This is a genomic window from Chromobacterium sp. LK1, from assembly GCF_001043555.1.
GTDB classification, from domain to species: domain Bacteria; phylum Pseudomonadota; class Gammaproteobacteria; order Burkholderiales; family Chromobacteriaceae; genus Chromobacterium; species Chromobacterium aquaticum.
Genome location: NZ_LDUI01000016.1, coordinates 1 through 56,915 on the forward strand (window position 1 = coordinate 1; position 56,915 = coordinate 56,915).

The 56,915-nt window shown below is 64.5% G+C and carries 50 protein-coding genes (1 of these 50 running past the window's edge); 34 read left to right on the forward strand and 16 right to left on the reverse strand.

Features of this window, described 5'->3' with window-relative positions; all coding sequences use genetic code 11:
* Positions 1-334: 334 nt before the first annotated feature.
* From rimP to VI26_RS07470, 8 genes are all read left to right on the forward strand, one after another.
* The gene (rimP, locus tag VI26_RS07435) at positions 335-760 is read left to right on the forward strand and encodes a ribosome maturation factor RimP (RefSeq protein ID WP_048409119.1); all 426 of its coding nucleotides are present in this window, start codon (positions 335-337) and stop codon (positions 758-760) included.
* A 52-nt stretch (positions 761-812) separates the two neighbouring features.
* Complete coding sequence (nusA, locus tag VI26_RS07440) at positions 813-2,291, forward strand: transcription termination factor NusA (RefSeq protein WP_048409120.1); 1,479 nt, start codon at positions 813-815, stop codon at positions 2,289-2,291.
* 39 nt (positions 2,292-2,330) lie between these two features.
* Positions 2,331-5,270 (forward strand): translation initiation factor IF-2, encoded by a 2,940-nt coding sequence (gene infB, locus VI26_RS07445; protein WP_048409121.1) that lies wholly within the window; start codon positions 2,331-2,333, stop codon positions 5,268-5,270.
* A gap of 168 nt (positions 5,271-5,438) precedes the next feature.
* Positions 5,439-5,858 carry a 30S ribosome-binding factor RbfA gene (gene rbfA, locus VI26_RS07450; RefSeq protein WP_048409122.1) on the forward strand — a complete coding sequence of 140 codons (420 nt, stop codon included), beginning with the start codon at positions 5,439-5,441 and terminating at the stop codon, positions 5,856-5,858.
* Positions 5,855-6,778 (forward strand): tRNA pseudouridine(55) synthase TruB, encoded by a 924-nt coding sequence (truB, locus tag VI26_RS07455; RefSeq protein WP_048409123.1) that lies wholly within the window; start codon positions 5,855-5,857, stop codon positions 6,776-6,778. The genes rbfA and truB overlap by 4 nt, the downstream gene beginning before the upstream one ends.
* Before the next feature lie 120 nt (positions 6,779-6,898).
* Positions 6,899-7,168, forward strand: a complete 270-nt coding sequence (gene rpsO, locus VI26_RS07460; protein WP_019104449.1) for a 30S ribosomal protein S15 — start codon at positions 6,899-6,901, stop codon at positions 7,166-7,168.
* 193 nt (positions 7,169-7,361) lie between these two features.
* Positions 7,362-9,506 (forward strand): polyribonucleotide nucleotidyltransferase, encoded by a 2,145-nt coding sequence (gene pnp / locus VI26_RS07465; protein WP_048409124.1) that lies wholly within the window; start codon positions 7,362-7,364, stop codon positions 9,504-9,506.
* A gap of 94 nt (positions 9,507-9,600) precedes the next feature.
* Complete coding sequence (locus VI26_RS07470) at positions 9,601-10,131, forward strand: STM3941 family protein (protein ID WP_048409125.1); 531 nt, start codon at positions 9,601-9,603, stop codon at positions 10,129-10,131.
* A 55-nt stretch (positions 10,132-10,186) separates the two neighbouring features.
* Here VI26_RS07470 and VI26_RS07475 read toward each other — a convergent pair whose 3' ends face one another.
* Entirely contained in the window at positions 10,187-10,864 is a 678-nt protein-coding gene (locus VI26_RS07475) for a DUF3313 domain-containing protein (protein ID WP_053074302.1), read from the reverse strand.
* Positions 10,865-11,160: 296 nt separating this feature from the next.
* Here VI26_RS07475 and VI26_RS07480 point away from each other — a divergent pair, with 296 nt between their 5' ends.
* The 15 genes from VI26_RS07480 (at position 11,161) to VI26_RS23175 (ending at position 32,311) form a co-directional block, all read left to right on the forward strand.
* A complete protein-coding gene (locus tag VI26_RS07480; protein WP_048409126.1) occupies positions 11,161-13,782 on the forward strand; it encodes a family 20 glycosylhydrolase in 2,622 nt (873 codons plus the stop codon).
* Between the two features lie 370 nt (positions 13,783-14,152).
* Positions 14,153-15,367: an aspartate aminotransferase family protein gene (locus tag VI26_RS07485; protein WP_048409127.1), complete on the forward strand. Its 1,215-nt coding sequence runs from the start codon at positions 14,153-14,155 to the stop codon at positions 15,365-15,367.
* Positions 15,368-15,525: 158 nt separating this feature from the next.
* The gene (gene aruF / locus VI26_RS07490; RefSeq protein ID WP_048409128.1) at positions 15,526-16,557 is read left to right on the forward strand and encodes an arginine/ornithine succinyltransferase subunit alpha; all 1,032 of its coding nucleotides are present in this window, start codon (positions 15,526-15,528) and stop codon (positions 16,555-16,557) included.
* Positions 16,554-17,588: an arginine N-succinyltransferase gene (gene astA / locus VI26_RS07495; RefSeq protein WP_048409129.1), complete on the forward strand. Its 1,035-nt coding sequence runs from the start codon at positions 16,554-16,556 to the stop codon at positions 17,586-17,588. The genes aruF and astA overlap by 4 nt, the downstream gene beginning before the upstream one ends.
* Complete coding sequence (astD, locus tag VI26_RS07500; protein WP_048409130.1) at positions 17,588-19,048, forward strand: succinylglutamate-semialdehyde dehydrogenase; 1,461 nt, start codon at positions 17,588-17,590, stop codon at positions 19,046-19,048. The genes astA and astD overlap by 1 nt, the downstream gene beginning before the upstream one ends.
* A 235-nt stretch (positions 19,049-19,283) precedes the next feature.
* Entirely contained in the window at positions 19,284-20,630 is a 1,347-nt protein-coding gene (astB, locus tag VI26_RS07505; protein WP_048409131.1) for an N-succinylarginine dihydrolase, read from the forward strand.
* Between the two features lie 619 nt (positions 20,631-21,249).
* Positions 21,250-22,560, forward strand: coding sequence for a lysine N(6)-hydroxylase/L-ornithine N(5)-oxygenase family protein (locus VI26_RS07510; RefSeq protein ID WP_048409132.1), 1,311 nt, complete (start codon positions 21,250-21,252; stop codon positions 22,558-22,560).
* Positions 22,557-23,609 carry an FAD-binding oxidoreductase gene (locus VI26_RS07515; RefSeq protein WP_048409217.1) on the forward strand — a complete coding sequence of 351 codons (1,053 nt, stop codon included), beginning with the start codon at positions 22,557-22,559 and terminating at the stop codon, positions 23,607-23,609. The genes VI26_RS07510 and VI26_RS07515 overlap by 4 nt, the downstream gene beginning before the upstream one ends.
* Before the next feature lie 8 nt (positions 23,610-23,617).
* Positions 23,618-25,636 carry a class I tRNA ligase family protein gene (locus tag VI26_RS07520; protein WP_048409133.1) on the forward strand — a complete coding sequence of 673 codons (2,019 nt, stop codon included), beginning with the start codon at positions 23,618-23,620 and terminating at the stop codon, positions 25,634-25,636.
* Complete coding sequence (locus tag VI26_RS07525) at positions 25,633-27,252, forward strand: AMP-binding protein (protein WP_053074303.1); 1,620 nt, start codon at positions 25,633-25,635, stop codon at positions 27,250-27,252. Before VI26_RS07520 ends, VI26_RS07525 begins: the two co-directional genes overlap by 4 nt.
* Positions 27,253-27,371: 119 nt before the next feature.
* The gene (locus tag VI26_RS07530; RefSeq protein WP_048409134.1) at positions 27,372-27,977 is read left to right on the forward strand and encodes a GNAT family N-acetyltransferase; all 606 of its coding nucleotides are present in this window, start codon (positions 27,372-27,374) and stop codon (positions 27,975-27,977) included.
* 56 nt (positions 27,978-28,033) lie between these two features.
* Positions 28,034-28,744 carry an alpha/beta hydrolase gene (locus VI26_RS07535; RefSeq protein WP_053074304.1) on the forward strand — a complete coding sequence of 237 codons (711 nt, stop codon included), beginning with the start codon at positions 28,034-28,036 and terminating at the stop codon, positions 28,742-28,744.
* Positions 28,745-28,761: 17 nt separating this feature from the next.
* Positions 28,762-29,733, forward strand: coding sequence for a cupin-like domain-containing protein (locus VI26_RS07540; protein WP_197081414.1), 972 nt, complete (start codon positions 28,762-28,764; stop codon positions 29,731-29,733).
* Between the two features lie 46 nt (positions 29,734-29,779).
* Positions 29,780-31,000, forward strand: coding sequence for an ATP-grasp domain-containing protein (locus tag VI26_RS07545; protein ID WP_048409136.1), 1,221 nt, complete (start codon positions 29,780-29,782; stop codon positions 30,998-31,000).
* Positions 31,001-31,093: 93 nt separating this feature from the next.
* Positions 31,094-32,311 carry an MFS transporter gene (locus VI26_RS23175; RefSeq protein ID WP_053074305.1) on the forward strand — a complete coding sequence of 406 codons (1,218 nt, stop codon included), beginning with the start codon at positions 31,094-31,096 and terminating at the stop codon, positions 32,309-32,311.
* Positions 32,312-32,481: 170 nt separating this feature from the next.
* Here the strand turns inward: VI26_RS23175 and VI26_RS07555 are convergent, their stop codons facing one another.
* Complete coding sequence (locus VI26_RS07555) at positions 32,482-32,907, reverse strand: BLUF domain-containing protein (protein ID WP_048409137.1); 426 nt, start codon at positions 32,905-32,907, stop codon at positions 32,482-32,484.
* A gap of 241 nt (positions 32,908-33,148) precedes the next feature.
* Positions 33,149-33,844: a GTP cyclohydrolase I gene (gene folE, locus VI26_RS07560; protein ID WP_048409138.1), complete on the reverse strand. Its 696-nt coding sequence runs from the start codon at positions 33,842-33,844 to the stop codon at positions 33,149-33,151.
* A gap of 496 nt (positions 33,845-34,340) precedes the next feature.
* Here folE and VI26_RS07565 point away from each other — a divergent pair, with 496 nt between their 5' ends.
* Positions 34,341-35,978 (forward strand): ABC-F family ATP-binding cassette domain-containing protein, encoded by a 1,638-nt coding sequence (locus VI26_RS07565; RefSeq protein WP_048409139.1) that lies wholly within the window; start codon positions 34,341-34,343, stop codon positions 35,976-35,978.
* A gap of 500 nt (positions 35,979-36,478) precedes the next feature.
* Positions 36,479-37,552: a 2OG-Fe(II) oxygenase gene (locus VI26_RS07570; RefSeq protein ID WP_048409140.1), complete on the forward strand. Its 1,074-nt coding sequence runs from the start codon at positions 36,479-36,481 to the stop codon at positions 37,550-37,552.
* A 21-nt stretch (positions 37,553-37,573) separates the two neighbouring features.
* Here the strand turns inward: VI26_RS07570 and VI26_RS07575 are convergent, their stop codons facing one another.
* Positions 37,574-38,176: a TetR/AcrR family transcriptional regulator gene (locus VI26_RS07575; RefSeq protein ID WP_048409141.1), complete on the reverse strand. Its 603-nt coding sequence runs from the start codon at positions 38,174-38,176 to the stop codon at positions 37,574-37,576.
* A gap of 112 nt (positions 38,177-38,288) precedes the next feature.
* Between VI26_RS07575 and VI26_RS07580 the strand changes: the two genes are divergently transcribed.
* The 4 genes from VI26_RS07580 to VI26_RS07595 all read left to right on the forward strand — a co-directional run bounded on the left by VI26_RS07580 (position 38,289) and on the right by VI26_RS07595 (position 41,956).
* Complete coding sequence (locus VI26_RS07580) at positions 38,289-39,344, forward strand: sugar phosphate isomerase/epimerase (RefSeq protein ID WP_048409142.1); 1,056 nt, start codon at positions 38,289-38,291, stop codon at positions 39,342-39,344.
* 31 nt (positions 39,345-39,375) lie between these two features.
* Positions 39,376-40,254 carry an alpha/beta hydrolase gene (locus tag VI26_RS07585; protein ID WP_048409143.1) on the forward strand — a complete coding sequence of 293 codons (879 nt, stop codon included), beginning with the start codon at positions 39,376-39,378 and terminating at the stop codon, positions 40,252-40,254.
* Position 40,255: 1 nt separating this feature from the next.
* Entirely contained in the window at positions 40,256-41,197 is a 942-nt protein-coding gene (locus tag VI26_RS07590; protein WP_048409144.1) for an alpha/beta hydrolase, read from the forward strand.
* 123 nt (positions 41,198-41,320) lie between these two features.
* The gene (locus VI26_RS07595) at positions 41,321-41,956 is read left to right on the forward strand and encodes a LysE family translocator (RefSeq protein ID WP_048409145.1); all 636 of its coding nucleotides are present in this window, start codon (positions 41,321-41,323) and stop codon (positions 41,954-41,956) included.
* A gap of 164 nt (positions 41,957-42,120) precedes the next feature.
* Here VI26_RS07595 and VI26_RS07600 read toward each other — a convergent pair whose 3' ends face one another.
* Positions 42,121-42,432: a hypothetical protein gene (locus VI26_RS07600; RefSeq protein WP_053074306.1), complete on the reverse strand. Its 312-nt coding sequence runs from the start codon at positions 42,430-42,432 to the stop codon at positions 42,121-42,123.
* 257 nt (positions 42,433-42,689) lie between these two features.
* Here VI26_RS07600 and VI26_RS07605 point away from each other — a divergent pair, with 257 nt between their 5' ends.
* Complete coding sequence (locus tag VI26_RS07605) at positions 42,690-43,211, forward strand: hypothetical protein (protein ID WP_048409146.1); 522 nt, start codon at positions 42,690-42,692, stop codon at positions 43,209-43,211.
* Between the two features lie 72 nt (positions 43,212-43,283).
* On the opposite strand, the gene VI26_RS07610 is transcribed toward VI26_RS07605, so the two are convergent.
* Complete coding sequence (locus VI26_RS07610; RefSeq protein WP_156183790.1) at positions 43,284-43,700, reverse strand: hypothetical protein; 417 nt, start codon at positions 43,698-43,700, stop codon at positions 43,284-43,286.
* A 414-nt stretch (positions 43,701-44,114) separates the two neighbouring features.
* On the opposite strand from VI26_RS07610, the gene VI26_RS23180 reads away from it, so the two are divergent.
* The gene (locus tag VI26_RS23180) at positions 44,115-47,423 is read left to right on the forward strand and encodes an alkaline phosphatase family protein (RefSeq protein ID WP_053074307.1); all 3,309 of its coding nucleotides are present in this window, start codon (positions 44,115-44,117) and stop codon (positions 47,421-47,423) included.
* A gap of 39 nt (positions 47,424-47,462) precedes the next feature.
* Here VI26_RS23180 and VI26_RS07625 read toward each other — a convergent pair whose 3' ends face one another.
* The 6 genes from VI26_RS07625 to VI26_RS07650 form a co-directional block, all read right to left on the reverse strand.
* Entirely contained in the window at positions 47,463-48,089 is a 627-nt protein-coding gene (locus VI26_RS07625) for an LpxA family transferase (RefSeq protein ID WP_082150945.1), read from the reverse strand.
* A gap of 3 nt (positions 48,090-48,092) precedes the next feature.
* Entirely contained in the window at positions 48,093-48,659 is a 567-nt protein-coding gene (locus VI26_RS07630; protein WP_053074308.1) for a cysteine dioxygenase family protein, read from the reverse strand.
* A gap of 185 nt (positions 48,660-48,844) precedes the next feature.
* Complete coding sequence (locus VI26_RS07635) at positions 48,845-50,179, reverse strand: DUF3422 family protein (RefSeq protein WP_053074309.1); 1,335 nt, start codon at positions 50,177-50,179, stop codon at positions 48,845-48,847.
* A gap of 132 nt (positions 50,180-50,311) precedes the next feature.
* A complete protein-coding gene (locus tag VI26_RS07640) occupies positions 50,312-51,064 on the reverse strand; it encodes a hypothetical protein (protein ID WP_048409148.1) in 753 nt (250 codons plus the stop codon).
* A gap of 14 nt (positions 51,065-51,078) precedes the next feature.
* Positions 51,079-51,441, reverse strand: coding sequence for a 5-carboxymethyl-2-hydroxymuconate Delta-isomerase (locus VI26_RS07645; RefSeq protein WP_048409149.1), 363 nt, complete (start codon positions 51,439-51,441; stop codon positions 51,079-51,081).
* A 294-nt stretch (positions 51,442-51,735) separates the two neighbouring features.
* On the reverse strand, positions 51,736-51,957 hold the full coding sequence (locus tag VI26_RS07650; RefSeq protein WP_048409150.1) for a hypothetical protein: 222 nt from the start codon (positions 51,955-51,957) through the stop codon (positions 51,736-51,738).
* Between the two features lie 353 nt (positions 51,958-52,310).
* Between VI26_RS07650 and VI26_RS07655 the strand changes: the two genes are divergently transcribed.
* From VI26_RS07655 to VI26_RS07665, 3 genes are read left to right on the forward strand one after another with little or no spacing between them, the layout of a single operon-like run.
* Positions 52,311-52,970: an XRE family transcriptional regulator gene (locus VI26_RS07655; protein ID WP_048409151.1), complete on the forward strand. Its 660-nt coding sequence runs from the start codon at positions 52,311-52,313 to the stop codon at positions 52,968-52,970.
* A gap of 5 nt (positions 52,971-52,975) precedes the next feature.
* Positions 52,976-53,713, forward strand: coding sequence for a VUT family protein (locus tag VI26_RS07660; RefSeq protein WP_197081416.1), 738 nt, complete (start codon positions 52,976-52,978; stop codon positions 53,711-53,713).
* Complete coding sequence (locus VI26_RS07665) at positions 53,691-54,437, forward strand: metallophosphoesterase (RefSeq protein WP_048409153.1); 747 nt, start codon at positions 53,691-53,693, stop codon at positions 54,435-54,437. The genes VI26_RS07660 and VI26_RS07665 overlap by 23 nt, the downstream gene beginning before the upstream one ends.
* Before the next feature lie 31 nt (positions 54,438-54,468).
* On the opposite strand, the gene VI26_RS07670 is transcribed toward VI26_RS07665, so the two are convergent.
* The 4 genes from VI26_RS07670 to VI26_RS23775 form a co-directional block, all read right to left on the reverse strand.
* A complete protein-coding gene (locus VI26_RS07670; protein WP_156183791.1) occupies positions 54,469-54,963 on the reverse strand; it encodes a hypothetical protein in 495 nt (164 codons plus the stop codon).
* 225 nt (positions 54,964-55,188) lie between these two features.
* Entirely contained in the window at positions 55,189-56,076 is an 888-nt protein-coding gene (locus VI26_RS07675; RefSeq protein WP_048409155.1) for a GyrI-like domain-containing protein, read from the reverse strand.
* 175 nt (positions 56,077-56,251) lie between these two features.
* Positions 56,252-56,761, reverse strand: coding sequence for a GNAT family N-acetyltransferase (locus VI26_RS07680; protein ID WP_053074311.1), 510 nt, complete (start codon positions 56,759-56,761; stop codon positions 56,252-56,254).
* A 1-nt stretch (position 56,762) separates the two neighbouring features.
* Positions 56,763-56,915: the 3' portion of a putative glycolipid-binding domain-containing protein gene (locus tag VI26_RS23775; protein WP_048409156.1), read on the reverse strand. 414 nt of this gene lie beyond the right edge of the window; only the last 153 of its 567 coding nucleotides appear in the window; the start codon falls outside the window, past its right edge; the stop codon is at positions 56,763-56,765.

The following is a 56,915-nucleotide window of genomic DNA, read 5'->3' on the forward strand; positions in this document are numbered from 1 at the left end:
AGAACGTGTTCACGATCTCGCGAGCTAAGGCGAGACAAGGCGAAAACGGCTGAGAAAGCGGAATGTACGGTTGGTACATGAGCATTTCGAAGCCGTTTTCAACGCCGTATCGCCGACGCGCAGCAGATCGTAAACAGGTTCTGACGTCAAACTGCTGTTTGAGTGCTCGGTAATGTACCGTAACTGGAACCGCTCGCAAAGAAGTCCGCTGCAAACTGCCGCCGTCGCCGGAGTGGGGAAGGCGGCGCGCCGGTTTTCTTTTTCAATGGAATAGGTTACAATCGCGTCGGTTAGGGATGGGCGTTTCGCCCATTTTTTATTTGTGGAAAAAGCAATGGATGTTCGTTTGCTGCTGGAAAACACCCTGCCGGGTCTCGGCTATGAGTTGGTCGACTTTGAAATGACCCCAGGGGGCGGTTTTCGCGTTTTTATCGACAAGCCGGGTGGCATCACCGTGGAAGACTGCGTCCAGGTGAGCAATCACTTTACCCGCCTTTTCATGGTCGAGAACATCGACTACGAGCGACTCGAAGTGTCTTCGCCGGGCTTGGACCGTCCGCTGAAGAAAGAGGCTGATTTCGTCCGCTTCGCTGGAAAGCTTGCCAAGATCAAGACGCGCATGCCGATCGAGCAGCAGAAGAAATTTACCGGTCGTCTTGCCGGGGTCGAGGAAGACTCTGTGAAGCTGGATGTGGATGGCCGCATCGTGGCGATTCCGTTTGCCAATATCGACAAGGCCAGGCTAGAGCCTGAGTTTTGATGTCTGGACGGCCATAAAGCCACGCAAAAGGACAAAAATCGGAGAGGAATGAATGAGTCGCGAGATTTTGTTGCTGGTGGATGCCCTGGCGAGCGAAAAGAATGTCAGCAAGGATGTGGTGTTCTCCGCCCTTGAAATGGCGCTTGCCTCGGCAACCAAGAAAAAATTTACCGATGACGAGATGGACGTGCGCGTCGAAATCGATCGTCACAGCGGTCAGTACCAGACCTTCCGCCGCTGGCTGGTGGTGGAAGACGAGCTGCTGGAATCGGAAAGCAAGGAAATCGGCTTGGTCGACGCTCGTGAGCGCGATCCGCGCATAGAGCTGGGCGCTTACATCGAAGAGTCGATGGAGGCCGTGGAGTTTGGCCGCATCGGCGCGCAAACCGCCAAGCAAGTGATTCTGCAGCGCATTCGCGACGCCGAGCGCGAACAGTTGCTGAACGAGTTCCTGCAGCGCCGCGAGCACCTGGTGACCGGCACCATCAAGCGCATCGAACGCGGCAACGCCATCGTCGAATGCGGCAAGCTGGAAGCGGTGCTGCCGCGCGATCAGATGATCCCCAAGGAAAACCTGCGCGTGGGCGACCGCGTCAAGGCTTTCCTGTTGCGCATCGATCGCCTGGGCCGCGGCCCGCAGCTGGTGCTGTCGCGCACCTCTCCGGAGTTCCTGACCAAGCTGTTCGAACTGGAAGTGCCGGAAATCGACGAAGGCCTGCTGGAAATCAAGGCCGCCGTGCGTGATTCGGGGATGCGCGCCAAGATCGCCGTCAAGGCCAATGACGCCCGCATCGATCCGCAAGGCACCTGCATCGGCATGCGCGGTTCGCGCGTGCAGTCGGTCAGCCAGGAGTTGGGCGGCGAACGCATCGACATCGTGCTGTGGGCGCCGGAACCGGCTCAGTTCGTGATCAACGCGCTGTCGCCGGCTGAAGTCAGCCGCATCATGGTGGACGAAGACAACCACAGCATGGACGTGGTGGTGGAAGAGGAACAGCTGGCGCTGGCCATCGGCCGTAGCGGCCAGAACGTCAAGCTGGCCGCCGAGTTGACCGGCTGGTACCTCAACATCATGACCGTTGCCGAGGCAGAAGAAAAACACCAGGCGGAAGATGCCGCTGTCCGCGATCTGTTCGTGAACGCCCTGGGCGTGAGCGAGGATGTCGCCGCCGTACTGGTGCAAGAAGGCTTCGCCGCTTTGGAAGAAGTGGCGTATGTGCCGATTGCGGAAATGCTGGAAATTGAAGGGTTTGATGAGGAGCTGGTCAACGACCTGCGCAGCCGCGCGCGTGACGCTCTTTTGACACAGGCTATTGCGTCCGAAGAAAAAGTGGAAAGCGTTTCCGATGGCCTGCGCGATATCGAGGGCCTGGACGCCGAGCTGGTTCGCAAGCTGGCCGATGGCGGCGTGATCACCCGCGACGACCTGGCCGACCTGGCCGTGGACGATCTGGTGGACATGACCGGCATGGAGGCCGAGACCGCCCGCGCCGTCATCATGAAGGCGCGCGAGCACTGGTTCGACCAGTAAGGCCTGTCCGGAAAGAATTTACAGAATTTGGGAAGACGCATGGTTTTGACAAACGTAAAACAATTTGCCAGTGAGCTGAACCTCACACCGGAACGCCTGCTGGAACAGCTGGGCGCGGCCGGCGTGAGCAAGCGCTCGCCGGATGACGCGCTATCCGCGCAAGACAAGTCCCAGCTTCTTGACTATCTGAAGCGCTCCCATGGCGCGCGCGACGAAGAGTCGCGCATTGCGCTGACGCGCAAGTCCACCAGCGAGATCAAGACCGCCGACGGCAGCACCGTCAAGGTTGAGACTCGCAAGAAGCGCTTCGTGGTGCGTCCGGAAGACGCCGCAGCCGCTCAGCCGGCCGCAGCGGAATCCCGCCCGGCCGAGCCGGTGAAGGCGCCGGAACCGGCGCCCGCGCCTGCTCCGCAAGTCGTGGAAGCCAAGCCCGAGCCTAAGCCGCCGGTGGTGGAAGCCAAGCCTGAGCCGAAACCCGAGCCCAAGCCGCAAGCCGCGGCCGCCAAGCCGGAAGCCAAGCCTGCGGCGGAAGCTCCGCGCCAGGAAGCGGCCAAGCCGGCCGCTCCGGCGCCGCGCCCGACCGTGGCCTCCATCCTGAGCCCGGAAGAAATCGCCGCTCGCGAAGCCGAGGAAAAGCGTCAAGCCGCTTTCCGCGCGCGTCAAGAAGCGCTGATGCGCGAAAAGATCGAGCGCGAAGAGCGCCGTCAGGCCGCGCGCCAGGCCGCGCTGCAGCCGCCGCCGCCGCCGGCTCCCGAGCCGGTGCGCGCCGCTGAACCGGCCCGCCGCGATGAGCCGCGCCGCGACGACCGTCGTCCGGCCGGCGACAACCGTGGCCCGCGTCCGGCAGGCGACAACCGTGGTCCGCGTCCGGCAGGCGACAACCGTGGCCCGCGCCCGGCAGGCGACAACCGTGGTCCGCGTCCGGCTGGCGACAACCGTGGCCCGCGCCCGGCTGGCGACAACCGCGGTCCGCGTCCGGCTACGGCTGGCGCGCCCGGCGCGCCGGCGGTGCCGGCCACCGTGGCCGGCCGTCCCGACGCCAAGAAGGGCGGCAGCGGTAACAAGAAGGGTGGCGATCGCTGGGATGACAACAAGAAGGGTGGCCGCGGTCTGAAGACCAAGGGCGGCGACGCCGGCAATGATTGGAAATCCCGTGGCGGCAAGAACCGTCACAAGCAGAACAATCAGCACGCCTTCCAGGCGCCGACCGAGCCCATCGTGCATGAAGTGCTGGTGCCGGAAACCATTTCCGTCGCCGACCTGGCGCACAAGATGGCCGTCAAGGCCGTCGAGGTGATCAAGGCGCTGATGAAGATGGGCATGATGGTGACCATCAACCAGGTGCTGGATCAGGAAACCGCGATGATCGTGGTGGAAGAGATGGGCCACGTGCCGAAGGCGGCTCAGGCTGACGATCCGGAAGCCTATCTGGAACTGAGCGGCGGCGAATCCGCAGTGGAAGCGGTGGAACTGCCGCGCTCCCCGGTGGTGACCGTGATGGGTCACGTCGACCACGGCAAGACCTCGTTGCTGGACTACATACGCCGCGCCAAGGTCGCTGCGGGCGAAGCCGGCGGCATTACCCAGCATATTGGTGCTTACCACGTGGAAACCCCGCGCGGCATGATCACCTTCCTGGATACCCCGGGTCACGAAGCGTTTACCGCGATGCGTGCCCGTGGCGCCAAGGCCACCGACATCGTGGTGCTGGTGGTGGCGGCCGACGACGGCGTGATGCCGCAGACCATCGAAGCCATTCACCATGCCAAAGCGGCCAAGGTGCCGATGGTGGTGGCGGTCAACAAGATCGACAAGCAGGGCGCCAACGTAGAGCGCATCCGCCAGGAACTGGTATCGCATGAAGTGGTGCCGGAAGACTGGGGCGGCGACACCCAGTTCGTCGAAGTGTCGGCCAAGATGGGCCTGAACATCGACGCGCTGCTGGAAGCCATTCTGCTGCAAGCCGAAGTGCTGGAGCTGAAGGCTCCGGTGGATGCGCCGGCCAAGGGCATCATCGTCGAGGCCCGCCTCGACAAGGGCCGCGGCCCGGTGGCCACGCTGCTGGTACAGTCCGGCACCCTGAAGAAGGGCGACGTGGTACTGGCTGGCACCGCTTTTGGCCGTGTCCGCGCGATGATGGACGAAAACGGCAAGGCCATCGAATCCGCCGGTCCGGCGATTCCGGTGGAAATCCTGGGTCTGTCCGACGTGCCGCAAGCCGGCGAAGACGCGATGGTGCTGACCGACGAGAAGAAGGCGCGTGAAATCGCCCTGTTCCGCGCCGGCAAGTTCCGCGACGTGCGTCTGGCCAAGCAGCAAGCGGCCAAGCTGGAGAATATGTTCGCGCAGATGGCGGAGGGCGAGGTGCAAACCCTGTCCATCATCATCAAGGCCGACATGCAAGGTTCCTACGAAGCGCTGGCCGGCAGCTTGCAAAAGCTGTCCACCGACGAAGTACGCGTGGGCATCCTGCACTCCGGCGTGGGTGGCATCTCGGAATCCGACGTCAACCTGGCGATCGCTTCCAAGGCCATCGTGATCGGCTTCAACACCCGTGCCGACGCCGCCGCCCGCAAGCTGGCGGAGAGCGAAGGCGTGGACATCCGCTACTACAACATCATCTATGATGCTGTGGACGAAGTGAAAGCGGCGTTGTCCGGCATGCTGGCTCCGGAGAAGAAAGAACAGATCCTGGGCACGGTGGAAATCCGTCAGGTGATTCCGGTGTCCAAGGTGGGCAATATCGCGGGTTGCATGGTGACCGACGGCATGATCAAGCGTACCGCTTCGATCCGTCTGATCCGCAACCACGTGGTGGTGCATACCGGCGAACTGGACTCCTTGAAGCGCTTCAAGGACGACGTGAAGGAAGTGAAGCAGGGCTACGAATGCGGCCTGATGCTGAAAAACTTCAACGACATCCAGGAAGGCGACCAACTGGAAGCGTTCGAAATCGTGGAAGTGGCGCGTTCCCTGTAAGCGGGACGCCAGGGGCGGGTGCCGGTCTGACCGTGAGGTCGGCGGGCGCTCGCCTTTTTTAATTTTGCCGCGAAAACCACGAAATGACATGGCGGCCCGGGCCGTGCCATTTCGTGGATTTCGTGGTCTGAGCGGCGGCGACGCCGCGTAAAGTTGATTGGAAGTGATATGGCAAAAGCCAAAAAAGGTTTCTCCCGTTCCGACCGCATCGCCGAGCAGATTCAGCGCGAGCTGGCGGAACTGACCCGCAAGGGCCTGAAGGACCCGCGCGCCGGTTGGATCACCATCACCCTGGTGCAAGTGACCCGCGATTATTCGCACGCCAAGGTGTTCTACACCGTGATGGACGAGAAAACCCGCGAAGCGACGCAGGAAGCGCTGGAAAGCTCCGCCGGCTATCTGCGCTCCGAACTGGGCCGCAGCATCAAGATCTTCACCACGCCGCAGCTGCACTTCGTCTACGACGAATCGGTGGAGCGCGGCATGCATATGACCAGCCTGATCAATCAGGTGGCGCGCGAGGACGCCGAGAAGTTCGGCGTTCAGGAAGCCGCATCCGGCGAGGATGGCGCCGAGGGCAAGGAATGAGCAAGCCGCGCAGCAATCGCCGCCCGATAGATGGCGTGCTGCTGATAGACAAGCCCTACGACATCTCCAGCAACGGCGCGCTGCAGAAGGCGCGCTGGCTGCTGAACGCCGCCAAGGCCGGCCATACCGGCGTGCTGGACCCGCTGGCCACCGGCCTGCTGCCGGTGTGCCTGGGCGAGGCCACCAAGTTTTCGTCTTATCTGCTGGACGCGGACAAGGGTTATCGCGCCACGGTGAAGTTCGGCGTGGTCACCACCACCGGCGATGTCGAGGGCGAGGTGGTGTCCGAGCGCCCGGTCGTGTTCGACCGCGAGGGCCTGCTGGCGGCGATGGAGGCGTTCCGCGGCGAAATCTCCCAGGTGCCGCCGATGTATTCGGCGCTCAAGCATCAGGGCAAGCCGCTCTACGAGTACGCGCGCGCCGGCATCGAGATCGAGCGCGAAGCGCGGCGGGTGCATATCCGCAAGTTGGAGTTGATCAGCCTGGATGGAGACAGCGCGGTGATCGAGGTGCTGTGCAGCAAGGGCACTTATATCCGCACCCTGGCCTGCGACATCGGCGAAGCCTTGGGCTGTGGCGCGCATCTGACCGGTTTGCGCCGTACCGCCACCGGCGGCTTCACGCTGGACGAGGCCTTGCAACTGGCGGATATCGAAGCGCTGGAGATGCCGCAGCGCGAGGCCTTGCTGCTGCCGGCCGACATCTTGGTGCGCCATCTGCCCGAGGCGGAATTGGTGGCCGAGGAGGCCGGGCGTTTCATGCACGGACAGCCCGTGCGTTTTACCGAAAAATGTGCGAAAATGCAGCGTTTCCGGATTTACCGCGAGGGAAGCCGGGAATTCTTGGGGCTGGGCGAGGCGCGCGACGATGGTCGCCTGCATCCGATCCGGCTCCTGGCGAGCAAGGCGGAGACGTCTTGAACGCCGGCGGCCCTAGGGCCGCGTACCGGAGTGTTGATGGGTTGCGAGGGTTTCGGCCTTGGCTGCTCGCTGCACTTGTCGGGTTGAAAAACCCCTACTGATAATTTGGAGTTACCCCAAATGGCAATGACCGCCGCTCAAAAAGCAGACATCGTTAAAGACTTCCAGCGCAGCGAAGGCGACACCGGTTCGTCCGAAGTGCAAGTGGCTCTGTTGACCGCTCGCATCAACGACCTGACCCCGCACTTCAAAGCCAACACCAAGGATCACCACAGCCGTCGTGGTCTGTTGAAGCTGGTTAGCCGTCGTCGTCGTCTGCTGGACTACCTGAAGCGCACCGATGCCGATAGCTATCGCGCATTGATCGCCCGTCTGGGTCTGCGCAAGTAAGGTTGGGTTTTGGAAAAGTCGCAGCGTGCTGCGACTTTTTCATGCCACATCAAGATCGCGAGCATTACTGCTGTAACAACGGGGGGAGCCTCTAAAAATTCGGATCGATATGCTTTGGTCAGAATTTTTAGGGGTTCCCGTTGTTTTTTTAGCTTGCGATTATTTGTCACACACAAAAGATTAGGGAAACCCTGTGTTCAATAAAATCACCAAGTCTTTCCAATACGGCCGTCACACCGTGACCGTGGAAACCGGCGAAGTCGCGCGTCAGGCGTCCGGCTCCGTCATCGTCTCCGTTGAAGACACCGTGGTGCTGGTCTCCGTGGTTGGCGGCAAGAACGTCAAGCCGGGCCAGGACTTCTTCCCGCTGACCGTGGACTACCTGGAGCGCACCTACGCCGCCGGCAAGATCCCGGGCGGCTTCTTCAAGCGCGAAGGCAAGCAGTCCGAGAAGGAAGTGCTGACCAGCCGCCTGATCGACCGTCCGATCCGTCCGCTGTTCCCGGAAGGCTTCTTCCATGACGTGCAAATCGTCGCCACCGTGATGTCGCTGAACCCGGAAGTGGATTCCGACATCCCGGCGATGATCGGCGCTTCCGCCGCTCTGGCCATCTCCGGCCTGCCGTTCGCCGGCCCGATCGGCGCCGCCCGCGTTGGTTACGCCAATGGCGAATACATCCTGAACCCGACTCGCACCGAACTGGCCACCTCCGAAATGGATCTGGTGGTTGCCGGTACCGAGCGCGCGGTGCTGATGGTGGAATCCGAAGCCAAGGAACTGCCGGAAGCCGTGATGCTGGGCGCCGTGGTGTTTGGTCACGAGCAAATGCAAGCCGCGATCAAGGCCATCAACGAACTGGCCGACGAAGTGAACCCGGTGATGTTCGACTGGGCCGCTCCGGTCGCCAATGAAGAACTGATCGCCCAAGTGCGCGCCATCGCCGGCGAGCAACTGGCCAACGCCTTCCGCCTGCGCCAGAAGCAAGCCCGCACCGTGGCGATCAACGAAGCCTGGGACGCGGTCAAGTCCGGCCTGATCAACGAAAACACCGACACCCTGAAGGCCAATGAGATCAAGGGCATCTTCAAGGGTCTGGAAGCCGAGATCGTTCGCGGTCAGATCCTGGCCGGCGACGCGCGCATCGACGGTCGCGACACCCGCACCGTGCGCCCGATCAGCATCCGCAACAACGTGCTGCCGCGCACCCACGGTTCCGCGCTGTTCACCCGTGGCGAAACCCAGGCCATGGTGGTGACCACGCTGGGCACCAAGCAGGACGAGCAGATCATCGACGCGCTGGCCGGTGAATACACCGAGCGCTTCATGCTGCACTACAACTTCCCGCCGTATTCCACCGGTGAAGCCGGCCGCATGGGCCCGCCGAAGCGCCGTGAAATCGGCCACGGCCGTCTGGCCAAGCGCGCGCTGGTTGCCGTGCTGCCGCCGGAATCGGAATTCGGTTACTCGATGCGCGTGGTGTCGGAAATCACCGAGTCCAACGGTTCTTCCTCCATGGCTTCGGTATGTGGCGGCTGCCTGTCGCTGCTGTCCGCTGGCGTGCCGCTGAAGGCGCACGTGGCCGGCATCGCCATGGGTCTGATCCTGGAAGGCAACCGCTTCGCGGTGCTGACCGACATCCTGGGCGATGAAGATCATCTGGGCGACATGGACTTCAAAGTGGCCGGTACCGCCGCAGGCGTGACCGCGCTGCAGATGGACATCAAGATCCAGGGCATCACCAAGGAAATCATGCAGGTGGCGCTGGATCAGGCCAAAGAAGGCCGCATGCACATCCTGGGTCTGATGAAGGAAGCCGTGGAAGGCCCGCAAGAGCTGTCCGCCCACGCTCCGCGTCTGTACGTGATGAAGATCAACCCGGACAAGATCCGCGAAGTGATCGGCAAGGGCGGCGAAACCATCCGCTCCATCACCAAGGACACCGGCTGCGAGATCAATATCGAGGAAGATGGCACCATCACCATCGCTTCGGTCAGCAACGAAGGCGCGGAAGCCGCCAAGAAGCGCATCGAAGAGATCACTGTTGAAGTGGAAGTGGGCAAGGTGTACGAAGGCACCGTGGTCAAGATCCTCGACAACAATGTCGGCGCCATCGTCTCCATCCTGCCGGGCAAGGATGGCCTGGTCCACATTTCCCAGATCGCCAACGAGCGCATCAAGAACGTGGCCGACTATCTGAAAGAAGGCCAGGTTGTGAAGGTCAAGGCCATCGAAATGGACGATCGCGGCCGCATCCGCCTGTCCATCAAGGCCCTGCTGGAAGAAGAAGCGAAAACCGCGCAAGCGACTGCCGATTCCTTCGGCCTGAAGGCCCAGTAAATCAGCCTGAGTGCCGCTCCACTCCGGAGCGGCTACCGGCTAGCATCCCCCCCTGCCAAGGCAGGGGGTTTTTTACGACTGCGAGTTGAGCGTGATGGATGAAACGCGTATCGAGTTCAGCGGCGGCAAGGTGCTGCTGCTGATCATCGCCGCCCTGGCTTTTGTCGTGATCGGCTATTCCATGTGGACTGCGCCGGACACGGAGATCAGCCTGATCCGGCGTTATGGTGCTGGAGGCGTGGCAATGGCCTTCTTCGGCGCTGCCTGCTTGCTTGGTCTGCGGCAATGTCTGCAGAACAAGCCGGCGCTGGTTTTCAACGCGCAGGGGCTGTGGGATCGCTCCAGTCAGATCGCCGTTGGGCTTATCGTCTGGACGGATATCGTCGGCTGGGAAGTCTCGGCGGTGCGCGGTCAGAAGTTTTTGATCATAAAGGTGAGAACACCGGGCAAGTATCTGAGCCAGCTGGGACCCGTGGCGCGGCTATTCGGCCATTTCAATTTCATATGCTATGGCAGTCCGATCGCCATTGCGTCCGGTGCTGTGCAAGCAAGCTTCGACGAGCTGCTAGCCTTGGTCGAGCGATATCATCGATGCTACGGCTCGGGTGCCGCCGCCCGGTGCTAGTCATCGCTATGCGCGCCGAGCGCTGCCGCGGCTCGGCGCTTTCCATGGGCAGTATTCAGGGCTGGGCCGGCTTGATCGCCATGCCGCGCGCCAGCAGCCTGGCGCTGTCGCGACACCAGTCGTCGATCAGGCTTTCCAGGCTCTCCAGCTTGACCGCCTCGCCGCGCTGGAGGCTCTTGTCGCTCTTGCGCAGATTGACGCTGCCGGCCAGCAGCTTGCCGCTATTGGCGTCTTCCAGCTGTGCCATGCTGCCCACCTTGGTCAGATAGGGCTCCTTGCCGGCGGCCAGCCGGCCCAGATTGAACACCGCCTTGATCGGCAGGATGTCCAGCGGCTCCACCCCCGGCCGTTCCTGAGCCATGCCGGTGACGGCCACGCGCAGGCGGGCGCTGTCCGGCAGCGCCTCGCGGCTGACCGGGATGCCGACCTTGTGCAACTCCTCGGTCATCCGCCGCTGGAAATAGGCGGCGATGCGGTTTTCCTCGCCGCTCTGCAGTAATTGCCAATCGCCGTCAGCCTGGTGGCGCATGAAATACAGCGGCTCCACCACGATGGATTTGTAAGCGCTTAGTTGCGCGTCCGGCGCGCGGTACAGCCGTTGCGAGGCGTTGCGCTCAGAGGCCTTGAACGCGGTCAGCGGCAAGCTGAACAAGGTTTGCGGGGCCGCGGCGTCCTGGGCCAGGGCGGGCAGGGCGGCCAGTAATAGCAGGCCAAGCGTGAGGGTTTTGCGCATGATGCGCTCCTGTTAGAGGTTGTGCGGGCGCGCCATCCGCGCGCAGCGGCGGATCTGGCGGCAACCGCGGCTAGACCGCCGGCATCGCGCAGGCGTTCCCCGGCTTCACAGATCTTTGCATTCCACCATCATCATGCTAGCAGCCGGCAGCGGCGGCGCGCGATTTTGATCTTGAGCATTGAATACCACATTAATACCAGTTAGCCTGTGCCCACGGTGGCATGCGGATGACGAATGGGAGACGCGGCGGGGGAGGCTCCGTCGCGAGGCGCGCCACGCAAATCGCAGAGGTGAGCATGAGGACGAAACAACTATTGGCGGCGGGCCTGTTGTCGGCCAGCGCGCTGGCTTGGGCGCAGCCGGATGTCGCGGCGCTGGCGCGGGACCTGTCTCTGGCGGTGGCGGTGGACAGCAATAAGGGCGCGGCCGCCGGCGCGCGCTGCGTGGAACTGGGCGCGGACTGGGGCAGTTGCCTGCAAGGGCGGCTGATCCTGCAAAACCATGGTCAGTCCGCGGTCCCGGCCAAGGACTGGACCTTGTACCTGCACAGCATCCGACGTTTGCTGCAGCTGGACAGCCCGGACTTCGAGCTGAGCCATCTGACCGGAGACTTGTATCGGCTGACGCCCAAGCCCGGCTTCGCCGGCATCGCCGCCGGCGCCAAGCTGGAGCTGCCCTTGGTGGCCGAGTACTGGATGTTGCACAACAGCGACGTGCTGCCGCGGCCTTATCTGGTGGCCGATGGCCAGGCGCCGGCGGTGCTGGCGCGCAATGATGATGATGACGCCAGCTATCTGCTGCCGCTGCCGGGCGATGAATGGAAGTCGCCGGCGGGCGAGGCGCGGCCCTTGATGGACACCGCCGAGCGCTATCGCGAATTCGCGCGCCGCGGCCCGCAACTGGCCGCCGCCGATGTGGCCGCGCGTGTGATTCCCGCCGCGCTGCGCGTCAAGCCGGACGGCGGCAAGGCGGCGGTGAACGGGCTGAGCTGGCGGCTGCCGGCGCTGGCCCCGGACGCGCGCGCGGCGCTGGCGCAGCGCGGCCATCAATTGGGCCTGGCCGATCAGGGCCTGCCGGTCAGCGGCGCCGTGGTCAAGGACTTGCCGGCCGATATCGCCGTCGCCGGCGGTTACCGCCTGCGAGTGACGCGCGGCGGCGCGCGCGTGGACGCGCATGACGCCGCCGGCCTGTTCTACGGCGCGCAGACCCTGCTGGGCCTGATACCGCAGGGTGGCGGCGAGATCCCGACGCTGACGCTGGAGGACGCGCCGCGCTACGAGCACCGCGGCTTCATGGTGGACGTGGCGCGCAATTTCCGTCAGCCGGCCACGCTCAAGCGCCTGATCGAGCAGATGGCCGCCTACAAGCTCAACAAGCTGCATCTGCATCTGTCTGACGACGAAGGCTGGCGCTTGCAGATCAACGGCCTGCCGGAATTGACCGAGGTCGGCGCGCGCCGCTGTCACGACCTGAACGAGGATAGCTGCCTGCTGCCGCAACTGGGTTCCGGTCCGGACAATCGCTCCGGCGGCGGCTATCTGAGCCGCGAACAGTATGTGGAATTGCTGCGTTACGCCAAGGCGCGCTTCATCGAGGTGATTCCGGAAATCGACATGCCGGCGCATGCGCGCGCGGCGGTGATGGCGATGGAGCGGCGCTACCGCCATCTCCAGCAACTGGGCCAGCCGGAAGCGGCCTCCGCCTACCGGCTGATCGATCCGCAAGACCGTTCCAACACCTTGTCGGTGCAATTCTACGACCGCCACACCTATGTCAATCCCTGCGTGCCCGGCGTGCCGCGCTTCATCGACAAAGTGGTGTCGGAAGTGGCCGCCATGCATCGCGAGGCCGGCGCGCCGCTGGCGGTCTGGCATTTCGGCGGCGACGAGGCCAAGAACATACTGCTGGGCGGCGGCTTCCAGGATTTGTCCGGCCAGGACCCGGCCAAGGGCAAGATCAAGCTGGCGGAGCAGGACAAGCCCTGGGCGCGCTCGCCGGCCTGCCGCGCGTTGCTGGCGGAGCGGCCGGGGAAAACCACGGCCGATCTGCCCTTGCAGTTCGCCGAGGATGTCAGCCGCATCCTGGCGCGGCACGGTGTCGCCACGATGGGGGCTTGGCAGGACGGTTTGAAGGGCGCGAAATCGCCCAAGGACTTCGCCACTTCCAAGGTGATGGTCACAGAATGGGACGCCTTGTTCTGGGGCGCGGCCAAGGAGGCGCATGAGTTCGCCAACAAGGGTTTCCAGACCGTGCTGGCAATGCCGGATTATTTGTACTTCGACTTCCCTTATGAGCTGAACCCCAAGGAACGCGGCTATTACTGGGCCTCGCGCGCAACCGACAGCTACAAGGTGTTCAGCTTCGCGCCGGACAATCTGCCGCAGAACGCCGAGGTGATGACGGATCGCCAGGGCAAGGCCTTCGAAGTGCCCAGCGAGGCGGCGCCGGCGCGCTTCGCCGGCATCCAGGGCCAGGCCTGGAGCGAGGTGATGCGCAGCGACGCCCAGTTTGAATACATGGCCTATCCACGCTTGCTGGCATTGGCCGAGCGCGCCTGGCACCGCGCGGGCTGGGAACGGCCTTATCGCCAGGGCGAGCGTTATCAGCTGGGCGTCAGCCATCTGGTGGATCGCGCGGCCTTGAACCGGGATTGGCAGCAGTTCGCCGCGGTGCTGGGCTGGCGTGAGGCGGCCAAGCTGGAGCGCGCCGGCATCGGCCTGCGCATCGCGCCGCCGGGCCTGGCTAGCGGATCGGCCGCGGTGCTGACGGAATTCCCCGGCCAGGCGCTGCAGTTCTCGCCGGACGGGCACAACTGGACGCCATACCGGCCGGGCCAGGGTGCCGAGGCGCCTTATTGGTGCGGCGTCAGCGGCGATGGCGCGCGCTTTAGCCGGCAGGAGACGCGCGGCGGCGACTGAGCGCCGATGCGGACAAGGCAAGGACGCCCGGGCCGCTAGCCCGGGCGTTTTTCATCGCGGATCGCGGTTTCGACGTTGATAGGACAATAATATTGATCTATCTTGCTGATCTCGAAGCGCGCCGGAGGGCGGCGCTTACAGCCGGTTTGGGCACAGCTGGCGGCTGTAATGGATGTTGTCGGACAAAATTTATTGCGCTGTATCAAGGAATGTATACGCCGGTGTCGCAAACCGGATATGGATTTGCGACGGGCTTACCTTAGAATCATTGAAACTTCATGAAATCGTCGATAAAGCCGGCATCACGACTGGTCCTGGATTTTATGAGACGGATAAGAAACAACGATAGAGCAGGAAGGGAACCATCAAGATGAGCAATACTGTAACGCGCGCCGATTTCGACCAGGTCATGGTCCCCAATTACGGCCCGGCCGGCTTCATTCCGGTCAAGGGCCTGGGTTCCCGCGTATGGGACCAGAGCGGCCGCGAATTCATCGATTTCGCCGGCGGCATCGCCGTCAACTCGCTGGGCCATTGCCACCCGCAGCTGGTGGCGGCCTTGACCGAGCAGGCTTCCAAGCTGTGGCACGTGTCCAATGTGTTCACCAACGAGCCGGCCTTGAAGCTGGGCAAGCTGCTGACCGAGACCACCTTCGCCGAGCGCGTGTTCTTCTGCAACTCCGGCGCGGAAGCCAATGAAGCCGCGTTCAAGCTGGCGCGCAAATACGGCTCCGATCACTTCGGTCCGGAAAAGAACCAGATCCTGGCCTGCAAGAACTCCTTCCACGGCCGCACCCTGTTCACCGTCAGCGTCGGCGGCCAGCCCAAGTACACCGAAGGCTTCGGCCCGGTGCCGGGCGGCATCGCCCACTTCGAATACAACGACATCGCATCGCTGAAAGCGGCCATCTCCGACCAGACCTGTGCGGTGGTGATCGAACCCATCCAGGGCGAGGGCGGCGTGATGCCGGCCGACAAGGCCTTCCTGGAAGCCGCGCGCCAGTTGTGCGACCAGCACAATGCGTTGTTGGTGTTCGATGAAGTGCAAAGCGGCGTCGGCCGCACCGGCTCGCTGTTCGCCTATCAGGAATACGGCGTGACCCCGGACATCCTCAGCTCCGCCAAGGGCATAGGCGGCGGTTTCCCGATCGGCGCGATGCTGACCACCGAGAAAGTGGCCAAGAGCTTCGGCATCGGCACCCATGGCTCGACCTACGGCGGCAACCCGCTGGCCTGCGCGGTGGCGCACAAGGTGCTGGAACTGGTGAACGAACCGGCGGTGCTGGACGGCGTGCGCGCCAAGCACCAGCGCTTCGTCGACGGCCTGAACGCGATCAACGCCAAATACCAGGTGTTCAAGACCGTACGCGGCATGGGCCTGCTGCTGGGCTGCGTGCTGACCGACGCTTACGCCGGCCGCGCCAAGGAGTTCCTGAAAGCCGCTGAAAAGCAGGGCCTGATGTTGCTGGTGGCCGGTTTGAGCGTGGTGCGCCTGGCGCCGTCGCTGGTGATCGAGGATAAGGACATCGACGAAGGCCTGGCGCGTTTCGACGCGGCCATCGCCGAACTGACCTCCGCTCAATAAGGGCCGCGGCACTGATTCCGGGCGGCCGCCGGCCGTCCGTGCTCCAAGACACAATACCGTTATCCGCCCACGTTCCTGCCGCAGGCAGGCACGCGGGTATTGCTGCGCCGCGGTCCCGCCGCGGCCTGGCAGGATTTCAGCGATAGGGGAGATGTCCCATGCTTACCGTGCGTCCCGTCCGCACCTCCGATCTGCCCGCCATCGAACGCATGGCGGTGGCCAGCGGCATCGGCGTCACCAGCTTGCCCAATAACCGGGAAAAGCTGTTCGAGCGCATCCAGCAGTCCGTGTCCGCCTTCGAGCATGAAGCCATCGGCGATTCCGGCTGCGAATACTATATGTTCGTGCTGGAGGAAGACGGCCAGGTGCTGGGCACCGCGTCCATCAATGCTTCCGCCGGCTTCGACGAGCCCTTCTACAGCTACCGCAGCGAAATCTTCGTGCACGCCTCGCGCGCGCTGAAGGTCAACAACCGCGTGCATGTGCTGAATATGTGCCACGACCTGACCGGCATGGTGCAGCTGTGCGGCTTCTACGTGGACGGCCACCTGGAACCGCAGGCCGCCGAGCTGCTGTCGCGCGCGCGGCTGCTGTTCATCGCCAGCAAGCGCGAGCGCTTCGGCCGCCGCGTGATCGCGGAGATGCAGGGCATTCACGACGACGCCGGCCAATCACCGTTCTGGAACGCCATCGGCCGCCGTTTCTTCAATATGGATTTCCTGCAGGTGGAACAGGCCTTCGTCAGCCACAGCAAGACCTTCATCGCCGAACTGATGCCCAGCTACCCGATCTATGTGCCGCTGCTGCCGGACGAGGCGCAGCACGCGATCGGCCAGATCCACGCCAGCTTCGAGCGCTCTTGCCTGCTGCTGTGCAACGAGGGTTTCGAAGCCGACAACTATATCGACATCTTCGACGGCGGCGCGGTGCTCACCGCCGAGGTGGACCGGCTGAAAACGCTGGAAAACAGCCGCTGCTACCCGGTGGAAGTGCTGGCCAGCCTGCCGGAGCAGGCGCAGCCGCAGTTGTTGAGCAATCTGGAGTCCAGCGAGTTCGCCGCCGCGGTCTGTCGCGTGGCGGTGGTGGACGGCGTCGCCTTCATCAATCCCGACGCCGCCCGCGCGCTGGGCCTCGCCAGCGGCGGCCAGGTTCAAGTGGTTGGTTTGCAGCAGAAGGAGTCCGCAGCATGATGTTCATCCGCCCCGTAGCCCACAAGGACCTGGACGGCCTGATGAATCTGGCGCGCAGCGCCGGCGTCGGCCTGACCTCGCTGCCGGTCAACGAAGAGCGGCTGTCGCGCCGCATCGCCCGCTCGGTGCTGTCTTTCGCCGGCGAGCTGGACAAGGCCGACCAAGGCTATGTCTTCGTGATGGAAGACGGCGCCAGCGGCGCCATCGCCGGCATTTGCGCGCTGGAAGCCGCGGTGGGTCTGAAGGAGCCGTGGTACAACTACCGCGTCGGCACCATCGTCCACGCCTCGGAGGAACTGGGCGTCTATTCGCGTCACGACACCTTGTTCCTGTCCAACGACCACACCGGCTATTCCGAGCTGTGCACGCTGTTCCTGCACCCGGACTACCGCGCCAACCGCAACGGAGGCCTGTTGTCCAAGAGCCGCTTCCTGTTCCTGGCGCAGTTCCCGCAGCTGTTCGGCAAGCTGGTGGTGGCCGAGATGCGCGGCGTGTCCGACGAAGAAGGTCGCTCGCCGTTCTGGGAAGGCCTGGGCCGCCATTTCTTCTCCATAGACTTCGCCCACGCCGATTACCTGACCGGCGTTGGTCAGAAGGCCTTCGTCGCCGAGCTGATGCCCAAGCACCCGGTCTATATCGATTTCCTGCCGCCGGAGGCGCAGGCGGTGATCGGCCAGACTCATGAAAACACCCGCCCGGCGGTGGCGATGCTGGAATCCGAAGGCTTCCGCTACGAGGGCTATGTCGACATCTTCGACGCCGGTCCGACGGTGCAGACCTATACCAGCGAAATCCGCGCGGTGAAGGAAAGCGCGGCGGTCGTGGCGCGGCTGGCGGACCCGCTGCCGGAAGGCGACAAAAACTTCTACCTGGTATCCAACGACTCGCTGGCCGGCTTCCGCGCCATCCTGGCCGAGACGCTGGCGCCCACCCATGAAATCCTGCTGACGCCGGAACAGGCGCAGGCGCTGAACGTGGAAGAGGGCGGCCATCTGCGCTGCGTCGCGCTCTACCCCAAGGAGAATGCATAGTGAGCAGCTTATTCATCAATGGACAATGGCAGGAAGGCGCCGGCGCGGCGCTGAGCAAAACCAATCCGGCCGACAATAGCCCGCTATGGCAGGGCCGCGCCGCCGACGCCGCCCAGGTGGACGCCGCCGTGGCCGCCGGCCGCGCCGCGTTCAAGCACTGGGCGCGCACGCCGCTGGACGCGCGCGTGGCGGTGGCCAAGCGCTTCGGCGAACTCTTGAGCGCCAACAAGGACGCGCTGGCCCGCGTGATTGCCCAGGAAACCGGCAAGCCGCTGTGGGAGGCGCAGACCGAAGTCACCACCATGGTCAACAAGGTGGACATCTCGCTGAAGTCCTACCACGAGCGCACCGGCGAACGCGCCGCCGCCATGGGCGACGCCCAGGCGGTGCTGCGCCACAAGCCGCACGGCGTGGTGGCGGTGTTCGGCCCCTACAACTTCCCCGGCCACCTGCCCAACGGCCACATCGTGCCGGCGCTCTTGGCCGGCAACGCGGTGATCTTCAAGCCGTCCGAACTGACGCCGTGGACGGCGCAGGAAACCGTGCGCTTGTGGGCCGAAGCCGGCCTGCCGGCCGGCGTGATCGCGCTGCTGCAAGGCGCGCGCGACACCGGCGCGGCGCTGGCCGGCCACGCCGGCATCGACGGCCTGTTCTTCACCGGCAGCTCCGCCACCGGCGCGCTGCTGCACAAGAACTTCGCCGGCCACCCGGACAAGATCCTGGCGCTGGAAATGGGCGGCAACAATCCGCTGATCGTGGAAGGGGTTCAGGACATCGACGCCGCCGTCCACCACATCGTCCAGTCCGCCTTCGTCTCCGCCGGCCAGCGCTGCACCTGCGCGCGCCGGCTGCTGGTGCCGCAGGGCGCCTGGGGCGACGCGCTGCTGGCGCGGCTGGTGGAGGTGACGGCCAAGCTGCGCGTCGGCAAATACGACGCCGAACCGGCGCCCTTCATGGGCGCGGTGATTTCCAGCGCCGCCGCCGAGGCGTTGCTGCAAGCCCAGGCCGCGATGTTGGCGGCCGGCGGCAAGGCGCTGCTGGAAATGCGCCGCTTGACGCCGGACGCGGCGCTGTTGAGCCCGGGCATCATCGACACCACCGCCGCCGCGCGGCCGGACGAGGAATACTTCGGCCCGTTGCTGCAAGTGATACGCTACGCCGATTTCGATCAGGCTATCGCCATCGCCAACGACACCCGCTTCGGCCTGGCCGGCGGCGTGCTGTCCGACGAGCGCGCGCTGTACGAACGCTATCTGCTGGAAAGCCGCGCCGGCGTGGTGAACTGGAACAAGCCCTTGACCGGCGCGTCCAGCGCCGCGCCCTTCGGCGGCGTCGGCGCCTCCGGCAACCATCGCGCCAGCGCCTATTACGCCGCCGACTACTGCGCCTACCCGGTGGCCTCGCTGGAATGCGACAGCCTGACCGTGCCGGCGCAGCTGTCTCCCGGCATGGTGTTTTAAGAGCACCCCCTCTCTCCAACCCCTCTCCCGCAAGGGGAGAGGGACTGAAAGCTGAGTGCGACGCCAGTTCATTCGTGCAGTAAGCGCGGGCGGTGCGGTTTTCTCCCCTCTCCCCTCGTGGGAGAGGGGCGGGGGAGAGGGGGCGTGTAGTCAACGCAAAAGAGTTAGGTGGCGAGAAGGGGCCAGATGGCCGTCCCGCCATTCAGATGGATTGAGGCAAGGGAGCATTCTCCAAATGAACGCCTATGAAGTGAATTTCGACGGCTTGGTCGGCCCGACGCACAATTACAGCGGCCTGTCCTTCGGCAATGTGGCGTCCACCAGCAATGTCAGCGCCGCGTCCAACCCCAAGCTGGCCGCCAAGCAGGGTCTGGCCAAGATGAAGGCCTTGCATGATCTGGGCTTCAAGCAGGGCGTGCTGGCCCCGCACGAGCGTCCGGACGTGGCCAGCCTGCGTCTGCTGGGCTTTGGCGGCAGCGACGCCGAGGTGGTGGCGCGCGCAGCCAAGGAAGCGCCGGCCATCCTGGCCGCGGCCAGCTCGGCCTCCTGCATGTGGACCGCCAACGCCGCCACCGTCAGCCCGTCCGGCGACACCGCCGACGGCCGCGTGCATTTCACCCCGGCCAATCTGAACAATAAATTCCACCGTTCGATCGAGCATCCGACCACGGGCCGGCTGCTGCGGGCGATGTTCGCCGACGAGTCCCGCTTCGCCGTGCATCCGGCGCTGCCGGCGCAGATGCACTTCGGCGACGAGGGCGCGGCCAACCACACCCGTTTCTGCGCCGAGTACGACGGCGCGGGGGTGGAGTTCTTCGTGTTCGGCGCGGCGGCTTTCGACGCGCGCTATCCCAAGCCGGCCAAGTTCCCGGCGCGCCAGACCCTGGAAGCCTGCCAGGCGGTGGCGCGGCTGCACGGCCTGAGCGCGGAGCGCGTGGTTTACGCGCAGCAGGACCCGGACATCATAGACGCCGGCGTGTTCCACAACGACGTGATCTCGGTGGGTAACCGCCAAGTGCTGTTCCATCACGAGAAATCCTTTGTCGACCAGCACAAGGTACTGGCCGAGCTGAGCGCCAAGCTGGCAGCCGCAGGCGGCCGCTTCGTCTCGGTGGAGGTGCCGGCGGCGGAGGTCAGCGTCGAGGAGGCGGTGAAGAGCTATCTGTTCAACAGCCAGCTACTGTCCAAGCCGGACGGCAAGATGATCATCGTGGTGCCGGAAGAGTGCCGCAATCAGCCGCGCGTCTGGGCCTACCTTGGCAAGCTGGCCGCCAGCGGCGGTCCCATCGACGAGGTCAAGGTGTTCGATCTCAAGCAAAGCATGCAGAACGGCGGCGGTCCCGCCTGCCTGCGGCTGCGCGTGGCGCTGTCGGCGGCGGAAATCGCCGCGGTCAACCCCAAGGTGCTGATGAGCGACGCGCTGTTCGCCACGCTCAACGGCTGGGTGGATCGCCATTATCGCGACCGCCTGAGCAGCGAAGACCTGGCCGATCCGCAGCTGCTGATCGAAAGCCGCACCGCGCTGGACGAGTTGAGCGGCATCCTGGGCCTGGGTTCGGTGTACCCCTTCCAGCTGGCTTGAGCCAGTATCGCGACTACCTGATTACAAGTCAGGTGCTCTAGCAACACAGGCCGGGATTCCCGGCCTGTTTCGCATTTTCCTCCCTGGGCGCCGTCCAGGCGCTTGCCTCATTGGCGTCATGCAGACACCTTGCCTTCTGCCATTAACTGTCCTGATTGCTGGCATCAGTTTGTCTAAGATCAACTATTTTTGATTTTTAATGTCATTTGACATGATAAAAATCACATGATAGCTTGAATGACATTGGAATATATCAATAGCTACAGCTGGTTTGGCGCAGCATGAAAACCATGGTGGAACCGGGTTTTCGGCGCTGCCGCCAGCCTGGCGCCGCCGGCGAAGCGGGCAGGGCCGGCGCTTGAATCTTGAGTGTGTGACGAAGGGGCGCCGCCTGCGGCGTTTTTGCAACTGAATGCGGCCTGTCCTTTAGTACTGGCCGGACTCAGGGCGGTGGATTTCATGCCGGCGCGGGCACAGGCCCGGCCTCGGCGATGCTTTGGCGGTTTTGTGGTTGCTGTTCATTGCGAATGAGAGTGTCGGTTGGCTTTTCTGCTGCTGCGATACGCGGTTCATCGCGGCTCCTTTTATCTTGCAAGTACACTTCAAGTGCCAATACATCATGAAATATCACTGCATCGGCATCGGCAGCGGGCCATCCAATCTCAGCGTGGCCTCGCTCTTGCATGGTCAGCATGACATCAAGAGCATTTTCTTCGAGCAGAAACCGGCGTTCTCCTGGCATGACGGCATGATGATTCCAGGCGCGGGGCTGCAGGTTTCCTTGTTCAAGGATTTGGTCACGCTGGCCGATCCCACCAATCGATTCTCTTTTGTGTCCTATCTGCATCAACATGGCAGATTGCTGCAGTTTCTCAACGCGCGTTTCGATCAGGTTTCGCGGCTTGAATTCCGCGATTACTTGAAATGGGCGGCGGAGAACAATGCCAATATCTGCTTTGGCGAGCGGGTGCTGGAGGTCGATTTCGACGGCGGCGCCTTCGTGGTGCAAACCACGAAGCGGCGCGTGCTGGGCGACAACGTGGTCGTCGGCGTCGGCATCGTGCCGGATGTGCCGGACTTCGCGCGCGCCTGCCTCAACGACAGCACGCATTTCCACGTCAATGAGTTCGCCGCCAAGGCCGGTGTCACCGCGGGCAAGCGCGTGCTGGTCATCGGCGGCGGGCAGTCCGGCGCCGAAGTGGTGCTGGAGATGCTGCGCCGTGGCGGCGGCCAGGCGCCGGCGGCGCTGAGTTGGTTGTCGCGCCGGGAGAATTATTTCCCGCTCGACGATTCCCCCTTCACCAACGATTTGTACACGCCCACGCACTCCAACTATTTTTACGAGCAGGACGAGGGCTTCCGCCGCGCATTCATCAAGCGCAATCTGCTCAGCAGCGACGGCATTTCCGAGTGCACCCTGCGCAGCATCTACCAGCAGATCTATTCGCTGCGCTTCATCGAGCGCGCCCCGATCGAAATCAGCCTGCTGCCCTTCCGCGAAGTGCGCGCCATCACTCAGGACGGCGAGCGCTGGTCCATCGCCGCCAGCCATCTGGGCGCCAACAAGCCCGAGACACTGGCAGCCGACGTGGTGATCTGGGCCAGCGGTTTCAAGCCGGCGCCGACGCCCTTCCTGCAGCCGCTGCGGGAGCGTCTGGAGCTGGAGGGCGAGGAAATCGCCGTCGACCGCGATTACGCGGCGCTGGGCAAACTGCCGCGCAATCGCAGCCTGTTCATCCTGAACGGCATCCGCCAGCAGCGCGGCCTGGCCGATCCCAATCTCAGCCTGACCGCGTGGCGCAGCCAGATCGTGATCCAGCGCATGCTGGATGTGCCGCGCGTCGCTCATCTGGACGCCGCCTTCGTGTCCTGGGCGCCGCTGGCGGCGGCGCGCGCGACCAGCCGCCAGCCGAGGAGGGAATGGGCATGACCGGGCCCCGCATCGTCATCATCGGCGGCGGCATCCTGGGCTGCACCGTGGCGGCACGGCTGCTGGAATGCGAGCCGCGTGCGCGGCTCAGCCTGGTGGACCAGGGCTTGATCGGCGGCGGGGCGTCGATGTATTCCGCCGGCGTGCATTTTCCGGTGGGCCGCTCCGAGCGGGTGCGCAGATTGAGCGGCGCGAGCGCGGATTACTACCAGACGCTGCATGCGCGTCATCCGCAGCTGCCCATGCACGGCTTCGACTTCTTCGTCGCCGCCGGCGCGGCCGACGCCGAGCAGGTGCGCGCTCGTTGCGCCGGCCTGCGGCCCTTGTCGGCGGAGGAGAGGCGGCAGGTGATGCCGGAGCTGCCCTATGGCCAGGAAGTATGGCGGATGCCGGACTGCCATGCGATGGATGTGCAGGGGCTGGCGCAATGGTATGCGCGGCGTTTGCGCGAGCGCGCCGAGTTGCTGGAAGGCGTCGGCGTCGAAGCCATCCGCGAGCATGCCGACGGCGTCAGCGTGCTGCTGTCCAGCGGCCACAGCCTCGCCGCCGACGCCGTGGTGCTCTGTCCCGGACCGTGGGCGAATGAGGGCTGTTGGCGCGAGCTGACCGCCACGCTCGATATCCGCGTCAAGAAAGTGGTGGCCCTGCATCTGCAGCGCCCGCCGGAACATGGGCATGCGCTGTTTTTCCCTGTCGAGGACGCTTTCCTGGCGCCGCTGCCGCAGCGCGGACACTGGCTGTTCAGCTACACCTGCCAGCAGTGGGATGTGACGCCGGACAGATGCCGGCAGGCCAGGGTGGAGGCGCGCGAGATCGACGAAGCCCGCGAGGCGCTGCGCGGCATCGCGCCGGCGCTGGCGCAGCAGCTGGGCTCCGGTAGGGTGTTCTGCGATGCCTACAGCCCAAGCCGGGAGCCGCTGGTGCAATTCGTCGGCCGCCATCAACGCATTCTGTTTGCCGGAGCGGGCAATGGCTCCGGATACCGGCTGGCGCCCGGCATCGCCGCGGAAGCGCTCGCCTTGCTCAACCACGCTCTCACCACAGGATAGTTGAGACCATGCACATCATTGACTTGCAGGAGGCGCAGCTGGCGCCCGCTTTCGGTATCGATATGGCGTCCATTGCCGGCCTGGGCGAGCAGGAACACGTGCGGCTGGCCTACGGCGTCATCGCGCCGGGCCAGGAAAGCAAGCCGCACAAGCACGATGAGCTGGAAGCCTTCCTGATTCTGAGCGGGGAAGGCGTGATCGACGCCGACGGTCATTCCCAGCCGGTGCGCGCCGGAAGCCTGGTGCTGTTCAAACCTTTCGAGAAGCACGTGCTGCGCAATGTTGGCCAGCAAGCGCTGAGCTTCTGCGATTTCTACTGGCGCGACGCCGCCAAGCGCGACGCCGCCGCGCAGGACAATGGCGCCTCGCGGCTGCGGGAGCGTCCGGTATTCGTGTTCTCCACGCCGCCCACCCCCAACGGCGACTTGCACCTGGGCCATCTATCCGGCCCCTATCTGGGCGCTGACGTCTATGTGCGCTTCCTGCGCGCCAGCGGTCACGAGGCTTACCACCTGACCGGCAGCGACGACTACCAGAGCTATGTGGTGGGCCGCGCCCGCCAGGAAGACAGCAGTCCGCAACAAGTGGCCAGCCATTACTCGGCGGCGATCAAGTCCACGCTGGACCTGATGGACATCCATCTCGATCAATACACCGTCACCACCCGCGCGGAGGGCTATGCGGAAGGCTTGCGCGATTTCTTCTCGCGCCTGGTGCGCGGCGGCGCGCAATTGCGCTCCGACGCTGCGCTGTTCGACGCCGAGACCGGCGACTATCTGTACGAGGTGGACGTCTCCGCCAAGTGCCCGAGTTGCGGCTCGCCCTGCGGCGGCAATATCTGCGAGGAGTGCGGCGAGCCGAACAATTGCGTGGATCTGGACACGCCGCGTTCGCGCTTGTCGGACGCGACGCCGGTCACCGGCGCCATCCGCCGCTACATGATCAATCTGTCCGCCTTTAAGGACGCGGTGGAGCAGCATCAGCGCCTGGGCAAGGTGTCGCCGCGGCTGCAGCAACTGGCGGAGCGGGTGCTGGCGCGCAAGGATTACTGGGTGCCCATCACCCATCCGGCGCAATGGGGCGTGCCGCCGGCGGAGGAGGTCGAGGGCGAACAGGTGATCTGGGTGTGGCCGGAAATGGCTTACGGCTTCCTGCACGGCATCGCCGAGTTGGGCGGCCGGCTGGGCAAGCCCTGGAAGGCGGACCAGCCGCAGCCGGACTGGAAGATCGTCCACTTCTTCGGCTATGACAACAGCTATTACCACTCCATCCTGTATCCGGCCTTGTACCGCATGGCCTTTCCGGACTGGCGGTGCGACATCGATTACAACGAAAACGAGTTCTATCTGCTGGACGGCCTGAAGTTTTCCACCAGCCGCCGGCACGCGGTGTGGGGCAAGGACATTCTGAACCCGGACAGCGTCGACGCGGTGCGCTACTACCTGGCGCGCACGCGCGGCGAGCAGGAGCGCAGCAATTTCACGCTGGACGACTTCCATGACTGCGTGGAAGAAATCTTGCTGGGTCAATGGCAGACCTGGCTGTCCGGCCTGGGCGAGCGCCTGCGGCGCGAGTTCCAGCAGCGGGCGCCCGATGCCGGTTGCTGGAGCGCGCTGCACACCGCCTATCTCGACAGCCTGAACCAGCGGCTGGCCAGCCTGAAAACCCATTACGGCGCCGACGGCTTCGCCCTCAACCGCGTGGTGGAAGAACTGGACGGGCTGGTGGCCGGCGCGCTGCGTTTCGCCAAATCGAATCAGCGTATCAGCCAGAATCCGGCGCTGCGCGATGAATACCGCACCGCGATCGCGCTGGAACTGGCCACGGCCCGCCTATTGGCGCAGGCCGCCAGCCCCTTGCTGCCGCGCTTTGCTCAGCGCCTGGGCGAGGCCTTGGGCATGGAGCGCGTAGACCGTTGGCCGGAAGCGGTGGAACTGACGCCGGCCGGCACGCTGCTGGCCTTGGCGGAGCAGGCGTTCTTCACGCCGCTGCGCCGGCAGGACGGTTCGGCGGAGGCGCGGCCATGAGCGACGCCCTGCTGCGTGCGCCGCGTGAAGACGCGGACCTGATCAACACGATAGCGCTGCGCCGCTGCGACGATGAGCGGCATGTGATCCGTTTCCAGCAAGACGGCGCGCTGCGGAGTTGGACCCTGGCCGAACTGGACCGCAAGGCGGCGCGCGTGGCCGTGCGCCTGCAAGCGTTGGGCGTGCGGCCGCGCGACCGGGTGGGCATCCTGTCCCGCAACCGCATCGAGTTCGTGTTGCTGGATCTCGCCATCCTGAAGCTGGGCGGGGTCAGCGCCGGCTTCGAGGCCGGCCGCTACGAACCCGGGCAGATCGTCGACATCTACGGCCTGAAGGCGCTGTTCGGCGAAGGCCTCAGCGGCCAAGGTCCATGCTTCGACATCGCCGACATCGCCGCCTGGGCGGACAACGCCGAGGCGGACGCGGCCTGGCGTCCGTTGCACGCCGCTTATGATCCGGCCGACATCTTCGCGATCAAGTTCACCTCGGGCAGCACCGGCGCGCCCAAGGGCCTGGAAGCCACCGTCGCCAGCGCCAATAGCTCCATCAATGAGGTGCAGGCGATGTTCGCGCACCGCGACGGCGACAATCTGCTGGTGTTCCTGCGCCTGGTGCTGCTGCAACAGCGTTACTGGATCTACTCGGCGCTGGTGTTTGGACACGATATCGCCCTGTCCGATCTGGACGGCGCGCTGGACATGGCGCAGGCCAGCCCGCCCACCGTGGTGATGGGGGTGCCGGGCTTTTACGAAGAGCTGCGCGCGCGGCTGCGGCAGCGCCACGGCGACAGCGAACCCGCCGCGCGCGGCGCGCAGATCCAGGCCGCGCTCGGCGGCCGCGTCCGCTACCTGTGGACCGGCTCGGCGCCGGCCAGCCGCGCCGTCCTGGAATTCTTCAACGAGGCCGGGGTGCCGCTGTATGAAGGCTATGGCAGCAATGAAGCCTGCATCGTCGCCAAAAACCATCCGGGTGCCTTCCGTCTGGGCAGCGTGGGCAAGGTGCTGCCGAACAAGGCGGTGCGCTTCGACGAGGACGGCATCCTGATCGTGGCCAGCCGTCACCCGATCAATTGCCGCTATACCTGGTGCGACCCCGGCATCAACGAGAAGAGCTTTCTGCCCAGCGCCGAGGTCAAGACCTGGGATGTCGGCCACCTGGACGAGGACGGCTTCCTCTACATCCACGGCCGCGTCGACGACATCGTGACGGTGACCAATGGCCGCAATGTGCTGGTGCGGGCGATAGAGGAGGGGCTGCGCCAGCACCCGGGCGTACAGGAGTGCGTGCTCTACGGCACCGGCAAGCCCTTCGTCACGGCGATCCTTTCCGCTGCGGCGGCGGATGCGGAGGCCGATGCGCTGCGGCGGCACATCGAGACGATGAATCAACGGCTGTTTCCGGAGGAGCGCATCCTGGCGGCGCTGATCGCCGATGAGCCGTTTTCGATGGAGAACGGCTTGCTGAGTTCCCAGTTCAAGCCCAAGCGCAAGCTGATTCACCAGCGTTACGCGGCGCAGTTGGAGGACATCTATGCGCGCCACGCGCGCGCGCCGACGGCGTTTGCCGCGGACGCGGTGCTGATGTGGGATGGCCGGGCCACGCAGCCTTCGGTCTGAGAGCCTGTTCATGCTCTAGCGAGCAAGAGCGAGACCAGCCGTTTTCAACGCCGCATCGCCGCAGATCGTAAACACACTCTGGGACGCGACCCAGCCCAAACTTATTCGAGGAGCGAGAAATGACTTGGCGGAACCTGAAGGACCTTACCCTGGAAAACGAGCGCGTGCGCTTGCGCCGGATCCGGATCGACGACTACGCCGCCTTCGAGCGCATCGTGTTCGAGCCCGAGATCTGGGAATACTTTGTCGCCCGCATCCAGGCGCCGGACGATCTGAGCCGCTTCATCGAGCAGGCGATACAGGACACCCTCAACGGCACGCGCATCGTGTTCGCCATCATAGACCGCCGGACCGATCGCATCGTCGGCAGCACCGCCTACGGCAATCTGGCCGAGGGCGAGCGGCGGCTGGAAATAGGCTGGTCCTGGCTGTGCCGGGACGCGCGCCGCACCGGCATCAACCGCGCGGTCAAGTTCGAGCTGCTCAAGCACGCGTTCGAGACGCTGGAATGCGAGCGGGTGGAGTTCAAGACCGACATCCTCAACGCCGGCGCGCGCGCCGGCCTGGCCGGCATAGGCGCGGAGGAGGAAGGGGTGCTGCGCAGCTTCAACTTCATGCCCGGCGGCCGCCGCCGCGATGTGATCTATTACAGCGTGCTGCGCCGGGAATGGGAGCGGGTCCGCGACGAGCGCTTCGCGGAACTGGCCGCCGCGGCCAGGCCTTGAGCCATCGTCACCAGCAATCGGAACAGGAAGGTCCGACCTTCCCGGGAGGTTTGAACATGAAAGCGGAAGACTTCACCTTCAATGCGGATGGGCAGCGCTTGGCCGCCACCCGCGTGCAGCCGGAAGCCGGCGCGGCCAGCAGCATACTGACCCTGCATGGACTGGGTCATACCTCGAACCGGCATACCATACGCTATGTGCTGAACCACCTGGCCGAACACGGCCTGGGTTCGGTGTGCTTCGAGTTCTCCGGCAACGGCGACAGCAGCGGGGTGATGGAGGAGTCCTGCCTGCAGCGCCGCTACGGCGAAGTGCTGGCCGCGGCCGAGCATCTGGACAAGCGCGAGCCGCTGACCCTGATAGGCACCAGCATGGGCGGCCATCTCGCCGCCTGGCTGGCGCCGATACTGAAACCGGCCTGCCTGGTGCTGTTCTGCCCGGCCTGCTATCCGGCCGATGCCGTCGAGTCCCGGTTCGACGGCAGCCTGGCCCGGCCGGGTCCCTATGCGGATTCCCCTGCCTATGCCGGCATCAGCGCTTTCGATGGCGATCTGCTGATCATAGGCGCCAGAAAAGATGAAGTGGTGCCGGCCGCGGTGCTGGACGGTTATCTGGCGGCGGCCCGGAACGCCCGCAGCAAGCACATCGTCTGGCTGGACGACTGCGAGCATTTCATCCATCGCTGGCTGCCGCATCAGGACACGCTGCGGCCGCAAGTGCTGAAGACGATACGGGACACCATCCTGCAGGCGCGCGCGCGCCAATGAGTCTATTGGAGGAAGTCATGCAAGACGCACCCATTCTGATTGAAGCGAATATCCTGAAGCGGCGCGATGTCGCCAGCATCGATACCGTGGAAAACGCGTTCTCCAGCGGTCCCGTCGCCGACGCTTTGCGGCAGGCGCCGCTGATAGAGCGCCGCAAGGGCCTGAACAAGGAGGCATTCGACCGGGAATACCGCCATCAACAGCGGCCGGTGATTCTGGAAGGCTACGCCGCCGACTGGCCGGCGGTGCGCGACTGGAGCTTCGAGCACTTGGCCCAGCGTTGCGGCGACACGCCGGTGGTGGTGAACAGCTACAGCAGCCAGCGCTCCGCCCAGGCCAGCTTCGCCGAATTCGTCGCGATGATGAAGCACAACGAAGGGCCGGACACCCAGCCCATCTATCTGCAGGAATGGTATTACAAGGCTTCCCGCCCGGAACTGGCGGCGGACCTGCCCGAGCTGGACATCGCCCAGTACGACTTCCGCCGCGACTTGTACGGCGAGGTGATTTCCACCAACCACCAGCTGTGGCTGGGCCAGCGCGGCGGCGTCACCCGCCTGCACCAGGACTCCTACACCATCGATGTCATGCATGTGCAGTTGGTGGGCGAAAAGCACTGGATCGTCATGGGTCCGGACGCGAACCTGGCGGAAACGGCGGCGGGGGACGCGGATCTGCACGCGCTGGCCGAGGACCCGGCCACCCGGCTGATGCAATGCACGCTGCAGCCCGGCGACGTGCTGTATCTGCCGGCGCTGTGGTTCCACCGCATCAAATTGCTGAGCAATTCGATAGGCCTGGGCCGGAAGTGCCTGGACCAGGCCAATCTGCAAGCCCACATCCGGCAGCGGATGGCGGAATTGCTGGCGCTGGCGCTCAATCCGGAAGAGGTCAAGCTCACCCATCCGGAACTGTTCAATGTGGTGATGATGCGCAATCGGGTCTGGGCCAAGCGCATGGGCATCGATTTGTCGAAACTGCGCCCTTGATTCGGCGCCGGCCACGCAGGCCGCGGATATTGCATGGGAGATGAAAATGAAGCAAGCGCACGTGCTGGTCGTCGGAGGACTGGATCACACGCTCGATAAACTGGATCAACTGGGCATACGTTATTCGATGATGCAAACGCTGGCGCGCGTCAACGAAAGGCAGTACCGCGCGGCCACGCGCTATGCAGTGATGGATTACGAGGACATGGAGGAGGTGCTGCTGCTGGCGCGGGCCTGGCACGCCAGGGACCCGTTCGACGCGGTGGTGTCCTTCACCGAATACGGCCTGCACCCGGCCTCGCAATGCGCGATCGATCTCGGCATCCCGGGCGACAACCTGGAAGCGGTGCTGCATACCCGCGACAAAATCGATATGCGCGAACTGCTCGGCCGCCATGGCCTGAGCCCGGTGCGCTACCAGGTATGCCAAACCGTGGACGACGCCAAGCGTTTCTTCCGCTCGCTGGAGGGCGAGGGCATGGTGCTGAAGCCTTTTGCCGGCGGCCTCAGCGAAGGCGTGTTCTTCGTCGACGCCGAGGAAGACCTGGAAGCGCGCTGGAACGGCTCCCGCGAGGTGATGGACGGTCCCATCCTGGCGGAGGAATTCCTGCACGGCCCGGAATTCAGCGTCGAATCCCTCTCCATCAACGGCCAGCATCTGATCGCGATGATCACCGAAAAGGAAACCACGGCGCTGCCGCGTTTCATCGAGCTCGGCCACCAGGTGCCGGCGCGGCTGGACGAGGCGCAGCAAGCTGCGGTCAAGGAGCTGGTCAGCCGTTTCCTGGACATCATCGGCCAGAAAACCGGGCCCGCGCACACCGAGATCCGCCTGACCCCGTCCGGCCCCCGCATCATCGAATCGCAGACCCGGGTGGGCGGCGACCAAATCTGGGAAATGTGTGAAATGGTCAGCGGCGTCAACCTCACCGGCGAAACCGTGGCGGTGCTCACCGATATCCCGCGTCCGGAGCGCAAGCCGGTGGCCAAGGCCGCCGCCATCCGCTTCTTCTCCTATGAAAACGCCAGAATCCTTGACGTGCGCGGCATCGAGCGGGCGCAGAGCGCGCCGGGCGTGATCCGGCTGGAATGTCAGCTGCAAGCCGGCCAGCGCTATGAGACGCTCAAATCGTCCAACTCCCGCCAGGGTTATGTGCTGTGCGTGGGCGACACGATAGAGCAGGCCGTCGCCAACGCCGAGGCGGCGCGCGACGCGGTGCAAGTGGCCTGGGAGCCGCTGACCGCGGAGAGCGGCGGCCTCGGCTGAACGCCAGTCCCTGCCCACGGCTGTCGGGCAGGGGCGGCGCGCGGCAGATCGTAAACCGTTTCTTGGATTAATCCGAAATAAAGACAGGCAAGCATGAACTCGCATCCGGTCCGGCGCAGTGTGCTGTATATCACCGCGCATTACATCATGACCTATCTGGGCTACTACGGCCTGGTCTCCACCCTGGTGGTCACGCTCAGCAAGGCCGCGTTCAGCGCCGAGCAGATCGCCATGCTCGTCATCCTGTTCACCTTGACGACCAAGGCGGCGAAGATACCGCTGGCGCCGTGGCTGGACCGGATGGCGGCGACGAGCTCGGTGCTGATAGGCTGTGTGATGGCCGCCGCCGGCTTTGTCCTGTTGTGCGCCGCCAAGGACTTTTATCTGACCGCCTGTGCGCTGACCTTGTCCGGCACCGGCATCTCCATCAACGCGCTGGCGAGCAAGCAACTGGCCGCGGCGACCAGCGACATGATGGAGAACCGCGCCAAGCTGTTTTCCATCACCTATATCGGCATCAATATCGCGGCGGCGGCGGCGGCGCCGCTGGCCCTGTACCTGGTGGCCAAGGGGCAGTACCAGCTGGTGTTGATCGGCATCGCGGTGTCCTATTGCATCGCCGGCATCGTGACCTTCCTCAATTTCAAGCAACTGGGCATGAAACACCCCGGCGGCGGCGCGCCGTCCTTTCTCGCTTACTGGAAGCTGCTCTATCTGCCCGGCATCGCGCCCTTCTTGCTGATCAACTTCTTTTGCTGGCTGCTGTACGGCCAGCTCTTCAATGTGCTGGCGCTCTATGTCTCGGAAACGCTGGCGCTGCCCGGCAAGCTGGGCTGGTTGTATTCATTGAACGCGCTCTTGGTGATCGGACTGCAACTGCTGGTCACCCATTACGCCCACCGCTGGAGCGGCGGCAAGCCGCTGGGCATTGTCCACTCCTCTTACGCCACGTTCGCGCTGGCCTTCATCATGCCCTTCATTCTGCCGGGCTATATCGGCGCGCTGGCCTTCGTGTTGCTGTTCACCTTCGCCGAGATGATGTTCGCGCCCAGCATGGATGTGCTGCTGCTGTCCCTGATCGGCAAGGAAAGCCGCGCGGTCGGCTACAGCGTGCTGTCCATCAGCACCGCGCTGGGGGAATCGATGGGCGGAGGCATGGGGGTCGCGATCTACCGCTGGATGGCCAATCACGGCCACGCCAGCCAGTTCTGGCTGGTCCTCGCCGGCCTGTCGCTGCTGTGCATCGCCATTGCCTATGTGCTGCAGACCTCGAGCGCGGGCCTGCGCGCGCAGGCGGCGGGCGCGGCTTAGCGACGCGCAGCAGAGCGTAACCGCTGCTCAGAAGCTGCTCAAAGTCTTGCGAGCAAGAGCGAGACAAGGCGTTGCGGCTGAAGAAGCGGAGTACATACGGTACATGAGCATTCTGAAGTCGTACTCACCGGGTGGCTTTTCACGAAGCGCAGCAGACTTTGAACAGGTTCTCAGTGGCGGATCTGGGTGCTGCCGGCCTCCGCCAGCGCCTCCAGCAATAGCGCGGTGCTGGCGCCGGGCTGCTCGAACGGATCCAGCCGCGGCTGGGCCGAGTAGCGCAGCAGCAAGGAGGTGTTGAGCTTGTCCATCATCACCTCGGCCATGCTCCAGTTGGCGAAGCGGCGCTGGCTGATTTCCTGGTAGTCCAGCAGCGTCAGAGCGTGGTGGCGCGGGTCGTGCGCCAGTTTCTGGTACAGCAGATTGACCTCGGCGCGGCCGCCCTCCAGCGACTGCACGAACACGTCCTTGCTGTAGCACAGCACCCCGGTGATGCCCTGGGCCGGATTGTATTTGCGCGCGGCGATCATGATGTCGTCCACCAGATCGTTGTCTATGGATTTGTGCGCGCGGCTGCAGTAGGTCAGGCGTACCAGCATGATTCTCCCCTTAAGAATCGGTTCACGGTCCGTCGCGCTGGCTGAAACGTGGCTTGGAGGGCACGGCGTGCGGAATGCTCATGCCTCGAACCGGCATTCCATTGTTTCAGCGGTGTTGGCCTGGTTTCGCGCCAGCGCAAGCGACGGTGAGCGCATCCTTGGATGCAAAGAGGCCGCGCCAGACCGGCGCGGCCTCGTTTCATCTTAGTTGTTGTGCGCCGTCTTGCCGGCGACGAGGGCCTTATTTATGCATCAAGGACAGGAATTCGCGGCGCAGATTGGCGTCGCTGAGGAAGGAGCCGCGCATCACGCTATTGGTCATCTTGCTATTGCTGTCCTTCACCCCGCGCCAGTGCATGCAGAAGTGGTCCGCTTCCATCACGATGGCCAGGCCATCCGGCTGCAGCTTCTTCATCAGCAGGTTGGCGATCTGCGACACCGCCTCCTCCTGGATTTGCGGCCGGGTCATCACCCAGTCGATCAGCCGCGCGTACTTGGACAGGCCAATCAGATTGGAATGCTCATTGGGCATCACCCCCACCCAGACGCGGCCGATGATGGGGCACAGATGGTGGGAGCAGGCGCTGCGCACGGTGATGGGGCCGACGATCATCAGCTCGTTCAACTGCTCCACATTGGGAAACTCGGTGCTGGCCGGCATCTGCACATAACGGCCGCGGAACACTTCCTTGATGAACATCTTGGCCACCCGCTTGGCGGTGTCCTGGGTGTTGTGGTCGTGCTCGGTGTCGATGACCAGGCTTTCCAACACGGCTTTCAGCTTGTCCTGCACTTCCGCCTGAAGCAGATCCAGCTCGCCGTCCTCGATATGGGCGGCGATATTGTCGTTGGCGTGGAAACGGGCGCCGGCTTGCTGCAGACGGCTGCGGATGCGCTGCGAGACCGGCAGGTGGTCAACGGTATTGGTCTTGTTCATTGTGTTGTCAGTTTCGGAGGCTTAGTTATCATTTTGGCGCCGCCAAGGGCCGGCGGCTCTATCCTTTGATGTGTGGCGCGGGCGGCGAGGCCGCCGTTCAGCGGACGGCGGAGTGGCGCCTGGCCGATGCGACAGGAACGCTCCATGTTAGCACAAGCGCCGGAGCGCATCCGCAGCCGTTGTCCCTAGTAGAAACCCTTACCGCTCTAGGGCTTGACGCCGCAAAGCCTTAGTTTGGCAGGCATGCAAAGTCAATGCCGAGTGCGCGCAGTTACCGGTCTTGCTGTCCTTTTGGACTGGGTTCGCCCGCGCCGCCGGCTTGGCGCGCGGCTTGCCGCGCGCTAATATGGCGTCTTGTCCGCGGCATGGCCGCGGCCGCCCTGTTTTCCTATCCGAGGTATTCGTCCAATGCGCCATTGATGCCGCCGTCCCCGCGACGGCCATGTTCTTAGCCCCCTGCGAGCAGGGGAAAGACAGGCATTCATGGAAACACCGCATGGCGCATCCTCATCTCACGCTTGACGGCGTGTCTTATATCCTGCCGGACGGCAGGCCCTTGTTCAGTCAACTCGACTTCATCTTCCATGCCCAGCGCACAGGCCTGGTGGGCCGCAACGGCGTGGGCAAGACCGTGCTGGCGCGCCTGCTGGCCGGCCAGCTGCAAGCTAGCGCCGGCCGCTGCCTGCGCAGCGGGCCGGTGCATTATCTGGCGCAGCAAGTGGCCGCGTCGCCGCAGACCACCGCCGCCGGCCTGGCCGGCTTGCAAGCGCCGCTGGACGCGCTGGCGCGCATCGAGGCCGGCAGCGTGGAGGCGCGGGATTTCGAACTGCTGGCCGAGCGCTGGGACCTCCGGCAGCGGCTGGAAAGCGAATGGCGGCGCAGCGGCCTGGAGCATGTGCGCGTGGATACGCCGGCCCAGACGCTCAGTGGCGGCGAGGCCAGCCGGGTGGCGCTCTCCGGCGCCATGCTCTCCGGCGCCGATTTCCTGATCCTGGATGAACCCAGCAACCACCTGGACCGGCCCCAGCGCCTGGCGCTGATCGAACAGCTGCGGCGCTGGCCGCGCGGCCTGCTGCTGATCAGCCACGACCGCCAATTGCTGGCAGAGATGGACAACATCGTGGAACTGTCGCCGCAAGGCCTGGCCAGCTACGGCGGCGCTTATGCCTTTTACGCCGCGCAGAAGGCGCAGCAGCAGGCCCGAGCGCAGTCGCTGCTGGAACAGCGCAAGCATGAACGCCAGCGCGAAGAACGGGCATTGCGCGAACAGCGCGAGCGGCTGGAGCGCAGACAGGCGAGCGGCGAGCGGGGCCGGCGCGAGGCCAACCAGGCCAAGCTCCTGCTGGGCCGCCAGCAGGAGCGCAGCGAAGGCAGCGCCGGCAAGCTGCGTCAGCAGCAGGATGCCGCGCGCGAACGCCTGGCGCAGGCGGTGCGCGACGCCGCCGGCCAAGTGGAGCGCGCCGCCGAGATCACCGTGCACACCGTGCCGCAGCAGCGCGCCGCGCCGCGCGCGTTGTTCACGCTGGACGCGGTGGAATTGCCGTTCGCGCCGCAGGCCACGCGCCGCATCAGCCTCAGCCTGGGCGCCGGCCGGCGCATCGGCGTCATCGGCGCCAACGGCTGCGGCAAATCCACCTTGCTCAAGGTGCTGGCCGGGCAATTGCCGCCGCGCGCCGGCCAGGTCCGCGTCCAGGCGGTCTGCGCCTATCTGGATCAGAACCTGGCCGGGCTGGACCCGGCGCGCGGCGCGGCGGAGCAGCTGCTGGCGGTTAATCCCGCCGCCGGGGAAGGCCGGCTGCGCATGTTGCTGGCCCAGCTGGGCCTGGACGCTGAACAGGCCTCGCGGCCCAGCGACCAGCTCAGCGGCGGCGAGCGGCTGAAGGCCGCGCTCGCCTGCGCGCTCTATGCCGACCCGCCACCGCAGCTCTTGCTGCTGGACGAACCCAGCAACCATCTGGATCTGCCATCCCTGCAAGCATTGGAAGCGATGCTGCGCGGCTATCGCGGCGGGCTGTTGGTGGTGTCGCACGACGATGCCTTCCTGGATGCGCTGGAACTGGACGGCTGGCTGGAAGCGGGCCCCGAAGGCTGGCGGCTGCGGGATGGCGCGGAGCCGCAAGGCGGGAAAGACTGATGTTCGAGGTAGGTAATTTAACGTACAGAACTATGGCAGATGCATGAATATAGTTAAAGCGTTGGTGTAAATCGGCGCTGCTTTTTGATGCGGGAGATTTAGAGCGGCCAACAAAACCCCTGTAAAGCGGCCACGGCCAAGAGGCTTAGAACCTGTTTACGATCTCGCGAGCTAAGGCGAGACAAGGCGAAAACGAGCGAGAAAGCGGAATGTACAGAGGGTACATGAGCATTTTGAGCTCGGTTTCAACGCCCATTTCTATCCATCCCGCCGACGCGCAGCAGATCGTAAACAGGTGCTTAGAGCCGCTAACAAAACCGCGCAGCGCACCTGAGCCAAGGCGCGCCGACGCAGGCAGTACAAGTAGTACGACAAGGAGGCGCAACGCAGGATCAGGGGTTTTGTTAGCGGGTCTTAACGCATTCAGGGGTCTTGCCGGTGGCGCTCGCAGCACTGGCCTGAGCCCGCAAGGCGCAAGCTACTGGGCATGGAGGCCCGCCATGCTGGACAACATCCTGTTCTTCGAACGACCGTACCGTCATTTCCTCTGTGTGGACAGCCTGGACCAGGCCGTGGCGGCGCAAGCCGCCGCCGTGCTCGGCGGTCCCTTGCCGTGGGAGCAGAGCGCAGTCAGCGTCGCCAGCCGGCTGGATCTGCGCCGGCACTATGCGCAGCGGGCGGAGGTGCCGGCTTTTTTGCGCAGCGGTTTTCTGAACGAAATGCGCGGCCGTGTCCAGACGCTGTTCCAGGCGCCGCTGTCGGCGGACGACATCCAGGTGCAAGGCCGCCGCCAATTGCCCGGCCAGCGCATCGGCGTGCACAACGACAGCCCCGGCCTTGGCGATGAAGGCTATCGCGTGGTGCTGCAATTCACCCATGATCTGAGTCCCGAAGACGGCGGCCTGTTCAATATCCATGCCGGCGACGATCCGGAGGCCATCTGCCAGAGCATACGCCCGTATCCCAATCTGGCCGTCGGCTTCGAAATGGGCGCTCAGTCCTATCATTCGGTCACGCCGCCGACGCGCCAGCCGCGCGCCGCGCTGATCTTCAACTTCTGGCATCAGGGCAACAGCCCGGTGGTGGCGCGCCGGGTGCGGCAGGCGCTGGCGACGCTGCTGCCGGATGTCGCCCGTCTGGAAGAGGAGGGCCCAGCAAACTGGCCGGCGCCGCGCGCGGCGCAAGCGTTGCTGGCGGAATGGTGCATGGGCAATGCGGCGCAGGCGGCCGGCCTGCTGCTGGCCGCCGCCGCCGCGTCGGAAACCGTGCGCAGCCCGGGCATAGATAAAGCACTGGCGCGGCTGGGGTTTCCCGCCGGCGCGCCGCTGCCGTCAGGCGAAGCCATCCTCGCCGCCGCCCAGGCTCATGCCGGCCTGAACTCGGACCCGGACACGCTGCGCGCCGCGTTGGCGCTGGCGGTATGGGTGGCCGGCGCGCCCAGCCGGATCTTCAGCCATGAGCACTGGAGCCGCTGCGCCGCCCAGGTGCGCCCCTGGGCGCACCGCTTGCCGATACGCGCGATGCATTTGGCCGAGGCCTTGTTTCCGGAGTGGCCGCGGGCCGGTAAGGTTTGAACCGGCGCAGGTGGCCGGGCTTCAACGCTTGATGGCCGCCTGGAGCAGCGGCGTCATCGCGACGCGCACCGCCGCCAAGAGCCGCTCGCGCGGCACGCCGTCGCGCGCCTGTACCGAGATGCCGTGCAATTGCACGGCGTAGAAATCGCCCAGGGCATCCACATCGGTATCCGGCCCCAGCTGGCCATCGGCGACGCCGCGCCGCAGCCGGTCCATCACCGATTGCGTGCGTTCATGGCGCTGCGCGCGCAGCCATTCCAGCACCCCGTCGTTCTGCTCCGAGCAATTGGTGGCCGCCGACACCACCATGCAGCCCTGCGGCGAGTCCGGCTGGGTGTAGAGCATGACCGCGTCGTGCAGCATGCGCTCGATGGCGGCGGCCACATCCTCCTCCTGGCGCAGTGCCAGATCGGCGAAGCCGCCGTCCCCGGCGGTGTAGAGCGCCACCGCCTCGCGGAACAAGTCCTCCTTGCTGCCGAATGCCGCGTAGATCCGCGCCGAGGCGATGCCCAGCGCCGCGACCAGATCCGACATCGAGGTGCTCTCGTAGCCGCGCCGCCAAAAGGCCAGCATCGCCTGTTTCAACGCCTGGTCCCGGTCAAACTCCCTAGGCCTGCCTGCCATCTTTTCCTCTCGCTTTCATCTTGCCGGGCAGAATTTTATCGCGGCCGGCTGTTGACGTGTAGTCCTGGCCTTGTCTATTATTTGTCGATCGACAAACAATTAAGGACGATACATGAAAACCCTCAAAGGCCCAAGTCTGCATCTGGCGCAATTCGGCGCGGATCAAGCCCCGTTCAACACCCTGGACGGCATTGCCGGCTGGGCGGCGCGCACCGGTTTCAAGGCCTTGCAGATCCCGGCCTGGGACAGCCGCTTCATCGATGTGGAGCGGGCCGCCGCCAGCCAGGACTATTGCGATGAAATCACCGGCACGCTGGCCGCGCACGGCTTGCGGATCAGCGAGCTGACCACGCATATCTTCGGGCAACTGGTCGCCGTGCATCCGGCCTACGACGCGATGTGCGACAACTTCGCGCCGCCCAGCCTGCGCGGCAAGCCGGCGGAGCGCACCGCCTGGGCGCTGCAACGGCTGCGGCAGGCGGCCCAGGCCTCGCGGCGGCTGGGCCTGAGCGAGATGGGCACCTTTTCCGGCTCCCTTGTCTGGCCGTATCTGTTCCCGTTTCCGCAACGGCCGGAAGGGCTGATCGAAACCGCCTTCGAAGAACTGGCGCGGCGCTGGCTGCCGATTCTCGACGCTTGCGACGAACACGGCGTCAATCTGTGTTACGAAATCCACCCCAGCGAAGACCTGCATGACGGCACCAGTTTCGAACGCTTTTACGAGCTGGTGGACCAGCACGCGCGCTGCAAGATGCTGTTCGACCCCAGCCACCTGGTGCTGCAGCAACTGGATTATCTGGCCTACCTGGACATCTATCACGAGCACATCCGCATGTTCCATGTGAAGGACGCCGAGTTCCGACCCAATGGCCGGCAAGGCATCTACGGCGGTTACAGCGGCTGGACGGAGCGCGCCGGTCGTTTCCGTTCCCTCGGCGACGGCCAGGTGGACTTCAAGGCGATCTTCTCCAAGCTGGCGCAGTACGACTACGAGGGCTGGGCCACGCTGGAATGGGAATGCTGCCTCAAGGACCAGGAGGATGGCGCGCGCGAGGGCGTGGACTTCATCAATCGCCACATCATCCATGTGACCGAACGCGTGTTCGACGACTTCGCCGGCGCCGCGGTCGATCAGTCTCAAATCCGCGCGATGCTGGGCATCGCCTGACTTTTCATCCACTTTCTCAGCGAGACTACAGATGTCGGCACTTCCTCTTATCGACACCGAATCCGATTTCATTCACGACTACGTGCGGCTGGACGGCCAGCGCGTCCATGTGGTCACCGCCGGCGCGGGCCGGCCGGTGCTGCTGATCCCCGGCTGGCCGCAAACCTGGTATGCCTGGCGCCATGTGATGCGCGCCTTGGCCGCGCATGGCTTCCTGGCCATCGCGGTGGACCCGCCGGGCACCGGATTTTCCAGCCGGCCGGACAGCGGCTACGACACCGGCGCCGCCGCCGCGACATTGCACCGGGTGATGAGCCGGCTGGGCCATGAGCGTTACCAAGTGGTGGGCCACGATGTGGGCATGTGGCTGGCTTACGCGCTGGCCAGCGATCACCCCGGCGTGGTCAGCCGGCTGGCGCTGACCGAGGCGGTGATCCCTGGCCTGGCGCCGGCGCCGTCGATTTTCGCGCCTCCGGAAGAAAACATCTTCCTGTGGCATTTCATGTTCAACCAGTTGGCCGATCTGCCGGAAACGCTGATCGCCGGGCGCGAGCGTGCCTATCTGGACTTCATGTTCCAGCGCTGGTCATGGCGGCGCGACCGGGTGGCGGCGGAGGTGTATATCGACGCCTACTCCTCGCCGGGTGGCCTGCGCGGCGGCTTCGCCTATTACCGGGCGATTCCCGAAACCATCCGTCAGAACCAGCTGCGCGCGCAAAGCAAGCTGGCCATGCCGGTGCTCGCCATCGGCGCCGAGCACGCCACCGGCAACGCGCCGCTGGACACGATGCGCGGCCGGGCCGACGACTTGCGCGGCGTGGTGATCCCGGATTGCGGCCATTTCATCATGGAGGAGGCGGCCGACGCGTTCATCGCCGAACTGCTGCCCTTCCTCGAAAGCGAGACCTGAGATGCCCTTGGATAGCAAGATTCAACACTGGCTGGAACAGGCGGCGGCGGGCGAGGCCGGCGCGCCGATGGACATGGCGCGGCTGCGCGCCGACACCGACGCCGGGCTGCGCCAACAGCATGGCCCGCTGGCGCGCGTCGCGCGGGTGGAGGTGTTCCAGCTGAGGGCGCGGGACGGCCACCCGCTGCGCGTGATCGGCTATTGGCCCGAGGCCCGCGCGGCGGCGCAGCCGGCGCTGGTGTTCGCCCATGGCGGCGGCTGGTGCCTGGGTTCGGCCGAGGTCTACGACAACCCCTGCCGCGCGCTGGCCCAGGCCACCGGCTGCGTGGTGTTGTCCGTCGACTACCGGCTGGCGCCGGAGCACTGCTATCCGGTGCCGCTGCACGATGTGTACGACGCGCTGTGCTGGGCCTTTGAAAACGCGCAAGCGCTAGGTCTGGACCCCAAGCGGCTGGGCGTGGCCGGGGACAGCGCCGGCGGCAACCTCGCCGCCGCGGCCTGCCTGCTGGCGCGCGATCTGGCGGGCCCGGCCATCGCTCATCAACTGCTGATCTACCCGGCCTTGAGCCACCAGATGGACAGCGCCTCCTATCAGGCTTACGGCGATGGCTATTACCTGACGCGGGAGCTGATGCGTTTCTGCTTCGATACCTATCTCTCCGAGGAGGCGGAGGGGGCGTTGCCCTATGTGTCGCCGCTGCTGGCGCCTAGCCTGGCCGGCCTGCCGAGCGCGACCATTCTGACCGCCGAGTTCGATCCCTTGCGCAGCGAGGCGGAGGACTACGCCGCGCGGCTGAACGCGGCTGGGGTTGCGGCGACGCTGCGGCAGCTGGACGGCATGGTCCATGGCTGCATCCACATGCTGGGGCTGACGCCGGCCGCGGGCGCGTTGTTCGACATCGCCGGCGGCCAGCTGCGGAAAGCGCTGGGCCTGAGCGGCTGAGCAGCGGCGGGGGCGCGAGAAGTGAACACGGCCGGGGCTGGAGTCGTGTAGCATAAGCGCTCCCCGCCGCCGCAAGGGCGCGCGGGAACGGGGTGAAATGCAAACCTATCATTGGGAGCGACAATGCCGGAATACTCGAATCTGCTTGCTTTTGCGCTGGTCTCATTGGGCATGGTCATCACCCCCGGTCCCAATATGATGTATCTGATCTCGCGCTCCATCTGCCAGGGCAAGCGGGCCGGGCTGATTTCGCTGGCGGGCGTGGCCTTGGGCTTCGTGTTCTACATGTTGTGCGCGGCCTTGGGCATCACCACCTTGCTATTGGCGATCCCCTACGCCTACGACGCTCTGCGCATTGGCGGCGCGGCTTACCTGCTGTACCTGGCGTGGCAGGTCTTGAAGCCTGGCGGCCGTTCGCCGTTCCAGCTGCGCGAGCTGGCGCCGGACAGCAGCCGCAAGCTGTTCATGATGGGCTTTCTGACCAATCTGCTGAATCCCAAAATCGCCGTGATGTATCTGGCGCTGCTGCCGCAATTCCTATCCCCGGCCGGCGGCAATGTCTTGTCCCAGTCGCTGCTGCTTGGCTTCACCCAAATCCTGATCAGCGTCAGCGTCAATGCCATCATCGCGCTGAGTGCTGGCTCCATGGCCGCGTTTCTCGTCAAGCGCCCGGCCTGGGGCGTGGCGCAACGCTGGATCATGGGTTCGGTGCTGGGCGGGCTGGCGCTGAAGATGCTGTTCGAGAAACCGCGCTACTAGCCGAGCCTCGGCGCAGCGTTAGAACGTGTTTACGATCTCGCGAGCCAAGGCGAGACCAGGCGGAAACGAGCGAAAAAGCGGAATGTGCTCGTGGTGCATGAGCATTTCGAAGACGTACTCACCGTGTGAGGTCTCACGACGCGCGGCAGATCGTAAACAGGTTCTTACAGCGCATGTCGTTCAATGATGGCGGCCAGCGCGTCGAATAGCTGCGGCAGATTCTGGGCCGTGCTTTCCTCCAGCGGCTGATCCCAGTTTTCATGCTGGATCACATAAATGCGGAAGCGGCCGCGCGGACTGAATTCCGGATACCAACCGACATCGACCAGGGTGTCTAGCGACGGGCAGCTGATCTGCAGCATGTCTTCTTTCAAGGAAAACAGGAACTCCTCATCGCCAAGGTCGAAGGTTTCATCGACATCGCTGAGCGCGTCGTAGCTGATAATGGAGCGGGATAGCTGGAGCTTGTTTTTCATTTTTCCGATTTGGCTATTCTCAATGCGACCGAGTACGATATGCCGCGTTCAGGCTGTTGTCGCCGAGGCCGGCAGCCGATGTTCAAGACCCGCTAAGCAAACCCCTGATCCTGCGCTGCGCCTTGCCTGCGTCGGCGCGTCTTGGCTCAGGTTCTAAACACGATCCCGCTGATGGCGCGCGGATCATGGCCTGACTTCGTCGCGGGCTCGCGGCTTGAGGGCCAAGCATGAATATTCCACAATTGTAACGTTGAGCAATGACAACTTCCCACCCCTCCACTCAAACCCTGCTGACCGGGTTTCGCATCGTATTCCATACCCAGCTCATAGTGCTGGCGGTATCCATCGCCATGAGCTGGGTCCTGTACCACGACCCGCATGGCGGCATGCATCAGGATTTGATCGGGAGCTGCGTGCTGCTGCTGGGCATCAATCTGATGGCCTTTGTTGCCGGTTGCGGCGTGTTTTTGCAGCGGGTGCGGCTGGACTGGCTGGGCCGCAAGATCGCTTATGTGGGGGTGGAAACAGAATATCGCTGGCGCGAGGTGGATGTCGCCGCCATTGATGCCGTTCGTTTTCTGACGTATGGCCAGGGCAATAGAGGAGTGGTGGATCGCCTGTGGCTGAAAGCGGATACCCATCCGCGCGGCGGCTTGCGGCTGCTGGATTCTCGCGTCAGCCCGCTGTTCAAGCGGCGGCCCTCGCCCTTGTTCAGCCTGGTGGTGGAATTCGTCAGGGCGCAGAACCCCGAGGCCAGCCTGCCGCCAACGTTGGTGTAGCGCCACGGCGCGGCTGGCCGCCAAAAGAAACACCCCGCGGGCGGGGTGTTTCTTTTTTAGGCGCTGCTTAAGTTATTTACTATTTCCCGGACGTTTGGCCATCATCTCGCGCAGCGCGTCCTCCTGAGTGTTGAGACGGTCGATGTAGTCGAAGATGTCGATCGGGAACAGCAGCACTTGCTCGATCAGCGCGAAGAAGCCGGCCCAATAACCCTTGCTCGCGCCCTGGACCTCGAAGTCGACGTCGCCGGCGATGCGCCCCAGCAGGATATTGCCCAGGTTGTTGGGATTGTCCTGCAGATACTGGATGTAGTGGCCGGCGAATTCGCGGCCGATGCGATAGGCCTTGTGATAGTCGTCGGCGGGCGGTACTTGCCAGCAGTGCACGCGCGGACGGTCCGGCACGAGGGCGGCGAAGGGCAGTTCCTGATGGGGTACGGGCTGGGTGCCGGGACGGTAGTGGCGACGGCTTGGAGGTTTTACTGACATGTGCTTCTCCTGAGGTTAGCTCGCCGACCACCTTCGAAGGATGTCGAAGGTGGCAGGCCATGACAGGATTGGCGTACCGGATACCTCAGCAGACCGGCGGGCGCAGAGCACCCTCCCGCCACGGCCTGCCGGTGTTGCTGGCACGCAATGGAGGGATGGGCAGAAGTTTTTAGCTTCAGCCCTGCCGAGGTAATACCAGACGCCAATCTGGATGCCGCGGTTGTGGCGGCATGGGGGGGATTGTGCCCAGCGGCAGCGGGGCGGTCAAGGCGGCGACTAGGTAGTTTGCCGGGCAGCGCTGTCGTTGGCTGGCAAATATAGTTAGAACCAGTCCAAAGTCCGCCGCGCGGAATGGCGCGGCGGGCGTCGCCATGGGCTAGAACGCGGACTTGCTGCAATGCCGGGAGACACGCAATGAACGATCCAATCCGCCACGTCGTGGTGCTGATGCTGGAAAACCGGTCCTTCGATCATCTGCTGGGCGATCTGGACCAAAAGCTGTTGGGGCTGGAAGGCGTGAAGAATGCCCAGGCTTATGTGGCCCGGCATCCCAGCCATATTCCCGGCGATCCGGCGCCGCTGCCGTTCAGCGGCAATGCCAAGGCCAGCCTGGACGCCAAGTCGCTGGGGGAGGCGGCGGATTTTGATCCGAGCCATGAGTTTCTGGACGTGAAGGCGCAACTGGGCGGCGATCTGGCCGCACCGGTGATGAACGGCTTCGCCGCCGACGCCTACGAGGTGTTCAAGACCAAGTTCAAGCCCGAAACGCTGCGCGACAGCATCAGCCAGGCGATGGCGTATTTCCCGCTGAATACCAGCGCCACGGGCGCGATTCCGGTGTTGCAGTCGCTGGCGCAGCAGTTCGTGGTGTGCGACCACTGGTTCGCGTCGATTCCCGGCCCCACCTGGCCCAACCGCTTTTTCGCGGTGGCCGGCACCACCAAGGGCAATCTGCGCATGCCGGAGGGGGTGGCGACAATCCCCACGCTGTTCCGCCACTACGACATGGACACCATTTTCAACCGGCTGCACGATGCCGGCAAACGCTCGCGCATTTATTACCACGATATCTCGCTGTCGCTGCTGCTGCGGCAGACCTGGGATATCCCGGACCTGCGCCAGCGTTTTTCCGGCTTCGCCGCGGATGTGGCGCAAGCGCAGCCGAATGATTTTCCCGAGTTCGTGTTCATCGAGCCGCGCTTCTTCCAACTGCCCTTTGCCGACAAGCCCAATGATCAGCACCCGCCGCACGATATCGGCCTGGGCGATCAACTGATCGCGGATGTCTACGCCGCGCTCAGCGGCAACCAGGCCTTGTGGCGGGAGACCTTGCTGGTGGTGGTTTATGACGAGCACGGCGGCTTTTTCGATCATGTGGCGCCGCCGTCGGCGCTGCCGCCGGATGACTGGGTCGCGCCCAAGGGGCCGGACGGCGATCTGGGCTTCGGTTTCGATCGCCTGGGCGTGAGGGTGCCGGCGGTGCTGGCGTCGCCGTGGCTGCAGCCGGGCATCGATCATGCGGTGTACGACCACAGCAGCTTGCTGGCCTATGTCTGCAATAAATGGCAGCTGCCGGCGCTGGGCGCGCGCTGCCAGGCGGAGATGCTCAAGCAGCCGTTCTCGGGCTTGTTCCAGGCCAGCCCGCGCGCCGTGTCGCCGGTGCTGACCGCGCGCGCGATGGGCGCGGAGCGGGCGCTGGCGCAGGAAGCCGCCGCGCCGGCGCAGCCCAATGGCAATCAGCTGGCCCTGGCCTATATGGTGGATTTTTTGGCGGACTATCTGGGCGTCGGCGATACCGAGCCGGGCGCGCGCGCCTTGCTGTCGCCGCAGGCCGCCAGCGCGGACGGGCTGCTGCGCAAGGTGGACAAGATCGAGGCGCGGCTGAGCGATCAGGCCAGGGCCTCGGCCTTGCTGCAAGCGGCGCCGACGCCGCGGGAGGCGGCCGGCCCGATCAAGGTGTGGATGGTGCATGGGGTCGGCCATCAGGACGCGGCGGAGCAGCAGGCGTGGAAGGAGCGCTGGGAACAGGCGTTCAGCGCCAGCGCGCGCCAGGCGGGCTGTAGCCGGGCCTTCCAGTTCCAGTACGCGGATTACGACGCGGTGTTCCAGCAGTATCCGCTGGACGCCTGGACCATCGCCCGCGGCCTGGCCGCGCTGGCGGCAGGAGCGTTGACGCCGCAGGACGACAAGGGCCTGCTGGACGGCCTGGACCAGATGGGGAGCGTGTTGCGCTGGACCGCGGGCATGACCTTGCAATGGGTGGAGAACGCGGACTTGCGAGCGGCGCTGGCGGCGACGCTGCGCCAGCAGTTCGATGCCTTCCAGCCGGACCTGGTCTGCGCCCACAGCCTGGGCAGCATGGCCTGTTACGAGTTGTTCCGGCGCATGGTGGCCGGTGGCGAGGCGGCGGCGCTGAATGGCCGCGGCTTGCTGACTTTCGGCTCGCAGCTGGCCAATCCGGCGGTGCGCCAGGCGCTGGGCGGCCGGCTGGAGCCCTTGTACGACGCCGACGGCCAGGGCATCAGCCAATGGTTTCAGCTATACAACCCGCTGGACCGGGTGTTCACCTGGCCCTTGCCCTGGCAGGACGCCCGCAGTCATGTGCTGACCCAGTCCTTCACCGACCCGCCGCTGAACCACGACGGCGCGGTCTACCTGGCGCAGTCGCGGCTGAGCGGCGAGGCGCTGCCGCAGTTGCTGCCGCTGGCGGCGCCGGCGCCGCGCTCGGTCCAGGCCTTGCTGCCGGCGGCGGCGCGCACCCGGCGCCGCGCGCTGCTGGTGGGCATCAACGCCTATCCCAAGCCGGAAATGCGGCTGAACGGCTGCGTCAACGATGTCTATCTGATGAGTTCGGTGCTGCAGGAATGCGGCTTCGCCGCCGACGATATCCGGGTGCTGAGCGATGAGCGCGCGACGCGCGACGCGCTGCTGGAGCGGCTGGACTGGCTGGCCGACGGCGTGGGGCCGGGCGATGAGCGGGTGTTTTTCTATTCCGGCCACGGCGCGGAGCTGCCGCACTACGGCGCCGACGGTCAGCCGGACCGCAGCGATGAAACCCTGGTGCCGGTGGATTTCGATTGGCAGCCGGAGCACGCCTTCACCGACAAGGAGTTTTACCGCTATTACAGCCAGCTGCCGTACGATGCCAATTTCGTCGCCATCTTCGATTGCTGTTATGCCGGGGGAATGACGCGCGGCGGGCGGACGGTGCGCGGCATCGATCCGCCGGACGATGTGCGTCACCGCATGCTGCGCTGGGAGCCGCGGCATCAGATGTGGGTGCCCAGGGATTTCGCCGAGCAGGCGGCGCAGGCGGGCAGGGCCTTCCTGCCGGACCGGGCCGCGCCGGCGGACGCGATCCAGCTGCGCCGGCATGGCCTGGGCGAGGCCAAGGCCTTGTGGACGGATTCTGAGCCGGCGTTCAAGGCCGCCACCGCCGCTTACGGCCACGCCGGGCCGTATGTGCCCTTGCTGTTGTTCGCCGCCGGGCAGGCGGAGCTGGCGTCGGAGTACAACCACGGCGCGGCGGCTTACGGCGCGTTCACCTTCACCCTGGCCAAGCGGCTGCGGGCGGCGGCGCAGCCGCTCAGTTTTGCCGCGCTGATCGCCGAGGTGCGGCAGGAGCTGCAGGCCTTGGGCTATCAGCAGACGCCGACGCTGAGCGGCCATCCAGACAAGATGGCCGCCCTGGTGCCGGCGCAGCGCTGGAAACAGCCGGGTTGAGGCCGGGCTTGGAGGGGCCGCGGGCCCTGCGGCTGCTTGTCAATCCAGGATCGGGTCCTGTTCCACCAAGGCCAGCCGCGCCACCACCGCGTGCGGCGGCAGCAAGGTGCCTGGAGAGAGCACGGCGTTGGCGCCGATGCGGCTGTGATCGCCCACCAGCGCGCCGAACTTCTGCGTCGGCAAGGTCCACGCCTGCTGGCGGCAGCGCACGGTGATGGTCTTATCGCGGCGCTCGTTCCAGTGATTGGCGATGATGGCGCCGGCTTCCATATTGACGTCCGCGCCCAGCACGGCGTTGCCGACGAAGTTGAAATGGGCCAGCCGCGAGTAGGGGCCGATGACGCAGGTTTTGAGCTCGCAGCCCGGCCCCACCGTCACATCATTGGCCAGCGCCACGCCGCCGCGCAGATAGGCGTGGGCGGCGATGCGGCAGCCGGGGCCGATCAGCAGCGGACCCTTGAGGATGGCGCCGGCTTCTATCATGGCGCTGTGGTGGATGGCGATGTCGCCGTCCAGCGTCCATTCGGCCGGGTCCAGCGCGGCGTGCACCCGGCTCAGGCTGTCCGGCAGCCGGTTCAGCCAGAGCCACGGAGGCTGGCCGCCTTCCAGCCAGGGAAAGTGGGTGAGCAGGTCGGGAAACAGTTCGGCGGCGAGATTGGAGGGCATGGCTTAGATTTCGTATACCCAGCTCAGCGAATCGCCCGGCTGTTCCACCTGAGTGGATTCCAGGCTGAACAGTTCCATCTTGCGCAGCGGCGGCGAATACAGGTGCAGGGTGATCAGGTCTTCGCCGTAGGGCTGCAGATTGGAAATCTGGTGAATGTCCAGATTACCGTTGATGGTGAGGCTGCCGGTGGCCAGGCGATGGGATTCCACCGCGTACACCAGGCCATGCTCGGTGCGCTCGAAGATGGTTTCGGTGGCGCAGCCTTGCAGCACGCGCAGGCCGCACAGGCTGCCGCGGTGATTGTGGATGCGGCTGCGCTGGGTGCTGCGCCAGCACAGCAGCAAGAGCTCGCAGTGAGGGCTGAGGTAGATCTGGTTGCGGCGGTAGCGCTCATTGCTGAACTGGAGGAAGGGCCGCAGATCTTCTAGGCCAAGTTGCAAGGCATTGTGGAAACGATGGATTTGCTCCAGAGAAAGGGGCGCTTGATAGCTGTCCAACTGGCGCAGCGAGGCGGTGAGGCTGGGGCTGATCGCCACTGGAGGCATGTCCAGACAGAGCGGGTCATGCATGGTGTTCTCCTTTGTCTTGAGCGCCGGCGCGAGGGGCGGGCGTAATGAGTAGTGGCTTGTCCACCATGCCGTTCTGGGGCGGCATGATGAACTGACCGGTCCGGCTCCGCCAAGTTCGCTGTCCGGAGTTTGCTACCTGTATAGCTAATATCGGGCAGGTGGAGGGATAGCTGAAGTGACAGGTGTCAGCCGTGTTCCATGCCGGCGGCCGCGCCATGGCGGCGCAAGGCGGCGCGCGCGCGGCGCAGGCCCAGGGCGATGGCCAGCGCCAGCAAGGGCACCGCGGCGGCGGTGGCCAGTTCCACATTGAGCGCCAGGCCGGCGGCCTTGGCGCCCTTGAGCAGGTAGCCGATCAGGCCGGCGCTGTAGTAGGTGATGGCGGCGATGGACAGGCCTTCCACGGTTTGCTGCAGGTGCAGCTGCATCGCGGCGCGGCGTTCCATCGAGGTGAGCAAGGCCTGGTTCTGCCGTTCGCGGCGGATGTCGACGCGGGTGCGCAGCAGCGCGGTGGCGCGATTGACGCGCTCGGCCAGGGCGCGCTGCCGCGCGGCCACCGCGCGGCAGGTGTCTATGGCCGGGGTCAGCCGCCGTTGCAGGAATTGCTGGAAGGGTTGCAGGCCCTGGATGCGGCGTTCGCGCAGTTCGGCGATGCGGCAGCGGGCGATGTCGTAATAGGCCAGCGAGGCGTTGAAACGGTGATCGGTGCGGGACAGCGCGTTTTCGGTGGCGCCGGCCAGCTCGGTGAGCCGATGCAGCAGCTGCGGTTCGCTGTCGGCGCCGGCATCGCCCATGGCGCCGGTGAGTTCGGCCAGTTCTTCGTCCACCTTGGCCAGTTCCGGGGCGATGCTCTTGGCCACCGGCAAGGCCAGCAGGGCCAGCATGCGGTAGGTTTCCAGCTCCAGCAGCCGCTGCAGCATGCGGCCGGCCTGGCGGCGGCCCATGTAGAAATCCGCCAGCAGATAGCGGGAGAAACCATCGGCGTGGATGCGGAAGTCGGTGTAGGCGCGGCCGGCGCCGTCGCCTATTTCCGCGCCCACCAGTTCGTGGCCGTTGAAGCATTGCGCGGCCAGGTCTTCGATGCGCAGCGGCAGCGCGCCGGGCGGCAGCAGCGCGGCGTGGGCGGCCACCAGCATATTGCCGGGCAGCAGCGGCAGCCAGCCGGCGGGCAGTGCCTGCAGCGCGGGTTGGGCGAAGGGGCTGGTTTCCGCGCCATGGGCCTGCACGCTGAGGGTGGAGAACTCGCCGTGGCGCTCCCAGCGCACGCGGCCAAACGGCGCTTGCAATTGAAACTGGCTGGCCTTGGGGTCCGGGGCGGGCAGTTCCAGCTGTTGCGCCAGCTCGCGGTATAGCCAGAGTTCCTGCTCATGGCTGATGTGGCGATGCAGATAGGCGAGGTAGCTGAGACGGTTGTCGGCGGCGATCTGCAGCGCTGGCCGGGCATGGGCTTCGCTGTTCAATTGCCGGCGTTGCGGGTGTTCGTTGAGGCGCAGCAGGGTGGGATCGGAGAGGTCGGCATGCATGGCGGGCTCCGGTGGCGGGTGGCGGTTTCAGCATAACGCGGATCATATTGCACTGCAGCATATTTTGATCCGGTATTGTTTCAGCCAAAATAAAAAGGCGGCCTTGGCCGCCTTTTCCGGTCCGCGCCGGGTTCAGTCGGGCAGATTCAGCGCCACCGCGCCCTTGGCGTCGAACCAGGCCACGCCGCTGCCCAGCATCGCCTGGCCATTGCGCACGAACAGATCGTGCGCCATCGCCAGTTGCAGCTGCTCCAGATAGGCCGGGGTGAAAATGCCGCTCCATTCCGCCTGCAGTTGGCGCGCATCGGCGATCTGGCGGCTATTGCCCTTGTGGTTGATCCGCAACGGGAAATGCACATAGCGGCTGGCTTGCTGCGCCTGGCCGGCCAGCGCGGCGCGCTGGAAGCCTTGCACCCTGGCCTCGAAGGCGGCGTCGCTTTCCTCGGTGACATCCTGGTACCAGCGGCCGTCGGCGGCGGGAGCCATGTCGCCTATGCTCAGCGCCACCGGCAGTGTCTTGGCCTTCAGCGTCCAGCTGCCGTCCAGGCCCACGCTGTTGTCGAAGCCCAGCGGCTGGCCGTCGCCGCCGCCGTTATTCTTGAAGCGCAGCTGGAACTCGCCGCCGCCGGCCTCGCTCAGGCGCAGGGTCTCGCCCTGCAGCTTGCCGCGCAGCGGAATGTCCTTGAGGTAGCGGCCATAAAAATAATGGCCGCCGCTCAGCGTCTTGCCGTTTTTGATCAGCAGGGTCATGCCGATGCGTTCCTGGCCCAGCGTGCCTTCCAGGCTGACGCGGTCGATGTCGTCGGCGGCGCGGGCCACGCCGGACAGGCCGGTGATCAGGGCGGCGGCGAGCAGGCCGCGGGATGCGAGTTTGAGCGCTGTCATGGTGTGTCCCTCCGTTAGCGGGCGATAAAGCGTTTGCCGTAGCTGGCGCGGTCGATTTCCTGGATTTCCACGCACAGCTGCACTTCCACGTCCGGCGGCAGCGCGGCGCTGTCGGCCAGCGCTTGCAGGCTCAGTTCTGACAAGCGCTGTTTTTCCTCCGGGCTGCGGCCGCTGAGTATGGCCAGCTTGGCGTGGATAAAGGCGCGCGGCAGGTCCTGGACGCCGATCTGGCAGCAGTCCAGCGCGATGGCGCGGCTCTTGATGTCGGCTTCCTCGAACTGACCGCTGGCCAGCAGCGCGCGGTTGATGTCCAGCAACGCCGCGCCGGCGGAAAAGGTGTCGAGGTTCTTGCTGTATTCGAGTGTCAGATGGGGCATGTCTGGGCCTGTGGGATCGCTTCCGCGCGCCATGGGCGCCTGGAATGGTTTTGCGTATTGCTATACGCCATTGTCTTGGATGCTGCCCAGTTTAGCGCAAGCCCAGGGCGGGAGAACAGGGGGATGGCCGCGCGGGGCACGGCCGAGCGTCGGGAAGCCGCTCACTGCCCATCGCGCTGCGGCGCGGTCGTGCCGAGTGCGGGTGGTTTTGAAATGCGCATGCGCCGCATGGGCATTTCGCGTGTTCCGCCGTTTTCGCCAGTTCCCGCTCGGATTCGCGGGAGCTTGCGCGGTCTAGCGGCGTTGGCCGGTTTTCTGGATCAGGCTTTGGATGTCTTCCAGTTTGATGACATCGTGTTCCAGGCTGCGGCTGATCAATTCCAGCAAATAGGTTTTCTTGAATACCGGGGAGCCTTCCCACTCGCTGCCCGGCTGTCCGATCATGCAGGGTTGGGTGATGATGGCGGGTTCGCCATCAATCACATCCAGCGCGAATTCGTCTTCCGAGATTCTCATTTTGCGGTTTCCTCTGTCTGGTGCCGCGCGTGACTGGCTTGCTCTGGATATTCGCCGTTTTACGCGTGGCATTGTGCTGCCTTTAATTGTTTTTATTAATACTTTTTTAGTTATTTAATTTTTGCCTGCGAGTATCTTGCCGGTGCCATGAATGTTATAGTGTTGCGGTTTTATTATATTGTCTTTCTATTTAAAATAATAGCAGTTGGGGTGGGTGAAATATCTGAATGCAAACAGTATGTTTCATTTGGCTGTTTCCCTGATTCATGATGGTTAAAATAGGGTGGCCATGGTTTCGTGTTAAATTAAAATAATGATTTTCGCTATTGGTTTGTTTTTCATGGAGGGGCTGAATGAGCAGGGCGGCGTGGAAAGAAGAGGGCGAAAGCGCGGCATTGCTGCGCAATGCATCGAAAAACCTGGCTTATCTGATGGAGCGCGCAGGTGTCGATGCCGCGCATTTGAGCGAGGCGATCGGCCTTGGCGTGGCGACGATCAACAATATCAAACGCGGGGTGGGCAATCCCACCTTGCTGACCCTGATGGAATTGGCCCGGTTTTTTGACGTCAAGCTCAGTGATTTCATCGAAGGCGAGCTGGGGCGGGGCGCTCGAGAAAGCCGTGCCGCACGGGCGGTGCCTCTGGTCAAGTTCACTGAGGTGGGCCTGTTTTGTGATGGCATGGCGATAGAGCCGGACCGTTATTTCGTCGACGCCGCCGGTTTCGACGCCGATGACGCGTTCGCCGTGGTGCTGAACAACGATGCGCTGTTTCCCAGCTTTTCCCAAGGCAGCGTTTTCATTGTGGCGCGCAAGGAAAGCCCGGCGGATGGGGACGTGGTGCTGGTCCGCATTGCCGGCCAACCTCCATGCTTCCGCCGCGTGTTCATCGACGGCGAGCATTGCCTGTTTTCAAGCATTTCCTTGATGCATGATCTGCAGCCGTCCATCTGCCGCGAGTTCGAGGTACTGGGCGTCGCGGTCAAGGCAATCAAAACTTTCAGCGCGGGATGAGTAGAGTGGAGCAATTCAGGGTTTACGGTCTGATCGTCGGCTTGTCGGTGACCATCATGGTGGTGTGCGATTCGCTGGTGTACAAGACTTTGGATATTCATGGCTTGAAGATCACCGCCAGCGGCATCGTGTTTTCGCTGTGCTATCTATTGTCCACGGTGTCCACCGAGGTGTACGGCTATAAGCTGGGCGGCCGCACGGTATGGATACTGGTGGCGTGCCAGACATTCTTCGTGTTGATAATCAACGCTTTTGCGCTGCTGCAGCCGGACAATAACGAGATCTCGAAACAGTATTACCTGCTGTTCAACGAGTTCTGGCGGGTGATGGTGGGCACCTGGATTTCGGTGCCGGCGTCTTACTTCTGCAATGGCTTCGTCGTGTCGCGGATGAAGGTGTTCTTTGCCGGACGCCTGTTCTTCGTCCGCTATGTGATCGCGTCCATGCTGGCGCAGGCGGTGTTGCTGATGACCGCTTATCCCATCAGCCTGTCGTCGCGCTACAGCGGGCAGGAGCTGGTCAACATCATCGCCACCACCTGGTCTTACAAGGTGCTGGTTTCCATCATCCTGCTACCGGTGGGGTATTACCTGGTGGGCGTGGTGAAGCGTATCGAAAAAACCGATTACTTCGATTGGAGCGTGTCGTACAACCCGCTGACCGTGTTCAAGGACGACGACGAGGCGGTGAAGAGAAACCACTACGCGATGGAGGAAGCGCATGAGAGTCGCGCAAATATCTGATGTGCACCTGTTCGCCGACCGCGACGGCCGGCTGCAGGGCTACGACACTTACCGCGAGTTCGACCGGGTATTGTCCCGGCTGGAGCAGCGGCACGCGGCGGAACTGGACGCTATCTGGGTGACCGGCGATATCTCGCAGGACGAGAGCCGGGAGTCCTACCAATGGTTCGCCGAGAGACTGGAGCAGACCGGCCTGCCGGTGCACTGGCTGCCCGGCAACCACGACGCCGCGCCGCTGGCGACCGAGGTATTGAGCGCGTATGGCTGGATGCGGCCGTTGCAGCGGCTGGAAACCGCGGACTGGCTGGTGCTGGCCTTGGACTCGGTGCAGCCGGGGATAGACGACGGCCATATCAGCGAGCAGGCGGCGGAGGCGTTCAGGCACAGCCTGGCGGCGGCGCAGAATCCTGCCAAACGCTGCGTGGTCTTGCTGCACCATCATCCGGCGGCGGTGGGCACGCCGCTGCTGGACAGTTGCATGCTGCAGAATACCGAGCGTTTCTGGGCCTTGATGGCGGAGGTGCCCAATCTTCAGTTATTGCTGTGCGGCCATGTGCATGGAGATTACCGTCTGCGCGCCGGCGAAGTGCCGCTGGAAGTGTGTCCGGCCACCTGCTTCCAGTGGCGCAAGGGCACATCGGAGCTGGATACCGAGGACCGGCGCGGCTACAAGTTGCTGGAATTCGACGCGGCGGGCTTCCGCAGCGAGACGGTGATGTTCTAGCGGCGGCTGCGCGGGTCAGGTCGCTTATTCGCTATCGCTTGACCGCGCGCAGCTCAAGCACCTTGCTGGCGGCGTCTGGCGCCGCGGTGTTCCGGCGCCGGGCCTCCACCGCCGCCGCGCTGAACTGGCGGCTGAAGTTGCGGCCTTTCAGAAAGCCGGTGGTATAGGCGATCTTGCAAATATCTTGCGCGCTCAAATCCGAAAAATAATCGATATTCTGGCAGATGCTTTCGCCGGAACAGGTTTCGCTATTGCCGTGGATGTGGATGCGGTATTGATTGCCGCGCAGTTCGGCCTCGACTTTGCAGCGCTTGCGCTGGGCTTGCAGATTGTTTTCCAGCAGCGCGATCTTGATCAGGTCGCGCGGATTGATCGCGGACATGATTTGATTACTGGCCAGAATATCCGCATGGGACAGTTTCACAAAATCGTGGCTGCCATAAACCTTGAACAGGTAGAGAAACTCTTTGGAGTTTTTCTTGGGCAGCCTGTCGCATAGCGCCAATTGGTATGGCGGGTTGAACACGCTGATGATCCATTTTTTTATTTGAGCCAGAGAAAGAGCGCGCATCGTGCATGACCCCCTGCATTAAACGCGCTCTAGTTTACCCAAAGCCGGTATTTGTTGCTTGAAGAAATGTTTTTGGAATATTTACATTATTAATATATTAATGGAGAAAATGTCGACCGTGATTGGCTTGGATCACGGCCGATATTCCGTTCCGGCCGGCGCCGGGCGCGGGCGCGGGCGTCAAGCGTTGGCGGCGCGATCCTGCAAGGGCAGGAACAGTTCGCTGACGGCGTCGGCTTCGGCCACGTCCGGGTAAAAGCGCAGGCGCTGCAAAAATAGCGGAAAGTCGCGCGGCTGTTCGCCGCTGGCGGGCAGCCACTCGGTGTACAGCCAGCGCGCCTTGGCGCCCAGTTCGGCATCGGAGCCCAGATGGCGCAGCCGGGCGCAGCGTCCGGCCGGAATCAGCGCGGCGCGCACGCCCTGGGGGTTGGCGGCGATGGCACGATCGGTGGCCGCGCACAAGCCGATGCGAAACGCGTCCGGCGCGCAGTCATCCGGATCGGTGTACAGCAGGTTGTAAGTGGCGCTGGCGCTGGGCGGCAGTTGTTGCTGCCGCCGCCAGGCGATGAAGTCGCGCAGGCTGTCTCCCAGCCGCGCGGGGTGGCCGCGGTGTTCCAGCAGCGCTATTGGGGTGGCGGGAAAATCGACGATGTCGACGACAAAGGGGGCATGGACGGACGGCATGGCGCGGTTCCTCAGTTGGCGCAGGGTTTGCAGATGGCTGTGCCAAGGCAGCCAGCGCGGCTGCCGCCGGAAGGCGGACGGGCTCTGGCCCACCGTTTGCCGGAAGGCGCGGGCGAAGGCCTCCGGGCTGCGGTAGCCGCTGTCCAGCGCGATGTCCAGCACCGGGCAGCGGCGGAAAGCCAGCCGCTCGCCGGCGCGCCGCAGCCGGCAGAGCTGCACATAGCGGTGCAGGCTGATGCCGAAACGGGCGCGGAACAGGCGGTGGAAGTGAAAGCGCGAGCAGGCCGCCACCCGGCTGAGTTGCTCCAGGCTGAGGTCGGCGTCCAGGTGGGCGTCGATATAGGCCAGCGCTTTGCCCAGCCGTGGTTCGAGGGTGTTCGGCATGCATTTCCTCCTTGGCGCCGCCAGTCTAGCGCGGTGGTGGCGCGGCGCGCCTGACCGATCTTGCGCTATTGCCGCGCCGGCTTGGAGCGTGTTGGCGATCTCGCGAGCTAGAGCGAGACAAGGCGTACACACCGTGTAATGCATCCACGACGCGCAGCAGATCGTAAACAGACGCTCAGGCCAGCGGCTTGAACATCGCCACCCTCCGGCGCAGACCGTGTTCGGCCTCGGCACGCAGCACGGCGCGCAGCCAGGGCGGGCAATCGGCGGCGGCGATGCTCTGAAAGCCGCGCCCTTGATAGAAGGGGGCGTTCCAGGCCAGGTGTTCGAAGGTGGTCAGCGTCAGCCGGCGCAGGCCCAGGCGGCGCGCGACGGCTTCCGCGTGCGCGATCAGCGCCGAGCCCAGACCCTGCCCTTGGCGGCTGGGGCAGACATCCATTTCCTGCAGGTGCAGGCTGTCGTCGTGACGGCGCGCCAACAGGAAACCGTGGACGCCATCGGCATCGGCCGCCGCCCATAGCAGGCCGGCGGCGCAGGCGGCGCTCAGCTCCTCCGTGGGCAGGGTGTCGGCGGACAGCGCCGGCGGTAGATCTTGCGGATCGAAGCGGGCGGCGGCGGCGCGCTCGATAGCGGCTAGCCGGACGAAGTCTTCCGGCGTGGCCGGCCGGATGCGCATGCGTTCCATGTCAGCGCGCTTCCCGCCACAGGCCCTGATAGTCGCGCGGCAGCCCGTCCGGGGTGACGCTGATCTCGGCCTGGAACGCGCCTTGGCGCGACTCGTAGCGGTAGCCGAACTCCGACAGACGGGTGTAACGCTGAGGCAAGGGCGCCAAGGTCAG

Excerpts from the sequence above, each read along its gene's own strand:
- rimP (WP_048409119.1), top strand. The coding sequence starts at position 335 with ATGGATGTTCGTTTGCTGCTGGAAAACACCCTGCCGGGTCTCGGCTAT.
- nusA (WP_048409120.1), top strand. The coding sequence starts at position 813 with ATGAGTCGCGAGATTTTGTTGCTGGTGGATGCCCTGGCGAGCGAAAAG.
- infB (WP_048409121.1), top strand. The coding sequence starts at position 2,331 with ATGGTTTTGACAAACGTAAAACAATTTGCCAGTGAGCTGAACCTCACA.
- rbfA (WP_048409122.1), top strand. The coding sequence starts at position 5,439 with ATGGCAAAAGCCAAAAAAGGTTTCTCCCGTTCCGACCGCATCGCCGAG.
- truB (WP_048409123.1), top strand. The coding sequence starts at position 5,855 with ATGAGCAAGCCGCGCAGCAATCGCCGCCCGATAGATGGCGTGCTGCTG.
- rpsO (WP_019104449.1), top strand. The coding sequence starts at position 6,899 with ATGGCAATGACCGCCGCTCAAAAAGCAGACATCGTTAAAGACTTCCAG.
- VI26_RS07470 (WP_048409125.1), top strand. The coding sequence starts at position 9,601 with ATGGATGAAACGCGTATCGAGTTCAGCGGCGGCAAGGTGCTGCTGCTG.
- VI26_RS07475 (WP_053074302.1), bottom strand. The coding sequence starts at position 10,864 with ATGCGCAAAACCCTCACGCTTGGCCTGCTATTACTGGCCGCCCTGCCC.
- VI26_RS07480 (WP_048409126.1), top strand. The coding sequence starts at position 11,161 with ATGAGGACGAAACAACTATTGGCGGCGGGCCTGTTGTCGGCCAGCGCG.
- VI26_RS07485 (WP_048409127.1), top strand. The coding sequence starts at position 14,153 with ATGAGCAATACTGTAACGCGCGCCGATTTCGACCAGGTCATGGTCCCC.
- aruF (WP_048409128.1), top strand. The coding sequence starts at position 15,526 with ATGCTTACCGTGCGTCCCGTCCGCACCTCCGATCTGCCCGCCATCGAA.
- astA (WP_048409129.1), top strand. The coding sequence starts at position 16,554 with ATGATGTTCATCCGCCCCGTAGCCCACAAGGACCTGGACGGCCTGATG.
- astB (WP_048409131.1), top strand. The coding sequence starts at position 19,284 with ATGAACGCCTATGAAGTGAATTTCGACGGCTTGGTCGGCCCGACGCAC.
- VI26_RS07510 (WP_048409132.1), top strand. The coding sequence starts at position 21,250 with ATGAAATATCACTGCATCGGCATCGGCAGCGGGCCATCCAATCTCAGC.
- VI26_RS07515 (WP_048409217.1), top strand. The coding sequence starts at position 22,557 with ATGACCGGGCCCCGCATCGTCATCATCGGCGGCGGCATCCTGGGCTGC.
- VI26_RS07520 (WP_048409133.1), top strand. The coding sequence starts at position 23,618 with ATGCACATCATTGACTTGCAGGAGGCGCAGCTGGCGCCCGCTTTCGGT.
- VI26_RS07525 (WP_053074303.1), top strand. The coding sequence starts at position 25,633 with ATGAGCGACGCCCTGCTGCGTGCGCCGCGTGAAGACGCGGACCTGATC.
- VI26_RS07530 (WP_048409134.1), top strand. The coding sequence starts at position 27,372 with ATGACTTGGCGGAACCTGAAGGACCTTACCCTGGAAAACGAGCGCGTG.
- VI26_RS07535 (WP_053074304.1), top strand. The coding sequence starts at position 28,034 with ATGAAAGCGGAAGACTTCACCTTCAATGCGGATGGGCAGCGCTTGGCC.
- VI26_RS07540 (WP_197081414.1), top strand. The coding sequence starts at position 28,762 with ATGCAAGACGCACCCATTCTGATTGAAGCGAATATCCTGAAGCGGCGC.
- VI26_RS07545 (WP_048409136.1), top strand. The coding sequence starts at position 29,780 with ATGAAGCAAGCGCACGTGCTGGTCGTCGGAGGACTGGATCACACGCTC.
- VI26_RS23175 (WP_053074305.1), top strand. The coding sequence starts at position 31,094 with ATGAACTCGCATCCGGTCCGGCGCAGTGTGCTGTATATCACCGCGCAT.
- VI26_RS07555 (WP_048409137.1), bottom strand. The coding sequence starts at position 32,907 with ATGCTGGTACGCCTGACCTACTGCAGCCGCGCGCACAAATCCATAGAC.
- folE (WP_048409138.1), bottom strand. The coding sequence starts at position 33,844 with ATGAACAAGACCAATACCGTTGACCACCTGCCGGTCTCGCAGCGCATC.
- VI26_RS07565 (WP_048409139.1), top strand. The coding sequence starts at position 34,341 with ATGGCGCATCCTCATCTCACGCTTGACGGCGTGTCTTATATCCTGCCG.
- VI26_RS07570 (WP_048409140.1), top strand. The coding sequence starts at position 36,479 with ATGCTGGACAACATCCTGTTCTTCGAACGACCGTACCGTCATTTCCTC.
- VI26_RS07575 (WP_048409141.1), bottom strand. The coding sequence starts at position 38,176 with ATGGCAGGCAGGCCTAGGGAGTTTGACCGGGACCAGGCGTTGAAACAG.
- VI26_RS07580 (WP_048409142.1), top strand. The coding sequence starts at position 38,289 with ATGAAAACCCTCAAAGGCCCAAGTCTGCATCTGGCGCAATTCGGCGCG.
- VI26_RS07585 (WP_048409143.1), top strand. The coding sequence starts at position 39,376 with ATGTCGGCACTTCCTCTTATCGACACCGAATCCGATTTCATTCACGAC.
- VI26_RS07590 (WP_048409144.1), top strand. The coding sequence starts at position 40,256 with ATGCCCTTGGATAGCAAGATTCAACACTGGCTGGAACAGGCGGCGGCG.
- VI26_RS07595 (WP_048409145.1), top strand. The coding sequence starts at position 41,321 with ATGCCGGAATACTCGAATCTGCTTGCTTTTGCGCTGGTCTCATTGGGC.
- VI26_RS07600 (WP_053074306.1), bottom strand. The coding sequence starts at position 42,432 with ATGAAAAACAAGCTCCAGCTATCCCGCTCCATTATCAGCTACGACGCG.
- VI26_RS07605 (WP_048409146.1), top strand. The coding sequence starts at position 42,690 with ATGACAACTTCCCACCCCTCCACTCAAACCCTGCTGACCGGGTTTCGC.
- VI26_RS07610 (WP_156183790.1), bottom strand. The coding sequence starts at position 43,700 with ATGTCAGTAAAACCTCCAAGCCGTCGCCACTACCGTCCCGGCACCCAG.
- VI26_RS23180 (WP_053074307.1), top strand. The coding sequence starts at position 44,115 with ATGAACGATCCAATCCGCCACGTCGTGGTGCTGATGCTGGAAAACCGG.
- VI26_RS07625 (WP_082150945.1), bottom strand. The coding sequence starts at position 48,089 with ATGCCCTCCAATCTCGCCGCCGAACTGTTTCCCGACCTGCTCACCCAC.
- VI26_RS07630 (WP_053074308.1), bottom strand. The coding sequence starts at position 48,659 with ATGCATGACCCGCTCTGTCTGGACATGCCTCCAGTGGCGATCAGCCCC.
- VI26_RS07635 (WP_053074309.1), bottom strand. The coding sequence starts at position 50,179 with ATGCATGCCGACCTCTCCGATCCCACCCTGCTGCGCCTCAACGAACAC.
- VI26_RS07640 (WP_048409148.1), bottom strand. The coding sequence starts at position 51,064 with ATGACAGCGCTCAAACTCGCATCCCGCGGCCTGCTCGCCGCCGCCCTG.
- VI26_RS07645 (WP_048409149.1), bottom strand. The coding sequence starts at position 51,441 with ATGCCCCATCTGACACTCGAATACAGCAAGAACCTCGACACCTTTTCC.
- VI26_RS07650 (WP_048409150.1), bottom strand. The coding sequence starts at position 51,957 with ATGAGAATCTCGGAAGACGAATTCGCGCTGGATGTGATTGATGGCGAA.
- VI26_RS07655 (WP_048409151.1), top strand. The coding sequence starts at position 52,311 with ATGAGCAGGGCGGCGTGGAAAGAAGAGGGCGAAAGCGCGGCATTGCTG.
- VI26_RS07665 (WP_048409153.1), top strand. The coding sequence starts at position 53,691 with ATGAGAGTCGCGCAAATATCTGATGTGCACCTGTTCGCCGACCGCGAC.
- VI26_RS07675 (WP_048409155.1), bottom strand. The coding sequence starts at position 56,076 with ATGCCGAACACCCTCGAACCACGGCTGGGCAAAGCGCTGGCCTATATC.
- VI26_RS07680 (WP_053074311.1), bottom strand. The coding sequence starts at position 56,761 with ATGGAACGCATGCGCATCCGGCCGGCCACGCCGGAAGACTTCGTCCGG.